At 36.3% G+C, this 52,276-nt stretch carries 45 protein-coding genes and 1 other RNA gene (1 of these 46 running past the window's edge); 18 read left to right on the top strand and 28 right to left on the bottom strand.

From position 1 onward, the window contains the following. Positions 1–288 precede the first annotated feature (288 nt). Together lldD and K3248_RS02710 are read right to left on the bottom strand one after the other, a co-directional pair. A complete protein-coding gene (gene lldD / locus K3248_RS02715) occupies positions 289–1,440 on the bottom strand; it encodes an FMN-dependent L-lactate dehydrogenase LldD (RefSeq protein ID WP_220716824.1) in 1,152 nt (383 codons plus the stop codon). Positions 1,441–2,119: 679 nt separating this feature from the next. After that, the gene (locus tag K3248_RS02710) at positions 2,120–3,211 is read right to left on the bottom strand and encodes a 2'-deoxycytidine 5'-triphosphate deaminase (RefSeq protein WP_220716823.1); all 1,092 of its coding nucleotides are present in this window, start codon (positions 3,209–3,211) and stop codon (positions 2,120–2,122) included. A gap of 300 nt (positions 3,212–3,511) precedes the next feature. Here K3248_RS02710 and mutL point away from each other — a divergent pair, with 300 nt between their 5' ends. Both mutL and K3248_RS02700 read left to right on the top strand, forming a co-directional pair. Beyond that, positions 3,512–5,347, top strand: a complete 1,836-nt coding sequence (gene mutL, locus K3248_RS02705; RefSeq protein WP_220716822.1) for a DNA mismatch repair endonuclease MutL — start codon at positions 3,512–3,514, stop codon at positions 5,345–5,347. 104 nt (positions 5,348–5,451) lie between these two features. Continuing rightward, the gene (locus tag K3248_RS02700; protein WP_220716821.1) at positions 5,452–5,688 is read left to right on the top strand and encodes a DUF2093 domain-containing protein; all 237 of its coding nucleotides are present in this window, start codon (positions 5,452–5,454) and stop codon (positions 5,686–5,688) included. Between the two features lie 69 nt (positions 5,689–5,757). Here the strand turns inward: K3248_RS02700 and lpxK are convergent, their stop codons facing one another. The 7 genes from lpxK to K3248_RS02665 form a co-directional block, all read right to left on the bottom strand. Further along, positions 5,758–6,777, bottom strand: a complete 1,020-nt coding sequence (lpxK, locus tag K3248_RS02695; RefSeq protein WP_220716820.1) for a tetraacyldisaccharide 4'-kinase — start codon at positions 6,775–6,777, stop codon at positions 5,758–5,760. Next, positions 6,767–8,089 (bottom strand): lipid IV(A) 3-deoxy-D-manno-octulosonic acid transferase, encoded by a 1,323-nt coding sequence (waaA, locus tag K3248_RS02690; protein ID WP_220716819.1) that lies wholly within the window; start codon positions 8,087–8,089, stop codon positions 6,767–6,769. Before waaA ends, lpxK begins: the two co-directional genes overlap by 11 nt. Before the next feature lie 676 nt (positions 8,090–8,765). After that, positions 8,766–9,011, bottom strand: coding sequence for a DUF4170 domain-containing protein (locus K3248_RS02685; protein ID WP_220716818.1), 246 nt, complete (start codon positions 9,009–9,011; stop codon positions 8,766–8,768). A 46-nt stretch (positions 9,012–9,057) separates the two neighbouring features. Then, complete coding sequence (locus K3248_RS02680; protein WP_220716817.1) at positions 9,058–9,861, bottom strand: 3'(2'),5'-bisphosphate nucleotidase CysQ; 804 nt, start codon at positions 9,859–9,861, stop codon at positions 9,058–9,060. After that, positions 9,848–11,179 (bottom strand): TldD/PmbA family protein, encoded by a 1,332-nt coding sequence (locus K3248_RS02675; RefSeq protein WP_220716816.1) that lies wholly within the window; start codon positions 11,177–11,179, stop codon positions 9,848–9,850. Before K3248_RS02675 ends, K3248_RS02680 begins: the two co-directional genes overlap by 14 nt. A gap of 553 nt (positions 11,180–11,732) precedes the next feature. Continuing rightward, on the bottom strand, positions 11,733–12,290 hold the full coding sequence (gene rsmD / locus K3248_RS02670) for a 16S rRNA (guanine(966)-N(2))-methyltransferase RsmD (RefSeq protein WP_220716815.1): 558 nt from the start codon (positions 12,288–12,290) through the stop codon (positions 11,733–11,735). Beyond that, the gene (locus K3248_RS02665; RefSeq protein ID WP_220716814.1) at positions 12,271–13,674 is read right to left on the bottom strand and encodes a pseudouridine synthase; all 1,404 of its coding nucleotides are present in this window, start codon (positions 13,672–13,674) and stop codon (positions 12,271–12,273) included. Before K3248_RS02665 ends, rsmD begins: the two co-directional genes overlap by 20 nt. Before the next feature lie 265 nt (positions 13,675–13,939). Between K3248_RS02665 and K3248_RS02660 the strand changes: the two genes are divergently transcribed. Continuing rightward, positions 13,940–14,386, top strand: coding sequence for a nucleoside deaminase (locus tag K3248_RS02660; protein ID WP_220716813.1), 447 nt, complete (start codon positions 13,940–13,942; stop codon positions 14,384–14,386). A 134-nt stretch (positions 14,387–14,520) separates the two neighbouring features. On the opposite strand, the gene K3248_RS02655 is transcribed toward K3248_RS02660, so the two are convergent. The 18 genes from K3248_RS02655 to gshB all read right to left on the bottom strand — a co-directional run bounded on the left by K3248_RS02655 (position 14,521) and on the right by gshB (position 38,150). Next, the gene (locus K3248_RS02655; RefSeq protein ID WP_220716812.1) at positions 14,521–15,000 is read right to left on the bottom strand and encodes a hypothetical protein; all 480 of its coding nucleotides are present in this window, start codon (positions 14,998–15,000) and stop codon (positions 14,521–14,523) included. A 194-nt stretch (positions 15,001–15,194) separates the two neighbouring features. Further along, a complete protein-coding gene (gene ileS / locus K3248_RS02650; protein ID WP_220716811.1) occupies positions 15,195–18,110 on the bottom strand; it encodes an isoleucine--tRNA ligase in 2,916 nt (971 codons plus the stop codon). Between the two features lie 249 nt (positions 18,111–18,359). Next, positions 18,360–19,862, bottom strand: a complete 1,503-nt coding sequence (locus K3248_RS02645; protein ID WP_220716810.1) for an outer membrane protein — start codon at positions 19,860–19,862, stop codon at positions 18,360–18,362. A 722-nt stretch (positions 19,863–20,584) separates the two neighbouring features. Then, the gene (locus tag K3248_RS08615; RefSeq protein ID WP_246588225.1) at positions 20,585–21,649 is read right to left on the bottom strand and encodes an outer membrane protein; all 1,065 of its coding nucleotides are present in this window, start codon (positions 21,647–21,649) and stop codon (positions 20,585–20,587) included. A 1,062-nt stretch (positions 21,650–22,711) separates the two neighbouring features. Then, positions 22,712–23,503 carry an outer membrane protein gene (locus tag K3248_RS02635; RefSeq protein WP_220716809.1) on the bottom strand — a complete coding sequence of 264 codons (792 nt, stop codon included), beginning with the start codon at positions 23,501–23,503 and terminating at the stop codon, positions 22,712–22,714. A 134-nt stretch (positions 23,504–23,637) separates the two neighbouring features. After that, complete coding sequence (locus K3248_RS02630; RefSeq protein ID WP_220716808.1) at positions 23,638–24,471, bottom strand: outer membrane protein; 834 nt, start codon at positions 24,469–24,471, stop codon at positions 23,638–23,640. Between the two features lie 612 nt (positions 24,472–25,083). Beyond that, complete coding sequence (locus K3248_RS02625; protein WP_220716807.1) at positions 25,084–25,404, bottom strand: hypothetical protein; 321 nt, start codon at positions 25,402–25,404, stop codon at positions 25,084–25,086. A 531-nt stretch (positions 25,405–25,935) separates the two neighbouring features. After that, positions 25,936–26,553, bottom strand: coding sequence for a ribonuclease D (locus tag K3248_RS02620; protein WP_220716834.1), 618 nt, complete (start codon positions 26,551–26,553; stop codon positions 25,936–25,938). 3 nt (positions 26,554–26,556) lie between these two features. Next, the gene (locus K3248_RS02615; protein ID WP_220716806.1) at positions 26,557–27,945 is read right to left on the bottom strand and encodes a M20/M25/M40 family metallo-hydrolase; all 1,389 of its coding nucleotides are present in this window, start codon (positions 27,943–27,945) and stop codon (positions 26,557–26,559) included. A gap of 74 nt (positions 27,946–28,019) precedes the next feature. Then, on the bottom strand, positions 28,020–28,895 hold the full coding sequence (gene mutM, locus K3248_RS02610) for a bifunctional DNA-formamidopyrimidine glycosylase/DNA-(apurinic or apyrimidinic site) lyase (RefSeq protein ID WP_220716805.1): 876 nt from the start codon (positions 28,893–28,895) through the stop codon (positions 28,020–28,022). 55 nt (positions 28,896–28,950) lie between these two features. Further along, complete coding sequence (locus tag K3248_RS02605; RefSeq protein WP_220716804.1) at positions 28,951–30,198, bottom strand: aminopeptidase; 1,248 nt, start codon at positions 30,196–30,198, stop codon at positions 28,951–28,953. Between the two features lie 52 nt (positions 30,199–30,250). Beyond that, positions 30,251–31,099, bottom strand: a complete 849-nt coding sequence (locus K3248_RS02600) for a cell wall hydrolase (RefSeq protein ID WP_220716803.1) — start codon at positions 31,097–31,099, stop codon at positions 30,251–30,253. 568 nt (positions 31,100–31,667) lie between these two features. Then, the gene (gene phoU, locus K3248_RS02595) at positions 31,668–32,384 is read right to left on the bottom strand and encodes a phosphate signaling complex protein PhoU (RefSeq protein WP_220716802.1); all 717 of its coding nucleotides are present in this window, start codon (positions 32,382–32,384) and stop codon (positions 31,668–31,670) included. A gap of 20 nt (positions 32,385–32,404) precedes the next feature. Beyond that, on the bottom strand, positions 32,405–33,163 hold the full coding sequence (pstB, locus tag K3248_RS02590; RefSeq protein ID WP_220716801.1) for a phosphate ABC transporter ATP-binding protein PstB: 759 nt from the start codon (positions 33,161–33,163) through the stop codon (positions 32,405–32,407). Positions 33,164–33,204: 41 nt separating this feature from the next. After that, positions 33,205–34,497, bottom strand: coding sequence for a phosphate ABC transporter permease PstA (gene pstA, locus K3248_RS02585; protein WP_220716800.1), 1,293 nt, complete (start codon positions 34,495–34,497; stop codon positions 33,205–33,207). After that, positions 34,494–35,954 (bottom strand): phosphate ABC transporter permease subunit PstC, encoded by a 1,461-nt coding sequence (gene pstC, locus K3248_RS02580; RefSeq protein WP_220716799.1) that lies wholly within the window; start codon positions 35,952–35,954, stop codon positions 34,494–34,496. Before pstC ends, pstA begins: the two co-directional genes overlap by 4 nt. Before the next feature lie 62 nt (positions 35,955–36,016). Beyond that, positions 36,017–37,063: a substrate-binding domain-containing protein gene (locus tag K3248_RS02575; protein WP_220716798.1), complete on the bottom strand. Its 1,047-nt coding sequence runs from the start codon at positions 37,061–37,063 to the stop codon at positions 36,017–36,019. 148 nt (positions 37,064–37,211) lie between these two features. After that, positions 37,212–38,150 (bottom strand): glutathione synthase, encoded by a 939-nt coding sequence (gene gshB / locus K3248_RS02570; RefSeq protein WP_220716797.1) that lies wholly within the window; start codon positions 38,148–38,150, stop codon positions 37,212–37,214. Positions 38,151–38,237: 87 nt separating this feature from the next. Here gshB and K3248_RS02565 point away from each other — a divergent pair, with 87 nt between their 5' ends. Continuing rightward, positions 38,238–39,026, top strand: coding sequence for a molybdopterin-synthase adenylyltransferase MoeB (locus tag K3248_RS02565; protein ID WP_220716796.1), 789 nt, complete (start codon positions 38,238–38,240; stop codon positions 39,024–39,026). 445 nt (positions 39,027–39,471) lie between these two features. Here K3248_RS02565 and K3248_RS02560 read toward each other — a convergent pair whose 3' ends face one another. Beyond that, on the bottom strand, positions 39,472–40,026 hold the full coding sequence (locus tag K3248_RS02560; RefSeq protein ID WP_220716795.1) for a c-type cytochrome: 555 nt from the start codon (positions 40,024–40,026) through the stop codon (positions 39,472–39,474). Between the two features lie 103 nt (positions 40,027–40,129). Between K3248_RS02560 and K3248_RS02555 the strand changes: the two genes are divergently transcribed. The 14 genes from K3248_RS02555 to K3248_RS02490 form a co-directional block, all read left to right on the top strand. Then, positions 40,130–40,861 carry a 3-deoxy-manno-octulosonate cytidylyltransferase gene (locus tag K3248_RS02555; RefSeq protein WP_220716794.1) on the top strand — a complete coding sequence of 244 codons (732 nt, stop codon included), beginning with the start codon at positions 40,130–40,132 and terminating at the stop codon, positions 40,859–40,861. Next, positions 40,858–41,721, top strand: coding sequence for a prephenate dehydratase (locus K3248_RS02550; protein ID WP_220716793.1), 864 nt, complete (start codon positions 40,858–40,860; stop codon positions 41,719–41,721). Before K3248_RS02555 ends, K3248_RS02550 begins: the two co-directional genes overlap by 4 nt. A 92-nt stretch (positions 41,722–41,813) precedes the next feature. After that, the gene (locus tag K3248_RS02545) at positions 41,814–42,221 is read left to right on the top strand and encodes a hypothetical protein (protein WP_220716792.1); all 408 of its coding nucleotides are present in this window, start codon (positions 41,814–41,816) and stop codon (positions 42,219–42,221) included. Between the two features lie 371 nt (positions 42,222–42,592). Beyond that, an RNA gene (ffs, locus tag K3248_RS02540) (signal recognition particle sRNA small type) lies at positions 42,593–42,690 on the top strand. A 217-nt stretch (positions 42,691–42,907) separates the two neighbouring features. Continuing rightward, positions 42,908–44,842 carry a DNA polymerase III subunit gamma/tau gene (locus K3248_RS02535; RefSeq protein WP_220716791.1) on the top strand — a complete coding sequence of 645 codons (1,935 nt, stop codon included), beginning with the start codon at positions 42,908–42,910 and terminating at the stop codon, positions 44,840–44,842. Positions 44,843–44,856: 14 nt separating this feature from the next. Further along, a complete protein-coding gene (locus K3248_RS02530) occupies positions 44,857–45,180 on the top strand; it encodes a YbaB/EbfC family nucleoid-associated protein (RefSeq protein WP_220716790.1) in 324 nt (107 codons plus the stop codon). A gap of 36 nt (positions 45,181–45,216) precedes the next feature. Then, positions 45,217–45,822, top strand: coding sequence for a recombination mediator RecR (gene recR / locus K3248_RS02525; protein ID WP_220716789.1), 606 nt, complete (start codon positions 45,217–45,219; stop codon positions 45,820–45,822). Between the two features lie 47 nt (positions 45,823–45,869). Beyond that, entirely contained in the window at positions 45,870–46,898 is a 1,029-nt protein-coding gene (locus K3248_RS02520; protein WP_220716788.1) for a YeiH family protein, read from the top strand. 660 nt (positions 46,899–47,558) lie between these two features. After that, the gene (gene tsaB, locus K3248_RS02515) at positions 47,559–48,242 is read left to right on the top strand and encodes a tRNA (adenosine(37)-N6)-threonylcarbamoyltransferase complex dimerization subunit type 1 TsaB (protein ID WP_220716787.1); all 684 of its coding nucleotides are present in this window, start codon (positions 47,559–47,561) and stop codon (positions 48,240–48,242) included. After that, positions 48,242–48,733 (top strand): ribosomal protein S18-alanine N-acetyltransferase, encoded by a 492-nt coding sequence (gene rimI, locus K3248_RS02510; RefSeq protein ID WP_220716786.1) that lies wholly within the window; start codon positions 48,242–48,244, stop codon positions 48,731–48,733. The genes tsaB and rimI overlap by 1 nt, the downstream gene beginning before the upstream one ends. A 31-nt stretch (positions 48,734–48,764) precedes the next feature. Further along, a complete protein-coding gene (gene miaB, locus K3248_RS02505) occupies positions 48,765–50,141 on the top strand; it encodes a tRNA (N6-isopentenyl adenosine(37)-C2)-methylthiotransferase MiaB (RefSeq protein ID WP_220716785.1) in 1,377 nt (458 codons plus the stop codon). Positions 50,142–50,300: 159 nt separating this feature from the next. Further along, positions 50,301–51,425, top strand: coding sequence for a PhoH family protein (locus K3248_RS02500; protein WP_220716784.1), 1,125 nt, complete (start codon positions 50,301–50,303; stop codon positions 51,423–51,425). Further along, positions 51,422–51,913 (top strand): rRNA maturation RNase YbeY, encoded by a 492-nt coding sequence (gene ybeY / locus K3248_RS02495; protein WP_220716783.1) that lies wholly within the window; start codon positions 51,422–51,424, stop codon positions 51,911–51,913. Before K3248_RS02500 ends, ybeY begins: the two co-directional genes overlap by 4 nt. A gap of 74 nt (positions 51,914–51,987) precedes the next feature. Then, positions 51,988–52,276: the start of a hemolysin family protein gene (locus K3248_RS02490; RefSeq protein ID WP_220716782.1), read on the top strand. It continues 731 nt past the right edge of the window; 289 of the gene's 1,020 nt are visible here — the first part of the coding sequence; its start codon is at positions 51,988–51,990; the stop codon falls past the right edge of the window.

The following is a 52,276-nucleotide window of genomic DNA, read 5'->3' as shown; positions in this document are numbered from 1 at the left end:
ATTGAGTTCTATTACACCCCAGTTTTCGAGCGGAAGTTTTGAATATTTTTCTTTTTAAATGCACTTTCTGCCAGTTTTGGGATAATTTATTTATATTAAATAGAAAAGGTTATGCGATACAGCCTTCATCTCATTTCTAAATTAGAATTTGAATTCTTAAATAGAGAAAATCAATACACTTTCTGCTAGCCGTTATAAAAAATAACTCTCAATTTTTCCGTAAAATGCTCTCTTCCATAAAGCTGTACGCAATCAAAAAAAATCTTCTTTTTAAATCATACACTTGTTTTATTGAGTAAAAACACCTGCATTTTCTAAGGTTTCGTGTGTAATATCCTTAATCGTACGTACACCGGTCAATGTCATAGCTACGCGCATTTCATTTGCAAAAAGATCAAGCAAATGCGCAACACCTTTTTCTCCTGCTGCAGCAAGAGCATAAACAAAAGCACGACCAATCATAACAGCATCTGCACCCTGTGCTATCATACGTACAACATCAAGACCAGAGCGAACACCTGAATCTGCTAAAACAACCAAATCCTTTTTTACCGCTTCCGCAATTGCCGGCAATGCCCGTACAGTTGATATTACACCATCCAGCTGGCGTCCACCGTGATTAGAAACAACAATACCATCAGCACCAAATCGTACTGCTTCACGTGCATCCTCTGGATCGAGAACTCCTTTTAAAATCATTTTTCCCTTCCAAAAATCCCGTATCCATTGTAAATCATGCCAACCAATAGATGGATCAAAATTTGCACCAATCCAACCAATATAATCTTCCAATTTAATCTTTTTTTTAAGATAAGCCGAAATATTTCCAAGATCATGTGGACGCCCCATAACACCAACATTCCAAGCCCAATGTGGATGCATACATGTCTGTAAAAAACGGCGTAACCCAGCATAAGGACCAGACATCCCCGAATGTGCATCACGATAACGCGCTCCAGGAACAGGCAAGTCAACTGTAAAAACCAATGTGCGTACACCAGCTATCCAAGCCCGTTCTAATACATCACGCATAAATCCTCGATCCTTGAGAACATAAAGTTGAAACCAAAATGCACTTTCAACGGCTTTTTGTACTTCTGCAATAGGACAAACTGAAACAGAAGATAGTGTAAAAGGAATTCCTTTTGCAGTTGCTGCACGTGCTGCTTGTACTTCACCCCGACGCGCATACATACCTGTTAACCCGACAGGTGCCAGCACAATTGGTAGATCAAGTGTTTGATCAAAAAGTTTAATTGAAAGATTAACTTCATCAACTTGTTTTAAAATTCTTTGACGCAGTGCGAGAGCTTGAAGATCTGTACAATTACGTTTCATCGTTATCTCAGCATAAGCTCCACCATCAATATAATGAAAAAGAAAAGGAGGAAGCCGATATTGTGCTACTTTACGATAATCAAATGTTGAAGAAATAATCATTAATGGCACCACTCTTTTGAAATAAAAAATTAAAACATACTAAAATTAATAAAATTCAACCCAAACAGAACTCTTTTGAGATCTAATTTAGTAGATATAGAAAAAAGAGATTACAACTCAAAAAACGAAGCTATCTAAACAACATTTTCATTTTATCTAGATTCTGAGCCTTATAGTATTCATCCTTCATCAAAAATGTATATATTGATAGGTTTTAATATATAGAACAATTGCAACTTATCTCCTCTCTAATCAATATCCTTCAAGAGATATTGCATTTATCATTTATTGCAATTTAAAATTATTTCCTCAAAGAATTGTTATATTCTCTTCCATTTGAGTGTATAATAAATGATTACTTATATACCAATACCTCTCTTAAAAAGCGAAAAGCTCCTCTTCTTAAACTGAAAATCACGTTTTTGTCCTAGAAAATCTATCGTGACAATATTTAAGTTGAGAAAATTGTTTTTTACTGTAATTGAAAACTTTTTTGCTCTTAATGATATCTTATATGGGATAAAATGCGTAAGCCTCGTTTTGTTAATTTTAAGAAAGAAATAAACAAACTGATTTTGTATCCCCAATTTAATAAACTCATAATCTACTGTTATAGCATATGCTTAAAATGAATATTTTCCTTTAACAAATGCTGTATCTAGAATGCGTATTCTTTATCTTATTTAAAATGCTTCGACAGTTTTAACCCTTGTGCTTGATAATGTGATCCAACACCATGCCCATAAAGTACCGTCGGTCTATTGAGCATAGGTTCATATATCAAACGTCCAATAATTTGTCCGTGCTCTAAGATAAATGGAACTTCATGGCTCCGCACTTCTAAAACTGCTCTTGCTCCTTTTCCACCCGCATCCATATGTCCAAACCCTGGATCAAAAAAACCTGCATAATGCACTCTAAATTCACCAACAAAAGGATCAAAAGGTGTCATTTCTGCTGCATAAAGTGGAGGAACATGAACGGCTTCTCGAGACACTAAAATATAAAATTCATTAGGATCAAGAATCAATTCTCTTTGATTACCATTACAAAAAAGAGGTTCCCAAAAATCTAAAATATGAGCAACAGCACGTTTATCAATATCAATAACATCTGTATGCCGTTTACCACGATAACCAACAAGCCCGTCTTCATCTCCCTTCAAATTAATAGAAATTCCAATCCCCCCCTTACTGACATTAAGCACATCATCTGATATCAGTGTTTCATCCCTATGCAAAGCACGTAGCTCAATTTCATTTAAATAAACTTGCCCTTTGCGAAAGCGAAGCTGTGATAAGCGCGAACCTGTACGTACCAAAATAGGAAATGTACGTGGACTAATTTCAAGATAAAGTGGACCATGATAACCAGCGCAAATTTTATCAAATTCTTGAGCATTATCTGTAATCACACGTGTAAAAATATCTAATCGTCCCGTAGAACTTTTGGGATTAGCAACAGCTGATAAAATTTCTGGTAAAGCCAAACTTTCTAAAAGCGGAACAATATAAACACATCCGGTTTCCAAAACCGCTCCAGCTTGTAAATCAAATTCATGCAATTTTACCCGTTTAAGCTTATCCAAAACTTTTGCCTCAGAACCAGGCATAAAAGAAGCACGTACACGATAAGCTTTCTCCCCTAAACGAAGATCAAGACTTGCAGGTTGTATTTGTGCCGCATCAAATGGACATTGCGCCTTGAGAATATCATGATCAATCAAAGCCTGTATATCACTATCTGCCAAAATCCCGCTTACACGCACCATATGTTTTGCCTTCCATTTTTACTTTGCTTTTTCTTTGTCTTAGATAATTGACAAGAGAAAGATATTTTAGAGCAATAAAACTTTTCCCTTTTAATTTTATCCATTAATTTGCTTCTATCATGATACTAGAATAGCAAATATGATAAAATAGCATTTAGTATAACTCTCTTCAAAAATGAATAAGAATGATTTTGAGAATAATATCCCTTCTATTCTCTCATTCTTGAATGTTAAAGAAATAATGTTATGATAATCAAATTCTTCTATAGTACCCCTAAGAATCCTACTTAGAAATTTATGATGATTATACGCCATCTCAACGAAAACATTATTAATCAAATTGCAGCCGGTGAAGTTATCGAGCGGCCTGCAAATGTTGTTAAAGAACTTGTTGAAAATGCTATCGATGCTGGTGCTACGCGAATTGAAATTATTACAGCAAATGGTGGAAAAAACTTTATCAAAGTAAGTGATAATGGCTGCGGTATTCCTACAGATCAGTTAACTTTAGCAGTTTCACGCCATTGTACATCAAAAATTACGGATGATATACATAATATCTGCTTTCTAGGATTTAGAGGGGAAGCTTTACCTTCTATTGGTTCTATTGCTAAACTCAAACTTATTTCACGAACACAAGACGCTGAAAGTGCCTATGAAATTGTCGTCACTGCAGGAAAAATGATAGGACCTAAACCGGCTGCCGCAAATCTTGGAACAATTGTTGAAGTTCGTGATCTTTTTTTTGTCACTCCAGCACGACTAAAATTTATGAAGACAGAGCGTGCTGAAACGAATGCTATTACCGATATGATTAAACGTATTGCTATTGCATTTCCACATATTCGTTTTTCTCTTTCTGGCCCCGATCGAACATCCATGGAACTTCCAGCCACAGACAATAATATTCAAGGACAATTACAACGTATTACGCAGATTATGGGAAAAGAATTTGCTCCCAACAGCATTGCACTGAACGCTAAACGTGAAAACGTACATTTAACTGGTTTTGCCTGTTTGCCGTCTTTCAACCGTAGTAATAGCCTTCATCAGTTTGCTTATGTTAATGGACGGCCAGTACGTGATAAATTTTTATGGGCTGCAATCCGAGGTGCCTATGCTGATGTTATGACACGAGATCGTTATCCTGTATCCATTCTTTTTATTGATTTGCCACCATCTGATGTAGACGTTAATGTGCACCCAACAAAAGCCGATGTCCGATTTCGTGATCCAGGATTAATTCGCGGTTTAATCATTGGAGCAATTCATGAAGCTTTGTATAAAGCTGGTGTTCGCTCTACTTCAACGCGTTCTGAAAAAATGTTAGCTGCGTTTCAAACACAACAGCCAATAGGCAATTTTAGAACAACCTACCAACCATCTTCTCATAACTCACAAAACAGACATTTTACATCCCCCTCAATGGTCCATCAACCATTAGACCGTACCAACTCTTTTGATTTAAAAGAAGATGCAGCTCCTATTATGGAAGGCTTAGGCATGCCAAGTGCTGATACCTCCCCAAGTACACTATCTTTTTCAGAAGAATTATCTTATCCTTTAGGAGCTGCCAGAGCACAAATCCATAAAAACTATATCATTGCTCAAACTCAAGACAGCCTTATCATTGTCGATCAACATGCCGCCCACGAACGATTGGTTTATGAATCACTCAAAAATGCTCTTTATTCTAAACCACTTCCCTCACAATTATTGCTCATCCCTGAAGTTGTGGAACTTGCTGAAGAAGAAGCAACATGTCTTTTAATGCATAAAGAGACTTTGCAAAAATTTGGTTTAGGCATAGAACCATTTGGGCCTGGTGCAATCGTTGTACGCGAGACACCTTCTATGTTAGGAGAAATCAACGTAAAAGCCCTGATTAAAGATCTTGCGGAAGAAGCTGCTGAATATGATACAACGAATAACTTAAAAGCTATGCTTGATTATGTTGCTGCTACTATGGCATGTCATGGCTCAGTACGGTCAGGGCGTCTTTTACGTCCTGAAGAAATGAATGCTCTTTTAAGACAAATAGAAGAAACACCCAATACAAGCACATGTAATCATGGTCGCCCTACTTATATTGAACTTAAATTATCTGATATAGAACGACTTTTTGGTCGGAAATAAACTACCATTTTTTAAAAAAGAATTTTTTTAATTCACTCTCGACTTTATAACGTATCTTATGGCACTTTGCTGGGATTATCTTTCATAAAAAGGATTATTACAAAATGTTTTCCAATGATGAACGCGAAGCAAAAATTCATTATTCCAGTAATGGATATAAAATCATAGAATATGGGACTTATACTCTTTGCGCTGTGAGTGGACAAAAAATTCTTATTGATGATTTAAAATATTGGAATCATCACCGTCAAGAAGCATATGCTAGCTGTGAAATTTCTTATCATCGTGAGATTGAATGTAATTCCTATCTCAAACAATTGTTAAAAAAACAACTCAAATAGCCAATTAAAAGCTATGAATTCTACTCTTATCTTCAAAAAGTCAAATTAACCCTACCTTAAAACTGCAAATTAAAGGGAAAGTGTGCGTTTTCTAAAACGAGTCATCACTTCCTCAAGAAGGATACGACAAAAGTTTTTTTGAGCGAAATTTACTTTAATATCAAAGACAATAAGATTTTTTAAATCTTTTTGCATATTCCTAGCCTGTATGCGGACATAATCCTTAGCTGTTGTAGCCAGCCATAAATTGTGCATTCTAGCTCTTGTTATAAGACTTTTTAAATCTGTATCAGTAAAAAAATAATGATCCGGATACGAATAAGTTTGTACTACATGTCCAGAAAGATCTTTAATGGATTTAAAAAATTTACTTGGATTCCCAATGCCTGCAAATGCTAAAAATGATTTTCCTGCAACCTCATCTGAGGCTAATGATTTAAGGCTGGCATAATGCAAAGGCTTTCCAGTATGACCAACCAGAAAAGTAACGTTATCACACGCAGCCGAATGACCAATCAATAAAACACTATCCATAAAAATAAACTGGGTCTTTAATGGTACACGTAAAGGTCCTGCTGGAAAAACAGCCCCATTACCAAAACCCCGCATTCCATCTACAACGAGCAACGCATAATCCATGTACAAACGACGACTTTGAAACCCGTCATCCATTAAAATAAAATTACATCCTTCTTTTTTGAGTCTTTGTGCTGCTGCATAACGATTAGACGATAACGCAACAAAAGCATGTCGTGCAAGCAAAAGTGCCTCATCTCCAACATTGCAGGCATTATCATATTCCTCATTTACTAGATGCACTCCCTTAACTGTTCCACCATAACCACGTGATACAATACCAGGTACAAAACCAAGTTCTTTTGCTACCTCAGCAAAAGCAATAACAACAGGTGTTTTCCCCGCTCCACCACATGTAAAATTGCCAATACACAAAACTGGAAGGTCAATAGTAGGAGGTTTTTTTTTCATACGAAGATGTGCAAAATAACCATATAACCAGGATACTGGAGCTAATAAAAAACACAAAATACTTTTATCTTTCCACCAAAAATGTGGTGCACTAATATGCATACCGATCTCGATACTTACTTAAACCTGTCTGTATTATAAGAGGATGCAAAAATGGCTCAAGAAGCTTTAATGTACGCTCGAATGCACCGGCCATACCTTTTGCAACATCATGAGCCTTACCAACCATTTCTTGTCGCAATGCTTCATTTGTTAAAAGTCTATAGACTTGGATAGCAAGCTGTTTTGTATCTTGAACCATATATGCTGCATCACGCTTGAAAAATTGTTCAAATATCTCTTGAAAATTTGAAATATGCGGCCCTGTCAAAATAGCAGAGCCAAGAAAAGCTAACTCCAATGGATTATGTCCACCATTCCCACACAACGATTTACCAATAAAAGTAACTTTTGATAAACGAAGAAAAAGCCCCATTTCTCCAATTGTATCTCCCCAAAAAATATCTGTATTTGCGTCTGGAACAGCATTATTACTTCTACGAATAAAATGTAACCCCTTATTGCTCGATTGTTTGATAAGCTCTTCTGAACGTTCGGGATGACGAGGAACAATGATTGTCAATAAATCTGGTAAATAATTTTTAAGAATCTTATGAACCTCAAAAGCTATTTCCTCTTCTCCTGCATGCGTTGAAACAGCAGCCCAAACTGGTCGATTACCAATGGCATCACGATAATGTGCAAGCAATGCTTTATCTTCAAAAAGACAAACATCAGCCTTAAGATTACCAGAAAATGCTACAGATTTCACCCCAAGATCTTGATAATAAGCGACATCTCTTTCGTTCTGACCAATAGCTAAATCAATATTCTTAAAAATATGCCGCGCAAAAACATGTCGCTTTTTCCAAGCTTGAAAAGAACGTTCAGACATATGGGCATTCACTAAAATCTGCGGAATATGCATTTTGGCAAGTTCGTTAATACGCAGAGGCCAAATTTCCGATTCACAAACTAATACCAAATCAGGCTTCCAATGACTAACAAAACGGCGTACTGCTAAATCTAAATCCAATGGAGCATATTGATGAATTAACCGATTCCCAAAATGTTTTTTTACAAGGGAAGCAGATGTTACAGTCCCAGTTGTCAATAATATATTGATCTTCAATGAAAAAATATAATTAATCAGTGGAAAAAGAGTAAGTGTTTCTCCAACACTTGCTGCATGCAGCCAAATAAGTGGACTTTGAGGACGAACTTGATAACTCCTACCTAAACGCTCTTTTTTACGGCACCATTCTTCTTTTCCACGAAGAGCACGAAAAAACAAATAAAAAGGGACCATAGGACGTAAACAAAAACCAATCATGCGATAGGTTAAAAGAGCTGTACGGGCCTTTAGTTCCATCATTGAAAATTCCTTATTTTCCTGTTTTTGAAACATCTATAAACTTCTTTTGTTAAAGAATTTATCAACTCTATTCATTGCATTCATTCCTTTAGAAGTAGAGGTATTCATATTTTGGGAAAAATACCCTTCATGAATAAACTAAATATCCCAAAAAAGAAAAATCACAGTCTCATTTTATAATTTTTAAAGATTTTTTTTATGTAACTGCAAATATAAAAAATATAATAGAGTAAATAGATAATTTTTCTCTTTTTACGTAACTTTTCATGTAAAATTTCTATGCATACAGCCATTTTTTTTAAACTTAAAGATCTTTCAAGTTTTTATGGCATCATTCTTTGTCTTGATGAATATCCATGTATTTTATCTTATTCTTTCCAAAGCACACACATTTTTAAATCCTGATTATTTTGAACAATCTTGTGCTTATCTTTGCATTCGTAGAATGAGAAAATAGAGCTATAACTTTATTTAATTTAAGCAGAAAAAAGCATCTTACGCTCTATATTAATTTAGATAATCTTAAAAAATACGCATTGTTTCTTTTATCAACAGCACCTTTCAAAACCTACTACTTATTTTTTCAAGCTATTCCACACATCATCATATCAAATTGAAATCATATAATTTCTCTGCAACTCAGATAACCTAAAAATAATGATATAATATTCAAATGTTACTTTGTATCACTTGATTCAGTGTCAAGAAATCGCTGTAAGTCTACAATGTAATAACGTTGTAATGCATTGTCTACACTACTTTGTGCTTTTTCCTGCCATGCTTTTTGAGCAGATTGATAATCTGAAAAAATACCAACCACGTCTAAATCATCAGGATTTTTAAATTGGTTACTTGTAAGATTTTTTAACTCTCCACCAAATACAAGATGTAAATACTGCTTTTTTGCGTTGGCTTCACTCATATGTACCTCCATATTATTTAGAGATTGTAGTACGTTTTTTATGTGATTAAACTAACTGTACTTGATGAACAATATCTATCATATCCTGACAACAATTATTTTTACCAGCAATTAAAAGTCCATATTGGTAAGGCTCAACTCCGTAAGAGATAGAGGGTGTATCAAGTGATAAAAGACACCCTCCACATTCCTGTAAAATAAGATCAGCAGCAGCAATATCCCACTCATGACAATTCGGACGAACTAACACGAGATCAATCTCACCTTGAGCAACAAGAACAATACGATATGCAAGAGAAGGAATATGATGATAAAAATTAACCCTATTGCGAAAATCATCCGGCAATTTTTGCGCAAATGACTTATCAAGTGAAATTTTATATTTACGATTAACTGGAGATGTTAAAAGAGGAAGCTCTATATTATTTAATTTTGCTCCCCCACCAGCAACAGCTGCATAAACATCGCCTTGAGCTGGGCACTGCAAAACACCTACGATAGGACGCCCATTCTCAATAATAGCAATTGAAATACACCAATAGATGCTACCAGAAAGAAAGCCCCGCGTGCCATCGATAGGATCAACAACAAAATAGCGCTCATAGTCTCGTTTTCTCCGATCATCTTTTGTTTCTTCTGAAATCCATCCATAATTTGGACGCGCTTCAAGAAGCTTTTTTTTTAACAAATGATCAACTGCAAAATCAGCTTCACTAACTGGCGAGTTTCCCTCTTTGATCCAAACATCCAACGCACATCCAAAATACTTCATTGCTAAATCCCCTGCTTCTCGACAAACATCAAGTAACAGATTTAAATCAGAAGCATGATGTGTATTATCTTCCTGCAAGTGTCATCCCTTCAATTAACAATGTTGGAGCAGCAGTACCATAACGACGATCAATATTGTTCGCCGGTGTTAAATGCGCTAACATATGAAGTAAATCAGAACCGAGTGTTACTTCACTTACTGGATAAGTAATTTCACCATTTTCAATCCAAAAACCGGAAGCGCCACGGCTATACTGACCCGTAACAAAATCAATACCATGCCCAAACAGTTCTGTCACATAAAAACCATTTCGCAAACCTTTTATCATATCATCAGGAGATACCAAACCCGGTTCAATGGCAAAATTAGTACGCATCGGCTGAACCAGTGATGCTGAACGTGTACCACGACCATTGGTTTTAAGACCCAATTCACGTGCCGTAGAAGAGGAAAGAAGCCAATTTTTTAAAATACCATTTTCAATAATATTTATTGCTTGTCCCTCAACCCCCTCTCCATCAAAAGGACGCGAAGAATTTCCACGCAATTGTAAAGGTTGATCGGTCACATTTACATCAGGCTTCATCACTGTTTGACCCAAGAAATTTTGTAAAAGACTTGTCTTACGGGCAACCGATAATCCATTAACCATAGATGCGATATGTCCCGCGATTCCGCGCGCTGTACGCGGATCAAAAATAACATCAACATTCCCAGTAGCTGCACGAATTGCTCCCAAACGTCGAACAGCACCAATTCCTGCATTTTGCCCGACCACTTCAGCTGCTTCTAAATCAGAAAAATGTAAAGCTGTTGTATAATCATAATCTCGTTCCATCTCTGTACCCTCACCAGCAAGAGCACTACAAGAACGTGAAAAATAACTGGAGCGATAAGCTCCGCAAAAACCATCGCTGGTCACAAGAATAAATCCACTACGGCCATACGCTGTTGCAGCGCCGCCAGAATTGCTAACTCCTTTTACATTCAGAGCTGCTGCTTCTGTTTTTAAAGCATCTTCTGTTAAAAAATGACTGTTTGGTACAAAATCATCAAAAAGATCAAGATCTTTAGGATTCTTAACTAAACACTCTTTATCTGCCAAACCTTCAAATAAACTATCAGGAGAAGCTTTAGCCATTGCAACAGCACGTTCTGCAAGTTCTTGCGGATAAGACTCTAAATTAGCAGAAACACTTGCCACTTTTTTTCCAACAAAAACCCTTAGAGTAAAATCGTTGCTCTCGGCTGCTTGCGTCGATTCAACTTTCCCACAACGAACCGATACACTGGTAGAATGTGTGTGAATAATAACAGCATCAGCAGCATCAGCCCCAGAACGCTTTGCCGCTTCTACCAACAAAGCAGCTTTATCAATCCGATTTTCGTCAGCCATTCATAGACTCCTTAAAATATTCATTCTTTCCATTGATAAGCAATCTGACTAATTTATATAAATTAGAGTGTGATTTTTGCATCCTTATTTATAAAATTATGCACTCTTTACATATTCTTTCTCTTTTACAAATTAAATAATTCCCCTTTTCACTTCTTTCTGAAAAGAGGCATTTTATGCTTTTCATATGATATGATTAAAATATTTTTATAAACAGTTTAGTATAAAACTGTTCTAAACGATAGCCCTAATACATAATTGATCTATGATATAGCAATATACTCATAATTGAAACATATGCACCTAAAAGAAAGCTTAGTATAATTAGAAAAACAAATGTTTTCTGTAACTTCATCAAGTATCAAACTTACTTTGTATCCTGTTTCAGGTTTTCTTTGCCCTTTAGCCCCAACTTTAAAAGCATTAGAGAATATTAGTCACTTAAGTTTATGATCCTTCAAAGAAATTATTAAAACTCTCATTATAATAGATAGAATCTCTGCACAATTCTTTTTTCTGCTTGCATAAAACAAGTTCTTTCGCACCACTTAAGCTACAATCGTAATGTATAAAAACGTATTGATGTTTCACCATAAAAGCGCTCATCATCTAGATAAAAAACATCAGGTAGATGAATAATCGCGTCTTTCTTTTCTTCAAGTATAAAAAGTGTATTAGCTTTTGCCCATCCCCCTTTCAAAGACTCAATAAAAGCATGCTCACCTAAACAATGACCATAAGGAGGATCAGCATAAATGATATCAAATGGAAGCATTGTTCCAATATAGCCAAGTTTGGTTGCATCACGACGCAATATTCGCCCTATCGACTGTAATTCAAAGGTTTCGATATTTTTTTGAATCAATCCACGCCCTTCAACAGAATTTTCTACAAAAACAGCAGCCTTTGCACCCCGTGAAAGTGCTTCAATGCCGACAGCACCAGTCCCAGCAAAAAGATCAAGAATACGTTTGTTTGTCCAAAACTGTTCTTCTCTGTTAGACAGAATATTAAAAAGGCTTTCACGCGTACGATCACTGGTTGGACGAATCAATTGACCAACAGGTGTAAACAAAACACGCCCAGAAAATTTACCGCCGATGATCCGCACGCGGACCTCCAAATCGCTTCGCTATTTTTGATAACCTACTATATGATTTAGATTTCTTTATAGTATCATCAGATGATTTTGATTTTATCTTTCGAAGATGCTCAAAAGGAAGCGCATTATGATCACTTTTCATCGCTTTCTCTTTACTTTTTAAAAAACGACCTTTTTTTCCAGCAATATACGCTTCACTATAAATTTTTTTATCACGTTTTTGATGAAAACTAATATTCTTCTCTTTTTGTGATGGACCTTCTTGTAACTTTTCCTCTCTTTGGAAATTTTTTTTGCCAGAAAAATCACTCTTATATGTATACGAACTCTTCTCATTTAAAGACTTTTTACGCACACTCTGCGGACGTGCTCCAGGAGCCATCCAAACATTAGAACGACGAGAACGAGGTAAAAAACGCTCTGATTTTTCTTCCTCATTTTTATTTTTACGTATAAATTTCTCACCAAGTTTCGTACTTAGCAGCGCTTGTTTATGCTTTGTAGAACTGCCCTGTTGTTTACGTGGTACATCTTTCCTACTCGAGAAAATCCATTCTTCATCCTTGACCAAAAAATCTTTGCCGTTTCGCTTTTCTACAACAACCGCAGAATTTGAAAATGGTTTTAAAATAGGGGCATCAAAATCTGCATTGGCTTGCATAATCAAACGCTCACCCAATTGCTCACGTAGCATACGACCTTTTAGCTCTCGAACTGCACCTTCTTCTAAGTCAGATAAATGAAATGGACCATAAGATACACGAATTAAACGATTAACCGATAATCCTAATGCACCAAGCACATTCTTTATTTCGCGATTTTTTCCTTCACGTAAAGCTACGGAAAGCCATATATTTGTCCCTTGTTCACGCTCAAGCGATGCTTCAATTGAGCCATAGAAAATACCATTAATGGCAATACCATTTTTAAGATTATCAAGTGCACTCTGCTTGACGCGTCCATGAGCACGAACCCGATATTTACGAACCCATCCCGTTAAAGGAAGTTCTAATACACGTGCTAAACCACCATCATTAGTTAATAGCAAAAGTCCTTCTGTATTGATATCAAGTCTTCCAACAGAAAGGACGCGGGGCATTCCTTTGGGCAAATTGTCAAATACTGTCGGCCTTCCTTCAGGATCACGATTCGTGGTAACAAGTCCTGTTGGTTTATGATAGAGCCATAAACGCGTTCGTTCTATAGGAGATAAAAGTTTACCATCAACTTTAATAATATCAGAGCGTGTTACATTAAAAGCCGGCGTCGTTACAACTGTACCATTCACAACCACACGACCTGCAACAATCATCATTTCCGCATCGCGACGCGAAGCAACACCGGCACGCGCTAATCTTTTAGCAATTCGTTCACTCTCATTGTTTTCTTTCATTTGCTTTTCACACTAATTTTTTCAGGACATTGAGCAAATTTTTCACATGTACTATACTGCTTCTTCTAAGAGGGAGTAACATAATCGTTTATTATTTTCTATCCTTTAACAACAATAATGTCTCTATTGACTTATAAATTTGTTGTAAAAAACTTTACAAAATAGTGATACTCCTTCCATCATAAAAAAAGAAAATATACATATTAAACAGAATCCTTCTTCTGGAAAATTTTTGGATTCTCTATGCACTAATAGAAAGAATATTATGACTTTAACTCCTATGGAAATAGCTCTTTTAGAAGCACAATGGGCTGCAAAAAAAGATGAGGTCCCCATAGGCGCTGTCATCATACATGACAAAACAATCATTGCACGTGCTGGTAACTTCACAAAAACCCCATACGACCCTACAGGACATGCAGAAATGCGTGTTATTCGTATGGCATGCAAAACATTTCAAAGCGAAAGACTTACTGATTGCGACCTTTATGTTACACTTGAACCTTGCGCTATGTGTGCTGCTGCCATTTCATTTGCACGCATACGGCGCCTCTACTATGCAACAAGTGATCCTAAAGGAGGTGCGATTGAACACGGTCCACGCCTTTATCAGCATAAAACCTGCCATCACAAGCCAGAAGTATACCCTGGTTTTAAAGAAAAAGAAGCAGCTCAATTACTTAAAGATTTTTTTATAAAAAAAAGACATTAAAAGCAATTTTTCTGATCCAAAATATCTACTTTTAAAATACTATCTATTTTCTTTGAAAAGATTATAATCCCTCTGGAGTACAACCTAATTTCAAAGTTCTTTTTTCTTATGCTTTTCAATGCTTCATCTTTATTCTATCGACCAGCAGGTGCTGTCTTTGCTGGTTGACGATAACTTAAAGGTGGCTCAGTAAGATATCTTCGATAGTGTGTATTTCCAACTCTTTCTCTTCTAAGACGTAAATACTCCTGCCGTTGTTTTGCTTTCAACTGTGCAATACTCTTTGACCCCGCAATACCAGCAGATGCCTTTTCTTCACTCAAATACTGTTTCAATTTTGTTGTTTTCTCAACAGAACGCTCTTGCTGCTGCGGTAATGGTAAAACTGCACGCGCACCAGCGCTTGGTATCACAAGTTGTGGACGAGACTTCAAAACCAACTGGTTGCTATTGTTTGTTGGTGTTAATGAAGTCATGTTAGCTATATCTTCAAAAAACTGTAAAGAAACCGGCTTATCTGTACCATAAGTAGGAGCGGATAAACCACACCCACATAAAATACAACACATCGATAAAATGCCTATTGAAAATATCTTTATTTCATGCTTTTTCACTACTTATCCCATTTCCCTCAGTATATGGAGGATTAATACTCCTGTAATCATTGAAGATAAAATCAATCCACAAACCTCCCCCATAGAAAAACAACGGATTTCATTGTTATCATAAAAGACCAAATGCATCAATAACAGAGTTTAAGCACTTATTCATACTCTTGAACTCTGCATTTCTTTCTTAATCTCATGTTTTAAATTTTTCCAAGCATCTGTAACTCCCGCAAAGCGGCAGCATCACGAGCCGATACATCAGGATACCTTGAATCACTTCCAACATCTTGCGTATAGCGCCATGATCGAGCACATTTTTTTCCTTGCGCTTTTTCTGGATACACACCCACACCTTCAACATCACTCAAAGTAAAAGCATCAGAAGGGGGAGCATCCTGCATAATTGTGAGTGCACTGGTGATACAAATTTCTGCCATATCTAAATTTTCTAATGCATCTCGTAAAATCGGATTAGAAATAAAAACAACAGGTGCTGCTTCTAAAGATGATCCAATACGCTTATCAGCGCGCTCAAGCTCTAAAGCACCTGTAACAACTTTACGGACCAGCCGTATTTTTTTCCAACGTTCAGCTAAAGTTTCGTTTTTCCATTCCTTTGGTACAGGACGGAACTGTTCTAAATGCACTGATTGTGTGTCTGGATAACGCTCTAGCCACGCCTCTTCCATCGTAAAGGGCAACATTGGAGAAAGCCACGTGACCATACGTTCAAACACTTCACGCACCACCTGCAAAGAAGCTTTACGTTTTTTTGACGAAGGTGCATCACAATAAAGAGAATCTTTACGAATATCAAAATAAAACGCTGATAGCTCAATAATCGAAAAATCTAATAATGCACGCATAATTTTTTTAAAATCAAATGCATCATAGGCTTGGTTAATTAACTGATCAAGTTCAAACAATCTATGCAATATGAATTTTTCCAAATCGGGCAGTGCACAATAAGATATTTCTTCTCCTTCATCATGTGTTAAAGTCCCAAGCATCCAACGAATTGCATTACGTAATTTACGGTAAGAATCTACATTTGTCTGAAGAATTTTTTTACCTAAGCGTTGATCCTCCCAATAATCAGTTGTCATAACCCAAAGACGAAAAATATCAGCACCAGATGTCTTAATAATCTCTTGCGGAACAACCGTATTTCCTAAAGATTTAGACATTTTCTTACCCTTTTCATCCAAAGTAAAACCGTGAGTAACCACCGTCTTATAAGGAGAACAAGAGCGCGTACCACAGCTTTCTAAAAGAGAAGACTGAAACCATCCACGATGCTGATCAGAACCTTCAAAATAAACATCAGCAGGCCATTTTAAATCGGCACGATCTTCTAATACAAAACTATGGCTTGTTCCAGAATCAAACCAAACATCAAGAATATCACGAACCTGAACCCAAGACTCATGCGCACGATCACCTAAAAAACGCTCACGCGCTCCTTCTGCAAACCATGCATCCGCCCCTTCTTGTTCAAAAGCTTGTAAAATACGTTCATTTACATGTTCATCTTTAAGGACACTACCCTCTTCATTTGTAAAAATGCAAATAGGAACACCCCAAGATCTTTGACGAGAAAGGACCCAGTCAGGGCGATCAGCTATCATTGATGCCAAACGATTTTGCCCAGAAGAAGGTACAAAACGCGTCATCGAAACAGCTTTTAAAGCACGACTACGTAAAGTTGAACCATCTCCAAGATTTTTATCCATTGAAATAAACCACTGTGGCGTATTACGGAAAATAACAGGTTTTTTCGAACGCCAACTATGAGGATAGGAATGTTTTAAACGACCACGTGCAAATAATCGATCAGCTTTAATTAAAGCGTTAATTACCTCTTTATTGGCTTCACCCATTTTTCCATTATCATCAATAATACGTACAGGACCTCCATGACGATCTGGCCCAAATCCAGGAACATCCTTCGTATAAAAACCAGCATCATCAACAGGAAACGGTATAGATGGATCTATACCCGCCTGCTCTAAGAGGAACTTATAATTATTCCAAATTTCAAAATCCTCACGTCCATGGCTTGGTGCTGTATGAACAAAACCTGTACCAGCACTCTCTGTAACATGCGAACCATCCAGCAATGCAATCTTATAGTTATAACCTCCCGCAAAACCTTTTAAGGGATGAGAAAGAACAAGTCCTTTCACTTCGTCAGCAGAAATAACACGTAAATGTTTTAAAATAAGCTTTGCTTTTTCTGCACAACTCATAGCTAACGCATCAGCAAAAAGAAGTCTCTCCCCAGCTTGAGGACCAAAATCATTTTCCGCACTTTCAACCTCATAAAGACTATAAGAAATTTGCGAAGAATAACTAACTGCGCGGTTACTAGGAATTGTCCACGGTGTTGTTGTCCAAATTACGACATAAGCACCATATAAATCACGAGAATCTGCTTCAAGAACAGGAAACTTAACCCAAATCACCTCTGATTCATGCTCATGATATTCAATCTCTGCCTCTGCCAAAGCCGTACGCTCAACAACGGACCACATCACAGGCTTTGAACCACGATAAAGCTGGCCTGACATCGCAAATTTTATTAACTCACTTGCAATACATGCTTCTGCATGAAAAGCCATTGTGGTATAAGGTTTATTAAAGTCTCCAACAACACCAAGGCGTTTAAATTCTTCACTTTGAATACGAATCCAATGTTGTGCAAATTCACGACATTCTTGGCGAAATTCATTAAGAGGCACATCATCTTTATTTTTTCCCTGTGCACGATATTTTTCTTCAATTTTCCACTCAATTGGAAGTCCATGACAATCCCAACCAGGAACATAATTGGCATTAAAACCACGCATTTGAAACGAACGAACAACAACATCCTTTAATACTTTATTCAAGGCATGTCCGATATGAATATGGCCATTCGCATAAGGCGGACCATCATGAAGAATGTAAAGTGGGCGGTCTTTTGCTTGTTGGCGTAATTGAGTATAAAGCTCCATATTTTCCCACCGCGCCATCAATTCAAGCTCTTTTTGTGGTAATCCTGCCCGCATAGGAAAATTTGTTTGTGGTAGATAAAGAGTTTTCGAATAATCTATTGTTTCATTTTTCACAGTCATTGTGAAATATTCCTGTCCACTTTTACGATTTCATTTCTGCATAACTTCCCTGAACCCTGCAACTCTGGTTTTTATCTATAGGGAAAGCCGAGCTCATCATACGTATGAAGCAGCGATCAAGAAGATACATTATTATATTCTATGGGCTTTATCATGAAACCATCGCAAAAGGAAACTAAAAATGATCTTTTCAAAAAGAAAGGCCCCACTGAAAGTGGAGCCTTTCAAGAGACTAGCTCTTACAAAAAATTAGAATTTGTAAGCAACACCAACACGGAAATCATTGGTCTTGTAGCTAATTTCAAACTTTTCTTTTGTGAATTTCTTTTTACCAAAATCGGAATAACGATATTCTGCACGCACAATGACATTGTCTAGTATTGCAAAATCAACTCCACCGCCAAGAGTATAACCAACCATTGTCTTTGTCTCATCCGCTATATTTTTAGAAGAAGCTGCTTGTCCATCTGATTTCTTAAGTGGTACCGATACAGTGTCTTGGAACTGACCATAAGCAACACCACCAGCAAGATAAGGCATAAAGCGATCAGCAGCAAAACCAATACGTACTCGTGTTGCCCCAGCCCAATTTTGCTTAAATGTATGGCTAAAAGTTTCAACACTTTCCTCTTTTTCAAGACCAAGACTTTGAATTATTTTCCTCATTTCTTCTATACCATATACACCATCACTGTTTTTATCCACAGCTTGTGTACCTTGTGCACTACGTCCAGCCATATTCTGTGCAACATGAGGATGAGAGGCATTTGTTCCAGCACTATGTGGATTGGTATTATTTCTCCCATTATTTTGTGAATTGTGTGGATTTTGAGCGCCATGCGAATGAGCACTACTTCCATTACTACTACTGTACGAATGGGGATTATGTGAATGGGAGGTTCCAGCTCCATGGGAAGATCCACTACGGTGATAACTGCTACCATTTGTTCCACTAGCCGGTTTTGCGGATGATGCTTGATCTGCCGAAGCCGAACTTGCTAATTGTGGTGTCGATTTTTCTGACGTTGAACCTACCGATGCTGAAGTTGTAGGCAAAGATAGTGTTGATGATGTCTGCGTTGATGTTTCTATCGTTGACTTCGGTGCTGACGGTGCTGGTGCTGGTGTTGCTGCTGCTGACGCTGCTGGTGCTGATGCTGCTGCTTCTGGTGCTGCTGATGTTACTGGTGTTGCTGGTGCTGGTGCTGATGCTGCTGGTGTTGATGTTGATGCTGCTGGTGTTTCTGGTGCTGGTGCTTGTGTTGTCGTAGATTGCGTTCCACCTGATGATGAACTTGAATCTCCGGATGCTGAACGCACCGATCTACCAGACCTTGCTATTAAACCATCTACTGAAGCATTAGAGGCATTATTAGCCGCACCGATGGTAATTGTCTTTGTATATTTTTTCCCATACCAAGTTAAATCCGTATCGATCCCTAAAATAAAATTATCACCAAGATCAATATTGGAGCCTGCGTAAAGACCACTTACAAAACCTGAAAGCTTAGGCGATAAATCTTTATTCAGTGGTAACGTTTTATCCTTACCAACAAGGTCCATATCAGTTTTACTGGAAAAACTGCCAACTTGACCGCCAAAATAAAAACCTGTCCATGTAAAAGGAGGAACAACAATAGCTGATGAAGTAGAAGAGGTCATTTGTTGAGGGACCATGACATCCGCTGCTTGTGCTGTAGAAGCCGATATTAAAGCAAAAATAGATGCTGATATTAAACGTTTCGTATTCATAAGTTATCTCCAAATATCCAAAATGATATGTATATAGAGCATCTATTTTAAAATATCTGTAGCAAAAATAACACAGTCACAGAAAATAAAGGCTCTGTAAAAATAGCGTTTGGAGATAATTCTGCTCTTATAATGTGAAAATTTTTCAGCAAGATCAATACGAAAGTTATTGATATTATTATAAAGTCTATTTCTTTTCTGAAGAATTTTTCCTTTTATTAAAATCTGAATAATAATATTTATTTAATTGATTAAACGATATAATAAACAATTATTTTGATATGAAATGACAAATTTATTAATCACTCCATAAATTGATTCGTACTCCTTTTTCTATTAAATTAGATTTGTCCTATTAAAAATCTCTGGGTTATATATATACTTTACATCTGTGCATCAGCAGATTCCTTCAATAAAGCTAGCACTAAAACAGCTAATAACAATTATAAAACCAATATACTCCCGTAGGCATTGTATTATTTTCTTAAAAAAAGTTAAAATAGATTTGTTCTTAAACTACTTAAGAGACAGATTCTGTCTCATGGAATGCTATTTATAGCTTGGTACAAAAACTTTTTCTGGTAGTATAAAAAATTATAACAGTTCGTAAAGATAGAACTGATATGATATTGATTTAATAATCAGATTCTTTTTTAAACCTATTAAAACAATAAAGGCCCCATCATTGATGGAGCCTCTTAGCAATTTTATTTTCTGATTAATTAGAATTTATAAGCTATACCAACACGGAAATCATTTGTTTTATAGCTAAATTCCCGTCTTCCGTTTGCGAATTTCTTTTTACCAAAATCGGAATAACGATATTCCGCACGTAACAGAACATTATTAGTCACAGCAAAATCAATACCAGCACCGATGGTAAAACCAACCATTGTCTTTGTTTCATCAGCCCAATTCGCATTAACTGTCGATACTTCAGGCACATTTGGAATATGGCTACCGCCACCTTGTGGATCAACGCCACCTTGTGGATCAACGCCACCTTGTGGATCAACGCCACCTTGTGGATCAACGCCGCCTTGTGGATCAACATTACCGTTAGTTCCAGTATTTGGATCTTTATCGCCATCAGTATCTGTTGGAAATCCTGGAGGGGGAAGAGTAGAAGCACCGCTCTCAGTCACTGTTTGTATACTAACTGTTTGTGCATTATTTTCAGGTTGTTCTACCTTATTTTGTCCTGACACTGCTTGAATACCCTGCACTTGTGCATAAGCAATACCACCAGCGATATAAGGCATAAAGCGATCAGAAACAGTAAAACCGATACGTACACGTGTAGCACCAGACCATTTTTCCTTATAAGAATAACTCTCTGTTATAACATCGCCTCTGGTAAACGGCTTAAAACCTTTAACATTCTTAAGAGCGTCATTAAAATCTGCTGCTTGAGTAGCAGTAAGAACAATTTCATCCTTTTTTGTTTTTTCACGATCTGCCCAGACTGCATCCGTTTCAACACCAAAAATAAGACCATTTCCAAGATCTATATTAGAACCCGCATAAAGTCCCCCTATAAAACCTGAAGGCTTAGGTGTTAAATCTTTAAGAAAAATTCTCCCCGTATCTTCGGGATCTGTGATTTTTGTCTTACTTGAAAAATTACCAATCTGCGCACCAAGATAAAAACCTGTCCAAGAAAATGAAGGGGCAGTAATCACTGCTGCTGGCACCGTTTCATGAGGAACAATAATATCAGCTGCCTGTGCTACCGAAGCTGATATTATTGTAATAACAGAAGTAGTTATTAAAGATTTTATATTCATAAATTTTGCTCCTTTTAATTCCTACCTCAGTTCTTACATGATTGCGTAAAGAAAATCTGTAGTAAAAATGACACAACAACCAAAATAGAAGACTCCATCACAGATAAAGATTCTTATAATTTAAGCTTATGTACATCATTTCTTTCTCTATAAATGATAACTTGTAAGCAATATCAATGTGGAAATTTCTGTTTTTATAGTCCCCTCATCTTCTTTTTATTGAAATTAGAATAACAATATTCCACCCATAATAGGAGACATTATTCAAGCACAGTACAATTAATACCAGTAGAAAAATAAACTTTGTCTAAGACGCATTAATTCCAGTAGCATTAAGCACCACTATTCTAGGAATTAAACAAATAATCAATTTTCTCTGAATGATTTAAATATCCTACACTTGCAGACAAAAATGCCACTACAATATAAAGTGATTAACAACAGTAAAATTAACGCAGTATATATTGAATATTAGATTATCTTCCAATTTCCTTTTAAAGATAACGCTTTATTATAATATCATTTTTTCAAATATTGCTTCATCTTTAACATTCTTAAAAAGATTATTGATATCTATCGCTTGAGTATCAAGAAGTCTTACGTCCTCTTTTTTACGATTTGCTGAGCCGCATCTAGCTCAACACTCAAAATTAAAACTATTTCTAAAATTCACATTAAAACCTGCATAAAACCATCTATGAAGTTTGAAAGCTTAAATGTTGTATTTTTACCAAAACTCTTCACTGCATATTTTAAAGCTATTACCTTTATCTTACTTGAAAAGTTTTACTATATGAACAAAATTAAACTTTTTTCAAAAATACGAAGATACAAAATTACAACTGTGCTATTGTTTTTATGAAGAATGCCAGTATCAATAGCTAGATACTGTAAACAAAGCGATAACAAAAATAGCTATAAAAATTTTAGTTCAATAAATCTACTTCTTCTAATTTTTAGATTTTGCATATAGGATGATAGGATTACAAAAAATAGAGTAGTAATTATAAAAAAAAGCTCTGTCTTTGACAGAGCTTTTTTATGATTTTATTTTGCACTTAATCAGAATTTGTATGCAACTCCAACACGGAAATCATTGGTTTTGAAGTCAAACTCAGCTCCATCTTTCTCAAATTTCTTTTTACCAAAATCAGAGTAACGATATTCCGCACGCAACAAGACATTATCAGTTACAGCAAAGTCAACACCTGCACCAAGGGTAAAACCAACCACTGTCTTTTTTGCTTCACTTCTGTCATGAGCAATGGTTTGTCCATCTGCATCTTTTTGCGCAACTTTTTCTGAAGCTCCTATTTGCATCTGTGCATAAGCAACACCACCCGCAACATATGGCATAATGCGATCAGCTACAAAACCAACACGAACGCGTGTAGCACCAGCCCATTTTTCTTTAAAAGTCTCTCTATATGCAACTCCTACTTCATTCTTTCTTGATTGCTCTTGTTCAGTACCGCTATTTGCATTTTCTTGTTTTGATGGTTTTGAAGATTCATAAGCTGTACGTGTATCTTTATTACCAGTAAAAGCTATATCTGTGTCAATGCCGAAGATCATACCACTACCGAGATTAAAATTGTAACCTCCATAAAGTCCACCCAACATCCCAGAAGCTTTATAAACCTCTCTATCTGAAATTGTTTTATCATGTAATTTAGCAGATGTGGAAAGGCCACCAATCTGCGCACCAAGATAAAAACCTTCCCAAGAAAATGAAGGGGCAGTAATTACTGCTGCTGGTGCAACTTGTTGAGGAATGATAACATCAGCTGCATGTGCTGCAGAAGCTGAAATTAAAGCAATAACAGAAGTTGTTACAAAAGATTTTATATTCATAAGTTTTGCTCCTAATTTATATTTATTCATAGTGCTACATGACAATACATAAAAAATCTGTAGTAAAAATGACACAGTTATAAAAATAAAGGCTCCGCTCTAAACGAAGCCTTCAAGCAATTTAACTTATAATATTAAAATTTGTAAGCGACACCAACGCGAAAGTCATTGGTTCTGTAAGAAGTTTCGTAGTTATACTTTGGGTATTTCTTTTTACCAAAATCTGAATAACGGTATTCTGCACGCACAATAATATTATTTGTCATAGCTAAATCAACACCTGCACCGAGAGTATAACCAACAAATGTCTTTGTTTCATCGGAAAGGTTACCAGAAGCAATGACTTTTCCTGAAGCTTTTCCTGTAATCGATACCGATGCGATATCTTGCAACTGTGTATAGGCAATACCACCAGCAATATAAGGCATAAGGCGATCAGCAGCAAAACCAATGCGTACACGCGTTGCTCCAGCCCACTTTTCTTTCAAGGTAAAGCTGCTCTGACTTTTATCACCAGGCGTTATTGCATCTTTATCAACTTTAATTCCAGCCTCTTTTAATGTTTTCATAATATATTCTAGCCGCTCTGGATGAATCGCGAATGCTGCTGCTGTCTTCGTATCATCTTTATTAGCCCAGACGATATCCGTATCAACACCTAGAATAAGGCCATTACCAAGATCAACATTGGAACCCGCGTAAAGTCCTCCTAAAAAACCTGATAGTTTCGGTAACAAATCCTTATCTACCGAAATGGTTTTTCCTTCATGGAAACCGTTTATCTTTATTTTACTTGAAAAACCACCAACTTGACCACCAACGTAAAAACCTGTCCAAGAAAAAGTAGAAGGAACAACAATTGGCGTAATGGGTGTAGGGTTGGGGGGAACAACAACATCTGCTGCCTGTACCGCTGAAACTGAAACCAACGTGAAAGCAGAAGCTGTTATTAACCATTTCATATTCATAATTTCTCTCCATAGCTAAATATTTGAACACCCAGTCCCATATAGAGCCCCAATTCTGGATATCTGTAGTAAAAATGACACAATCATAAAAAAACGAAATACTTGCTAAAAATCGCTTTTTTCTTTTTTAAAGGTTTCATTCTGTTATAAATGAGAATTCATAGGCTATGCTCATGCAGAAATTACTTACTGCCAGCATATTATAAAATATGACTTGTCCATAATAATGAACATAAAATAATACCTTTAGAGACATCACGTTATTCCATACGATATGTTAACCTGATAGCTCTCTAAAACGAAAAAAACTGCCTCCTCCCATAAATAGCATAAAGAATGCTCTATGCTTCTCACAAAACTTAAATATCTCTTCATGATTCAAAGCTCCCCTGCTCTAAATACATGAATATTATAACTTTTTATCCTTTTTTACTTTTATTATTTTTCTAAAATCAAAATACACACACCCTCTCTAGAGAAGGTACCTCATTATTAAATGATCATACTAAAGATACGAATAAAAGCGTTTCATACTTCATAAAATCCCCTCTCCTTTAGATAGCATCAGCTATCGAACGAAAAATTACATCTTTTCGTGGCTTCGTCGCTTTACTACAAACTAAAAGGATTTCTTACAGAAAGCTTTGGACGCCCTTTTCTTCCTTTATTTGGCTGAGCTCTTTTTTTAGCTACAGATGATACTGGTACCAATTTAACAGCTACCTGCTGTTGATGATTATTCAGTCCCAAAACCTCCATTTGAAAAACTTGAGATAAAGTATCACTAAGCTGCTTACTAAAAATAAAATCTCTAGACGAGTCCGCAGAAAATATCTTTTCTCCAAACTTTTGAGAAATTAAAAAACTAGCACCTTGAGCGAAAGAAATGGAAAAAAAGGTAACACAAGCTGTAATAAAATATTTTATGTTCATAATTTAACTCCATAAATATCCATAATGGATTTTATTTAGTGTCTTCGCTTTTAATTTCCACAAAAATAATGATATAGACAATTAAAGTAAAACTTATTGAAAGATGGAATCTCGTAGCACTTTGCTTTTACAATAAATAAAAGCCAAAACTATTGGTTTTAGAATAAAATATAGGTTCTTACTTTAACATGAACATTATACATTTTATTAACTCATAAAAGACAATTTGTTCTGTATTAGTTAATGTAATCTCGCTACTATCTATATAGTATACTTTTAATGCGCCCTTATAGAACAATTGTTTACTGCCTTTTCATAAAATTATCTATCTTGTTTATTAAAATTCAAGACTGTTTCTCCTAAACACATATTCTTAAATGTAATTTAATTTATTATATACCCTTTAAATTCAATAGCACACATTACAGCTAGAATTTATTATAATAAACATACGCATTAAAATACCTATAGTTATGGATATTTTATTGCTTTCATAATTTTTATCTCTTGGTTTTAAAAGAAAGTTTTCAATCAGCTATGCGCAAAAATATCAGTCTCTGACCATCCCAAAAGATCAAGTTTTGCTCGCATAGGCAAAAATTGAAAGCATGCTTTAGCAACATTTTCTCGTTCTTCACGCCTTAAGCGTTCTTCAAATATATCTTTCAAACGATGCAAATATAAGACATCCGACGCAGCATATTCAACTTGCGCACGTGATAAAGTTTCTGCTGCCCAATCTGAAGATTGTTGCTGTTTAGAAATATTTACATTTAGCAATTCACCACAAATTTCCTTTAATCCATGGCGATCCGTATAAGTACGAGTAAGTTTTGAAGCAATCTTTGTACAAAAAACAGCATCTGGCATAACACCAAATGTATGCGCTAAAATAGCAAGATCAAATCGACCAAAATGAAATATTTTTGTAATTTCCTTATCTTCAAGCAATTTAACCAAATTAGGAGCACTTTTTTGTCCTTTAGAAATCTGTATAATATCAGCTGTACCATCTCCAGAAGAGAGCTGAACAACACATAAACGATCACGATGTGGTTGCAATCCCAAAGTTTCAGTATCAATCGCAATAGCATCAGTTTTATAATAATCTAAGTTTGGTAAATCACCTTGATGAACACGGATCTCTATCATCTATCCTCCTGTTTTTGCTAAAGTTGCAAGAATACGTGCCCAAGATCTCTGTCCTTTATGAAACGACTTTAGGTTATATTTTTCATTGGGCGAATGAATTCGATCATCAGCAAGTGCAAAACCGACCAAAACAGTTTCCATACCAAGAATTGACCGAAAATCTCCAACTATCGGAATTGAACCACCCATAGCTGTTAATAAAGCTGGATTATTCCATTCTTGTGATAAAGCTTCTTTTGCTGCTCCAAGAAAAGGTAAATCATAGGGAATTTGAATTGCTGGAGAAGCACCATGATCCTTAAAAACAACTGTACAATCGGCAGGAATTGCGCTGCGTACATAATCACGAAAAGCTTTACGTATTTTTTGAGGATCTTGCTTGTGTACTAAACGAAAAGATACTTTTGCACTTGCTTGAGAAGCAATAACCGTTTTTATTCCTTCCCCCTCATAACCACCACTAATACCATTAATTTCTGCTGTAGGACGTGCCCATACAAGCTCTAAAATACTCCGTCCTTTTTCCCCTGCAGGAATAGAAAGACCAATAGGACCAAGAAAATTCTCAGCATTACAATTAAGTTCATTCCATGATTGCAAGATCTGTGGAGGTGTTTCCTCTACGCCATCATAAAATCCAGGAAGTGTTACCTTATTATTTTCATCATGAAGACCTGATAAAATATTAACCAAAATACGAATAGGATTGGCTGCTGCTCCTCCAAAATTACCAGAATGCAAATCACGGTTTGCTGCTGTGATAATGATTTCTTCTCCCAAAATTCCTCGGAGACCAACAGAAATAGAAGGTGTATCTGCATCCCACATTGACGTATCGCAAACTAATGCACAATCGGCTTTAAGTTCATCTTTATTTGCTTTTAAAAAAGGGATGAGAGAAGGAGAACCACTTTCTTCTTCGCCTTCGCATAAAATAGTAACTCTAACAGGAAGATATCCACACTCTTTCTTAAATGCACGACACGCTTCAATAAAAGTCATGAGCTGGCCTTTGTCATCTGAAGCCCCACGAGCACAAATAACTTTTTCTCCATCCCTTTCTTTTAAAGAAGGTTCAAACGGATCATCTTCCCATAAACTCAGTGGATCAACAGGCTGAACATCATAATGCCCATAAAACAATACATGCAAGCAATTGTCTGAAGGCCCCGGATGATGCCCAACAACCATTGGATGACCTGGTGTATCACGGCGTGAAGCATCAAAGCCTATACTTTTTAAATCGTCTACTAACCAATCAGCTGTTTTACGGCATGCATCCTTATAAGCTGAGTCGGTAGAAATCGATTGAAAACGTAAAAAAGAAAAAAGATGTTCAAGGCTCTTTTCTATGTTCTCATCTAGATATGTTAGCACTTTATTCAGCATAACAAAACCTCTTAATCCTCAATATATTTAAATATGACTTTAAGCCTCTCGTAGGATTTTGCAAGAGAGCTTATTCATTTTTGGCATTGTGGGCAATAAAAGCTTGAACGTCCAGACTGCACAATACGTACAATAGGCGTTCTACATTGCAAACATGCCTTTCCCTCTCGTCCATAAACGGAAAAAGTATGTTGAAAATAACCAAGTGAGCCATCTACATGCATATAATCACGTAAGGAAGATCCACCAGATACAATTGCTTCTAAAATTACATTACGTATATTCTGTGCTAAAGAATTGGCCCATTCGCATCCATATGCAGTTTCTGATGATAATGTAAATGCAGCACGCTGTGGCAACAAACCACTACGCCAAAGCGCTTCGCAAACATAAATATTCCCAAGACCTGCAACAATTGACTGATCAAGCAAAACACCCTTCAGAGATATTTTCTTATTAGCAAAAGCCTTTTTTAAATAGCAACCAGAAAATGCATTACTTATAGGCTCAAGTCCTAACTTCTTTAAAAGCGGATGCTCATAAAGCTTACCTGTAGCCACTAAAAGCATAAACCCAAAACGACGAACATCATTATAAGTCAGATGATAAACTTTGCCATCCTTTGCTTGAATATTCATGATAAAGTGGTCATGCTGAACAAATTTCTTGGTTCTAGAAGATGTTTTCCTTAAAGGATTACTCTCTATACGCCACGATCCTGACATGCCTAAATGGCTTAAAATCGTTTCATTCTGCGAAAGATGAAATAACAAATATTTTGCACGCCTATCAACTTTTATAAGTCTTCTTCCTATAAGCCGTTCAGCAAACGCCTCTGGGAAAGGAAATCGCAAATCTCCCCGATTAAGTGTTACCGATAGTATTTTTCCACCCGTAACAACAGGCTCAAGCCCACGACGCACCGTTTCTACTTCAGGAAGCTCAGGCATCTATCGTCCTAATAATAATGCATTTTCCAACAAAATGCTATTAAAAAATAATTATTTAAGCCCATTCACCTTTACGAAATACTGGAATTTTCGTACCATCCTGCTTAATACCATCTATATCGATTTCACCTGATCCAATCATCCAATCAATATGAATAATACTTTTATTACCACCGCGTGCCGCAATCTCTTCTGCTGTCAACGATCCCCCATTTAAAAAACACTTGGAATAACATTGTCCTAAGGCAATATGACATGCTGCATTTTCATCAAATAATGTATTATAAAAAAGAAGATCACTTTTAGAAATTGGTGAAGAATGCGGAACAAGAGCAACTTCACCTAATCGGCTTGCACCCTCATCACTTTGCAAAACTTGTTGTAAAACTTCTTGTCCCTTTGAAGCACGGGCATCAACAACACGTCCGGCTTCAAAACGCATCTCAATATTATCAATCAATGCCCCTTGATGAGAAAGAGGCTTCGTCGAACGAACAAAACCTTCAACCTTATAAGCATGAGGAGTCGTAAAAACTTCTTCTGTTGGAATATTAGGATTACAGATAACACCATTTTGGGCAATCGATGCACCACCCTGCCATTCATGATCATCCGCCAAACCAACCATTAAATCAGTTCCTGGACCTGTAAAATGCAAAGCAGAAAAACACTGCTCATTAAGCCAAGAAGACCGTTGCTTCAAAGTCGCATTATGGACAGTCCATGCATGTACTGCATCCTCGTCTGTAACACGTGACGCCGCAAAAATTGCATCAGCTAATTTTTTCACTGCCTCATTGAGTGGCAAAGAAGGGAATATCGCTGTAGCCCACCCTGCTGTTGGATAAGAAACAATCGACCAATTAATAGCAAAATTTGATATTTGTTTAAGAGCTGGCTGATAAGCCATTGAAGTGGCTTTATTCAAACGCGCAACCTTATTAAAATCCTGATTAGAAAGCAGCATAGGATTATCACCAACGACCGCTAAACGCGCTGCTCCATTTTCAAAAGCCTTTGCCATTCCTTCATAAAGCCAAGAAGGAGCACAATCAAAACTAGCACTATGTGCATTTTCAAAACGCGTAAGCGATAACATATCATCACTAAAAAGCGGTGTAATCACACCAGCGCCAACCTTATAGGCATGATATGCAATACGCCGAACAAATGGTAATGCCGAAACTGGAGCCGTTAAAACAAGATCTTGTCCTTCTTGTAAGTTCAGCCCTACTTTTACCGTAATTTCTGCAAGCCTATTAAGCATTTCAGGCGAAATTTCTTCATGAATATCAAAGTGCATGACCAATACCCTTCTTAATAATTATAAAAAATGGTCGGAGATGATAACAAAACTATCGGATTCTGTGTCGCTCTTCTAACATTGCAACAACTGCATGTAACTGATCAGATGAGGGCATCGTATAAGCCATAATTGATTCGTTTTTCCCCTTTTGATTATCTATACGGTAAGGAGCATAGGTGGGAATAGGAACTTTATCAAGCTGTACCATAGCAAAAGATGTCTTATCTTTCATTTTCGTCTTCGCCATCTGTATAGAAGAAGATGTATTTTGTCTATTTTCAGCTTTCATTTTCTCATTCACGGAACCTGTATCTACAAAACTTGGCACGTTTCCAGAGCGCTCTTGTGCAAAGGCATAAGCAACATCATAAGGACGATTATTCGAAGGAATCTGAAGTAATCCATCACGTGATCGTTTTTCATAAAAGGCATTACCTCCTGCAACACGAACATAGTGCATATTTTTATAAGGAAAAGATAAACCAGCAGTATGAAAAAACTTAGCGTTTCTTACTTTCTTATCGCGTTCACCGCGTAAAACAGCATCAGCAGCTTCTTTCACACGTGCAACAGATGCTGGTTCTTTCATAGGACGTGTTAAAACACCAGGTGCAAACTGCTTATACTGACCAACAACACCACAAATTGTCTTCGGATAAGCACTTGAATTAACACGATTCATAACAACCGTACCAACTGCAATCATCCCTTCTCGACTTGTGCGATTTGATTCAAAATACATTGCACGCATAAGACATTGGCGTTCGGTTAATGGATACATTACTGTTTTTTTGTTATTATTTACTTTTCTAGCACCAAACTGATTTGTAGCACACCCCACAATAACCAACGGTACTATAAAAAAAGTTATCAAAACCGTCAAAAATTTCTTTTTCATCTTATGCAACAGATTCCCCATGGCTTGAAATATTCAAAATTTGAATGAACTGTAAATGTATCTTCAATACAAATACATAGCTAATCCTTACCACTTCGTAAAATTTTAACACAATGCGTAATAAAAAAACATTTATGCGAATAAAACATAAAAAAATCTTAATTTTTTAAAAAGTAATTTTGATATTGCTAGTAGCTAAACTTCATTTTTCATTTGTACTGCAATCCAATACCACTACAATCTTTTAAAAGAATAGAGACAAGACTAAGAACCTCAAATTATCCGTGTTAACATAAAGCCGCTAGCACAAATATGCCTTTCATAATGAACTTTAAAAATAATTAAGAAATATTATCCCCCAATCAAAGCATAAATAATAAACTCCCTCTAAACTATACAAAAAAGTAAAAACAAAATCCAGAATATTATCTTTCAAGATCTTTTTGCTTTACGACTTTTACTAATAATGCATAGACCATACTTATCTCATAGCTCTATCATAAATTGAGTGTTTAACACTTCTTTTCTTTAAGAATATAATTTTTTACGCAAATGCAAAAAACTTAATCTATTTTTTTTCATCTACCCCAACCTTGTATGTAAGATCATCGCGAGGACGTTCAAAAGACATATGGGAACCCGTTATGATATAATGTACCGTCTCAGCAATATTGGTAACATGATCACCAATGCGTTCAATATTTTTTATGCAAAAAAGCAAATGTGTACAAACCGTAATATTACGCATATCTTCCATCATATACGTTAAAAGCTCTCGAAAAAGAGAGGTATATAGCGCATCAATTTTACCATCACGCTCACGTACTGCATCAACCCGATCCAATAAACGGACTGTATAAGCACTTAATACTTCTTTTAACTGATTAAGTGCCAAAGTTGTAATTGTTTCAAGCCCACAATAAAAAGATGCGGGTTGGCGTATTTCTGAAAGAGCGACTGTCCGCTTCGCAATATTTTTAGCCATATCCCCAATCCGCTCAAGATCAGAAGAAATACGAATAGCCCCAACAATTTCACGCAGATCAACAGCCATCGGTTGGCGTTTACAAATAATGGTAATCGCTTTTTCATCAATGTCGCGTTCTACCTCATCTAAAAATAAATCATCAGTAATCACTGCCGTTGCAAGCTGAAGATCATTACGCACAATCGATGTTACAGAACGTTCAATCATTCTTTCCGCATGATCACCCATTTCCATAATCTTTGCTTCCAAATATTTTAATTCTGCATCATAAGAGCGAACAATATGATTCATAGACATATCTTATACTCCTCATTCGCTTATCCAAAACGCCCCGTAATATAATCTTGCGTACGTTGTTCTTTTGGTGAAGTAAATATCATTTCCGTTGCACCAACTTCTACCAAATGCCCCAAATGAAACATAGCCGTATATTGAGAAACACGTGCGGCTTGCTGCATTGAGTGCGTTACAATAACAATTGTATAATTTTTTCGTAATGCATCTATAAGTTCTTCAATACGTGCTGTAGCAATAGGATCAAGAGCTGAACAGGGCTCATCCATTAAAATAACTTCAGGACTGACCGCAATAGCGCGTGCAATACATAAGCGCTGCTGTTGCCCTCCTGATAAACTTGTTCCTGCCTCATGAAGACGATCTTTTACTTCTTCAAATAAACCTGCCTGCCTCAAACTTTTTTCAACCACATCATGCAATTCAGCACGCGATTTTACTAAACCATGAATACGTGGTCCATAAGCAACATTGTCAAAAATAGATTTTGGAAAAGGACTAGGCCTTTGAAAAACCATCCCAACACGTGCACGCAATTCTACAACATCAAGACGCGAGTCATAAATATCTTCTCCATCTAAGGTAATCAGTCCTGTTATTTTTGCACCTTCAATCGTATCATTCATGCGATTAAAGCAACGTAAAAAAGTCGATTTTCCGCAACCTGAAGGACCAATTAAAGCCGTAACTTGATGTTCAGGAATATCAAGCGTAATTCCATGAATGGCTTCTTTATCTCCGTAAGAAACCTTTACATCCTGACCACGCATTTTAATTTTCATTATAGAATTCACCTTATTTTCGGATATAAACTTTTTTGATATTATTTGCGTCGTTCAAATCTTCGGCGTAAAAAAACAGCCGAAATGTTCATGATAGCAAGAAAAAACATTAATACGATGATAGCGCCCGATGTCTTTTCAACAAAAGCGCGTTCTGCTTCACCGGCCCACATAAAAATTTGTACGGGTAGAGCTGTAGCGGGATCCATAGGCGTTGTAGGAATATTTGCAACAAAAGCAACCATTCCAATTAAAAGCAAAGGTGCAGTTTCACCCAATGCTTGCGCTACACCAATAATTGTACCTGTCAAAATACCAGGAGCCGCTAAAGGAACAACATGATGAAAAACCATTTGTGTTTTTGAGGCTCCCAAGCCTAAAGCTGCTGCACGAATAGAAAGAGGAACAGCCCGTAAAGCGGAACGGGTTGCAATAATGATAGTAGGTAATGTCATAAGGGCCAAGACAAGCCCACCAACAACAGAGGCTGAACGCGGTAATCCAAAGAAATTAATAAAAACTGCAAGCCCTAAAAGACCAAAAACAATTGAAGGAACTGCCGCAAGATTATTGATATTTACCTCAATAAAATCTGTAAACTTATTTTTACGTGCATATTCTTCTAAATAGAGAGCCGCTGCTATGCCTAGTGGTAGAGAAATTACTAAAACTATGACAATCATATAAAAAGAACCAATCATTGCAACAGCTAATCCGGCAGTTTCAGGACGGCTGGAAGCACCAAATGTAAAAAAACCAAAATTAAATGTTTTATAAAGTACACCATCATGTGATAAACGTTTCATCCATTCTATCTGACGATCTGAAACTTTGCGTTTTTTTTCTTCTACACGCAAATCAATCTGTCCCTTATAAGCAGAATCAATATCTGCTGCCGCTAAAACTTTGATTGTTTGCGTTGTTCCAATCAATTTTGGATTCTTTGTCACCATCTTACGTAATTGAACACGCACACTCTTTGAAAACATGCGGTTAACATCTCGTAATAACGCCTTATCTTTTTGATCTATACCAAGCTTTGTTGCCAAAGCATTCCGTACAAGAAGCGGATAATTAGCAGTGATTAATATCTGTGGACTTTTCTCACGTTGGCCACTTGGATCAATAACCTTTTCATCCAGATAAACCGATAGCGTCATTTCACTTTGAAAAAAAGCTGTATATCCTTGACTCAGTATAGACCATAAAAGGGCCAACAAAAAAAATAACCCAATAAAAATAGCAATTAGGCCATAGGCACGAAAACGACGCTCAGCCCAATATCGGCGCTTAAGTCCAATATTACGACGATGCAAAAGAATATCTTCACTCATTCATATTGTTCCCGATATTTACGCACGATGTAAAGTGCCAGAATATTCATAAAGAGCGTTACAATAAAGAGTGTCATGCCCAAAGCAAAAGCAACAAGAGTTTGGGGAGAATTAAATTCAAAGTCACCCGTTAATTGATTAACAATCTTAACTGTCATCGTCGTCATTGCTTCAAAAGGATTCAGTGTTAAATTTGCCGCAACCCCCGCTGCTAAAACCACAATCATTGTTTCTCCAATTGCGCGTGATGCTGTCAATAAAATTGCTCCCATAATTCCCGGAAGTGCAGCTGGTATAACAACTTTTTTAATCGTTTCAGATTGCGTTGCTCCCAAACCATAAGATCCTTCACGCAAAAAGCGTGGAACAGCCGTAATAACATCATCAGATAAAGAAGAAACAAAAGGTATCAGCATAATCCCCATTACTGTTCCAGCTGTTAAAACACTTTGAGCCATAATAAAACCGCTACCACCAGAAAGAGAAATAGAAAGATCACGTAAAAACGGCCCGACAACCTTTAAAGCGAAAAAACCATAAACAATGGTAGGAATACCAGCAAGAACCTCCAGTAATGGTTTCACTATTGATCGTAATCGTGCAGAAGCATATTCAGCCATATAAAGAGCTGAAAACAATCCTATAGGAACAGCAAAAAGCATCGCTACAAATGCAATATAAAGTGTACCAGCAAATAATGGTATCAAACCAAACTGCCCTACTTCAGTACCTGAGCCACTAGCAGAAAAACGCGGATCCCAAACTGTTCCAAAAAAGAAATTTGAAAAAGATACAGACTTAAAAAAATTTACTGTCTGAAAAAACATAGAAAGCACAATACCTGCTGTCGTCAAAACCGCGACTATAGACGCACAAACCAAGCCAATAATGATTACGTACTCAACTTTATTGCGCGCACGTCGACGTGGTGCTACTTGTACAACTCCAAAGATACAACCACAAAAAGCAATAATAAAAAGAAAACATTGACCAATAAATTGCAACTTTTCAGAAGAAATAGCCCATGATTTCGCTATCTTTAATACATCATTTGGTACTTCATGTGGTAAAATAAATCCCTTAGTTAATAACTGCGTTCGCACATCTTCATACGAAGCAGTCGCCATATTTCCTTCAAAATAATGAATAGATTTAATGAGACTGCGAAGAGTTCCCCAAATAAGGTCATGGTTTATAACCTCTCCAACGCGTGCACTATATGCACTTATTTCTCGCATAGCGTTGTATTCTAAATAAATTGTACTCACACTCTCCCAAAAAAATAAAAAAATAAGAGCTGGAATAATGGTGATTAAAAATGTCCACCAACCATAATAATACGCACGAGAATGCATCTTATATTGCATATATTCAAGAGTGCGAGCCCGCATATAAGAAATACAAAAACCAACAAAACCAAGAGCTAATAACAAAAAAATAACGTAGGAAATGCGCATATTGTCTTTCAATTTTTACAAAAAAGCAGTGTAAAAAATTTCTACACTGCAAATTTAGAAAATTATTTTAAAGTCATTACTCTACCTGCAGAAAAAGCAGAACGTTGTGCCTGACGCTCCTTTTCAGAAGCAACAACCAAACCATATTCAGCCAATGGACCATTGGGACCAATTATTTGATCAGAAAGAAAAAAATCAACATATTCGCGCAATCCTGGAATGATATCTAAATGCATTTTTTTAACATAAAAGAAAAGTGGTCGAGAAACTGGATATTCACCACTCGAAATTGTCTCAACGGTTGGCGTAAAACCATTCATATCTGCAACTTTGAGCTTATCAGCATTATTTTCATAAAAGGATAAACCAAAAACACCAATACCTGTTTTATTAGAAGTCAAACGTGCCAATGTTTCAGAATAATCTCCATCAATATCAATAGCCTTTCCATCCTTACGTACAGCAATACATGCTGCATGTATTGCTTTATCATCCATCCCCGAAGACTTCATCTCCTCAACAGCGCCACTGTCCTTACAACCTGCTAAAAGAACTTTTTCTTCAAAAACTTCACGCGTTCCATGTTTTTCTCCAGGAATATAAGCTGCTATCACCCAATCAGGAAGAGTATTATTAATCTCTTTCCACTTCACAGTTGTATTAGGCTCTAATTTGCCATTAACAACAACATGTGCAGCAAGTGCTCTATAAACATCTACTGGTTGTAATTTCCAATCAGGCCCATCAATATCTGTTGCAAAAACAATGCCATCATATCCAATACGGATTTCCTCGACATCTTTTACACCAGCATCAAAACAAGACTGTAATTCACTAGGCTTCATTGCTCGCGATGCATTAACGATATCAATTGCATTTTCCCCAATACCACGACAAAACTCCTTAATACCAGCTCCTGTACCACCTGACTCAATAACGGGAACTTTAAAATGGGGATAAGTTTCTCCAAATATCTCAGCAACAATCTTTTGATAAGGTAAAACTGTAGATGAACCTGTCATCTGAATTTGATCACGCGCATTGCTCATATTTACTGACAACAATACCGCAAAAATCAGTCCCACCCCAACTGATAACAATTTATTCATCTAGAACTCCTTAAAATATGAATCAAAGTCTCTTATTTATACTTATGCATAGTTTTAATTGTAATTCATATTGGCAACATAAAAAATATAAAAAAAGCAATATTAATAATTTTTTGAAAAATCATGGTTGCGCTTTTTATCAATATATTTAATTTGAGCGCTTGCATTCAACGACATCCCAAAAAAGATGCGCAATATCCGCACCACCAAAGTATTTAATTTCACGAATCCCAGTAGGAGATGTCACATTGATTTCTGTTATATAATCTCCAATCACATCAATCCCTACAAGCAAAAGACCACGTTCTCGTAAAGCCGGACCAATACGCTTGCAAATCTTATAATCGTGGTCTGTTAAATCAATATTTTCTGCGTGACCTCCAATATGCATATTGGAGCGAATATCCGTTTCTGCAGCAACCCTATTAATGGCCCCAACAACTTTACCATCAAGCAAAATAATCCGTTTATCTCCTTTGCGTACAGCATCTAAATAGCGCTGAATAATAAAAGGTTCGCGATACATTTGTGCAAACATTTCCAAAAGCGATGCTAGATTATGATCATCTTTTTTCAAATAAAAAACACCTGCCCCCCCATTTCCGTAAAGTGGTTTTACAATAATATCACCAAATGTAGCTCTAAAATCTTTTATTTCTTCAATATCTTTTGTAATTAATGTCTCTGGCATTAAATCAGAAAATTCAGTTACAAAAATTTTCTCTGGACTATTACGCACCCATGCTGGATCATTTACAACAAGCGTTTTAGGATGAATGCGCTCTAATAAATGCGTTGTGGTAATATAATTGAGATCAAAAGGGGGATCTTGGCGTAAAAGAACCACATCCATATCTATCAACTGTGTGCGAAAAGACTTGCCTAATTGATAATGATTCCCCTCTTCATCACGCACAGTCAAAGGCTCTACTCGTGCAATTATATTACCATCGTACATGGAAAGATGATCTGGTGTATAATGGAAAAGAGAGTGACCGCGTTCTTGTGCTGCTAAAGCAAGTGCAAATGTTGTATCTCCTTGAATCCGAAGTGTTGAAATATGATCCATCTGAATAGCAATTTTCATGAATAAAAACTCCCTTATACGAAAAGTAAATGAACCTATGTGCTATAAGGTTAGTAAACAATAAAAAACTATGACAAGAGAAAGCTCATGATACAAGAAAACAATATACAATTAAGCAATGAGGAAATCAAACGCTACGCACGCCACATCACTTTGCCTGAAATTGGTGGAGCGGGACAACAAAAACTGAAAGCAGCACGTGTACTTGTTGTTGGCGCAGGTGGTCTTGGTGCTCCTGTTCTAACTTATTTAGCAGCTGCAGGTGTTGGAACGCTTGGAATTATTGATAATGACATCGTTTCACTTTCTAATTTACAACGCCAAGTTATTCATAAAACAAATGCTCTAAACCAAAACAAAACTGACAGTGCTGAAACCACTATAAAAGCAATAAACCCTCATATTATAGTTGAGAAACATACCCAACATTTAGAAAAAAGTAATGTGGATAAACTTCTTAACGCCTACCACATCATTATTGATGGAAGTGATAACTTTGCTACACGTTATCTGCTTGCTGATCATGCTGCACAGTGCCAAAAACCTCTCATAAGTGGTGCTGTAGAACGTTTTAATGGCTCACTTACAGTACTTATGCCTTATAAAGACAATAATCCTCATTATCGCGACTTATTCCCTAACCCCCCTGCTTTAGGTACTATTCCAACATGTGCTGAAATTGGAATTATCGGTATCTTACCCGGTGTTATCGGAACATTACAAGCAATGGAAGCTCTTAAACTCATCACAAATATCGGTGAACCCTTAGTAGGAAAAATTCTTCTCTATTATGGATTATTAGCACAATTTCAAATCGTCACTTATAAGCGATCAGATTCGCACATAAATACAGCAGATAGCAAAATTTCTGTATAAGAATTTTAGGAATAAAAATAGAGTCTGCAAATTATCTTTAACTATTTCTTCATTGTACATAACGACCATTTTATATGTAAATACCTGAACAGTTCTTAAATCATACCTCATCAACAGATAACCCATAGGATATTGTTTAAAAGATCAAATAAACAGTCGATTACACCTGATAATACTATAAACAAGATGATAATTCATGAAGTATAGTAAAGTAGAATTTGAATGAGCACATGCAACAGCCATCAAAGCAATAAAAAGCTTTTTTGCAATTTAGAATAAAATTTATCTCTGTATGAGAGCGTTAAAGATTCTTAATGGCACAAACATAACATCAATTTTTAAATTGGTTTCTCAATAACAATTGCTTTTGATAAAATTACATAATTCCAATAAATACATAAAAACCTTTATACCTGTTTTTAAGTATTTTCTCTTTTGCTATCGCTTAATCTGGCTTATTATTATCTGTTGGTAAAGGAACAGGATGATCAGATAAACTGCGTAAGTAAAGCAAAAGATCAGCGCGATCTTGAGCATTTTTAATCCCACGAAAAGACATAATTGTTCCTGGAAATGTCTTCTGTGGAGAGTGTACATAACGATCTAAGGTTACAAAATCCCATCTTTGATCAGAATGTGCACGTAAAGCTCGTGAATATGCAAAACCTTGCGTTGATGCCAAAGGACGATTGACTATCTCCCAAAGAACTGGGCCAACACGTCCTGATTCATTGCGCCCAGAGGTATGGCATAAAGCACATTGGTGAAAAATCTTACGTCCATTTTCAAGGTCACCTTGCTGAAGGCGTTCATTTAATGATAAAGAACTATCCTGCATTTGCTGTTCTTCTTTAATCACGTTATTTTTTGTAACTTTATCAGAAGATTTAATTGATACAGGCGTATCATAAAGCCTATTACTGAGTGTAGAAATTCCTACAAAAATAACCAGCACAAATACACATGCAAAAATAAAATAAAGGATTGTCGAGCGATTCATAAAAACTCAAACGTTCATATTTTCATTACGACTTTCAGTTTAAGCTTTTTTCGTATAACACACAACATGATAAATGCAGAACACACCGCACTTGGAACTTTCAATGGCTCTTGAACCTATTATTCTTATTCCCGCCCGTATGGGATCAACCCGTCTTCCTAAAAAAGCTCTTGCAGAAATTTCTGGAAAACCAATGATTGTTCACGTTGTAGAACAAGCAAAAAAAGCTGCAATAGGGCGTGTAATTGTTGCAACAGATCATAATGATATTGCTAAAACTGTTACAACTTATGGATATGAATGTATTATCACATCTGGCGATCATAAATCTGGATCTGATCGTATTTATGAAGCTTTAACACGTCTTGATCCTGAACAACGCTACAATACTATCTTGAATATCCAAGGAGATCTCCCAACAATTACACCTAGTGAAATTATCAGTACATTGCATCCTCTAGAAAATGATTTAACTGATATTGCAACTTTAGGTGCCAAAATTATTGAGGAAGATGAAAAAAACGATCCAAATGTCGTGAAAATTATTGGTACACCGCTCTCTCAAAACCGCCTGCACGCTCTTTATTTCACCCGCGCCACAGCGCCTTATGGGGATGGTCCTCTCTATCATCATATTGGGATATACGCCTATCGACGCAAAGCGCTTGAGCAATTTGTAGCTTACAAACCTTCCCCACTCGAAAAACGTGAAAGACTTGAACAATTACGTGCATTAGAGCATAATATACGTATTGATGTAGAAATAATTGATACAATTCCCTTAGGAGTTGATACGCAACGTGACCTTGAAAAAGTACGTAAGATTTTAGCATGAAAATACCTGAAAATACCAATAAAATCTCTTTTCAAGGAGAATTCGGTGCCAATTCCCATATTGCTTGCTCTAATATGTTTCCCCATATGGATGCTATCCCTTCTGCTACTTTTGAAGATGCTCTTAACCTAGTAGAAAAAGGACAAGCTGATCTTGCTATGATTCCTATTGAAAATACTTTGGCTGGTCGTGTTGCTGATATTCACCACCTTTTACCACAGTCATCGCTTTATATTATTGATGAGTATTTTTTACCTATCCATTTTCAATTAATGGTTTTACCCGGTGTAAAACATCATGAGATTAAAACCGTCTACAGCCATATACATGCGCTGGCGCAATGCCGTAAAATTATACGTAAAAATGGTTGGAAACCTGTTACTTTTGCTGATACAGCTGGTGCTGCAAAGTTTATCAAAAAAAATGCAAAACGTTCACAAGCAGCTTTAGCCCCTCTCGTTGCTGCAAAACTTTATGGACTTGATATTCTTGAAAAAAACGTTGAAGATAATCCTCGCAATATTACACGTTTTGTCATCCTTTCCCGTTCTCAACGACATGTGCCAAAACCCCAAAATGGCGAAAAAATTATCACGAGTCTTCTTTTTCGCATACGCAATGTTCCAGCTGCTCTTTATAAGGCAATGGGAGGTTTTGCTACAAATGGTATTAATATGACAAAATTAGAAAGTTATCAGATTGGTGGAAATTTTAATGCTACACAGTTTTTCGTTGACATTGAAGGACACCCTGAAGACATTATGATGCAACACGCCTTAGAAGAACTCGCTTTCTTTTCCGCTGAATTTCGTATTATTGGCATTTATCCAGCTCAAAAAGATCGAGCATCGTACATATAAAAGCAATAAGCCTATTTATTACGTTAAATTTATTCTTATCTTTATAAAAGGCTTCTATAATTAGCGATATTTTAGCATAAAAAGGCCAAATAATGAAAAAAAATTTTGTACAAGGATTATTAACTGCTCATATTTTACTTTACTCTAGTGGTGCATTTGCTGGGTTTGGTGAGAGAAAATGGACCTTTGCAGCAGATGAGAGTGTTACAATTGGCTCATCAGATGAGATTCATCAAGGTGTTGAGTATGCTTGTAATCGATTTAAACCCAAGAAAGTATCCTTTACTTTATCATACTCTAACCTTGCTGATTTAAATAAATTAAAAATTACAGCTGATGATGACAATAAAATAATCCATGATAAAGAAAATAAGACCTTTATACTAAAAAATGTAAAATCTCTTCATATCTGCTTCCCTTCATCAGGATATTATATTTTTAAAAATATTACACAGGAAAAAGTTATTGGAAAAAATTGTGATACGGGAGATTATGATTAATTATATTTCTGTATCATCTCAATCTTTGTGTAGACTTATTCAAGTATTCTCATAAGCCTTTTTTAAAGTGTACTGAATACTCTACGATGCTCTATTTTTAATGTGTATTTTATACTTTGGTAAATTAAGTTGCTTTGTATTTTCATCATTAATGTCATTCTTGAACAAAGAATATACTCTATAATTTAAGCCAATGAGCCGCTTTTTTACGTTATATTTTGTTTGTACCCACTCAAAATTGATAAATTCTCAACCTATTGGTTAGCCATAATAGAATAAATTAAATTTAGCGGAAAAGTGTTTGGTTGTTTATACACTATCGTTCGTTTCTAAGCTTGATTTTTGATTTTAAATCGACCATATTAAATGCGGGAGGTTGGTGGTGGACGAACTGCTCGCCAACCGGGTCAGGTCTGGAAAGAAGCAGCCCCAACGAGTTCTGGTACGGGTCACTGTACCAGCCTCCTCTCTTACTGAAGAGATTTTTATCATTTTCAGAAGAGTATCTTTAATTTTCAAAGCGACGTTGCGTATGTAGCAAATAAAAGGATTCAGCTGTCTTTAAGCGCGTAATCTTGTCTTTTAAAAAATAAATTGATTAAGAAAAAATTCTTTTATATGAGAGTGCAATATTAATTTGTAATTCTTTCCATGCGCATAAGAGAATTTCGAAATTGGAAGCATCTATGGAAAATATGCCGGTAGAGACAGCCTATCGCGTTCTTGCTCGCAAATATCGACCTCAAAACTTTTCTGATCTCATTGGTCAAGAAGCAATGGTGCGTACCCTCACGAATGCCTTTGAAAAAGGACGTATCGCACAAGCATGGATACTCACAGGAATTCGCGGAGTAGGTAAAACAACAACAGCACGTATTTTGGCACGTGCGCTTAATTATAAAACAAAAGATATTGACCAACCAACAACCGCATTAAATAAACTAGGAGAACATTGCACACAAATTATTGAAGGCCGCCACATCGATGTTATAGAAATGGATGCAGCTTCCCATACAGGTATTGATGATATTCGTGAAATTATTGAGCAAATACGTTATCGCCCTGTTTCCGCACGTTATAAAGTTTATATTATTGATGAAGTGCATATGCTTTCAACGCAAGCTTTTAACGGTTTGTTGAAAACACTTGAAGAACCGCCGCCACATGTAAAATTCATTTTTGCAACGACAGAAATTCGCAAAGTTCCTATTACAATTCTGTCACGTTGTCAGCGTTTTGATCTACGACGTATCGAATCAAAAACCTTGACTACGCATTTGCGCAAAATTGCAAAACTTGAAGATGTAGAAGTAGAAGATCAAGCACTCTCTATGATTGCTCGCGCTGCTGAAGGTTCTGTGCGCGATGCATTGTCCATTTTTGATCAAGCGATCGCGCATAGCAATGGAAATGTAAGTGCTTGTGCTATGCGTACCATGCTTGGATTAGCTGATCAAGCTCGTATTATTGACCTCTTTGAATTTATCATGAAAGGTAATGTTGTCAGTGCTTTGCATGAATTACGTAGCCAATATGATTCAGGTGCTGATCCTTTCACGATACTAACAGAATTGGCCGATTTTAATCATCTCGTAACACGTTTACGTTTTACACCAGAAATTGTAGAAGATTTCTCACTAACTGAAGATCAGAGTTTAAGAAGCTTAGATTTTTCAAAAAAACTTTCTATTCCCGTACTGTCCAGAAACTGGCAAATGTTACTCAAAGGCTTACAGGAAGTTGGCCAAACTGCACAGCCACTTCAAGCAGCTGAAATGCTGATCATTCGTCTTACTCATACTGCTAACCTCCCCACCCTTGATGAAGCTTTAAAAAAGCTTTCACAAGAGACAACACCTCTCACAATCGTTCCAAGTTCTTCTCATCAAGATCCCACTCATGTAAATAATACAATAAACGTCACAACTACCCATTCTTCAGAACATATTGCAAACCTATCAACAAACCAACCAAACTCTCAAGTATCTCCAAATTTTCAAACATCCTTAGAAAACCAATTAGATAACTCTTTACACGCACAACAATCACTGAAGATTCAAAAACCGCAAAATACTCCTTCTCTTGAAAAAACAGAAATTCTTGAAACTTCTCAATCTGTTTCCTCTTCTGAAGAGATTAAAAATTTACCGCTCGTTTCCATACAAAAAGCAGAAAAACATTCTAGAGAAAAAACTATTATTATTAACTCATTACACGATATTATTAAATTAGCAGAACAGCATAATGATATCCATTTTAAACTGCTTATTAAAGAATTCGTTCACCCTGTTTCCTTTGAACCAGGACATATCACTTTAAGGATTTCTGAAGCTGCCCCCTTTTCAGTCGCGCATGATATAAAAAAAATGTTATCTCAATGGACAAAAAAGCACTTGTCTGTCACCTTTGTCAATGAAGGAGGAGGACCAACTTTACAGGAAGAAAGTATGGCCGTTCAAAAAACACTTTTTTCCAATGCAGAAGCTGATCCTGATATCGCTAAAATTCTCAACCACTTTCCTGAAGCAAAAATTGTCGATATTCGCCTAAATAATCAAGAAAACGATCTTGATTTACTCCCCAATACCTTTAAACATAAAGATAATATCAATGATGAATAAGGATACCTCTTCCAATGCGTGATATGATGAGTATGATGAAAAAAGCCAAAGAAATGCAAGAAAAAATGCAGAAGATTCAAGAAGAAATGGCAAATCTACAAGTAATTGGTACCGCTGGTGGCGGGCTTGTCAGTGTCACTTTAAATGGAAAAAATATCATAACAGCAATCGAAATTGATCCTTCCTTACTCAAACCTGAAGAAACTGAAATTCTTGAAGATCTAATTATGGCGGCCTATAATGAGGCGAGGACAAAAATTGAAATAGCTATGGAAGAAAAAACTAAAAGTATGACAGCAGGGCTACCACTCCCACCAAATTTTAAGCTTCCTTTCTAATGAATTAGATCTTATCTCTTCCTTGTGGAACAAAAAATGTCTAAACACATTGCAGGTCCTGAAATTGAGCGCCTTATTCAGATTCTTGCGCGATTACCGGGCTTTGGCCCACGTTCAGCACGTCGTGCCGCACTTCATCTTATCAAAAAGAAAGAAACATTACTGGAGCCTTTAGGAGCAGCAATACAAGAAGCTATAGATAAAGTCTGTGTTTGTTCTGTTTGCGGAAATGTAGATACAACGAACCCGTGTTCAATTTGTACAGATCCACGCCGTGATGATACAACAATTATTGTGGTCGAAGATATTGCCGATCTTTGGGCTCTTGAACGTGCAAGAGCTTTAGAGGCGCGTTATCATATATTAGGTGGGCGCCTTTCTCCTTTAGATGGAATAGGGCCTGATGAACTCAATATCGCTTCCTTAATACAACGCGTTATAAAAGGTACAATTACAGAAGTTATTTTAGCTGTCAATGCCACCGTTGAAGGACAAACAACAGCGCATTATATCACTGATCAACTCTCCAATTTTTCAGTTAAAATTACGCGACTTGCACATGGGGTTCCTGTAGGAGGTGAACTGGATTATCTTGATGATGGAACTTTAACAGCAGCTTTACAAGCAAGAACAAATCTTTAAATCTTGTTTTTCTATTATTTATTTCTTTTGAGGGAGGAAATATTAAAGTGCTTAAGCGAAAACTTTCATTTCTTAATAATTGGGCTCCAGGTATCCTCATATGTGTGCTTATCTCTGCTTTAGCCTATGGTTTGGAAGTCCTAGAAAAACAACTTTTCTCAGAGACGTGGCTTGAAAGTCTTGTTTTAGCAATCCTCTTAGGATCCATTACACGTTGTTGTTTTACTCTGCCAACATATTTTCAAAAGGGTATAACCTTTTGTGCAAAAACACTTCTCGAAATTGCTATTGTTCTTTTAGGTGCAAGCATTAGCATCCATGCTGTTCTTTCCGCCGGTTGGAGTTTACTTGCAAGTATTGTATTTATTATCTTTATAACAATCCTTCTAAGTTTTGTTATTGGACGGCTCTTCGGGCTTTCTAAAAATTTAGCGATGCTCGTCGCTTGTGGTAATGCTATTTGTGGTAACTCAGCCATTGTTGCAACTGCACCAGTCATCCATGCCAAGCATGAAGATATTGCCGCATCAATTGCTTTTACTGCTCTTTTAGGGGTCCTTATTATTTTAGGTCTCCCTTTTTTGCACCCACTTTTGAAATTATCATTTAGCCAATATGGTGTATTAGCAGGCATGGTCGTTTATGCTGTACCACAAGTTTTAGCGGCAACAGCATCTGTCTCTTTTGTCAGTGTTCAAATTGCAACAATTATCAAATTGGTACGAGTTCTCATGTTAGGTCCTGTTATTTTTACTCTATCTATCATCTATCGTCGCTCGTCACAAACGCACTTTCGTTTACATACCCTTATTCCATGGTTTATTATTGGTTTTATTATAATGATGCTTGTCCGTTCAAGTGGACTTATTCCTCAAACGGCTCTCAATCCTATCAAATTTATCGCCCAGTTATTTACTGTTATTTCAATGGCTGCATTAGGATTAAATGTTGATATCCGTTCATTAAAAAAAGCAGGATGGCGGGTTATTTTGGCTTCAACTTGCTCTATACTCATTCTTGGAGCTTGTAGCCTCATCATGATAAAATTAAATGATTTCAGTCGTATAACATTATAAAAAAAGCTTGCATAAAAATATTTAAGCCTTTTAAAGGAATTTTGTACACTTTTCAAAGAACTTATAATATAGTGGAAATCTCTTCATAAAAAAACAATCAGCATTTTAAAAGTTTCCTATTGATATGACATAAAAATTATATACACCTTGGCTTCAATAACCCAATCAATTATAGATTTTCTTTCGTTAGCCTAGCATTTTGATATATCATTGTCTGGTCTCTCAATAGAGTAATATTGGAATAGATCATTCACCCAAAAAACGATGCTGATAGATCTGTTTTATATACTCTTAATTCAATGCATTTTTTCACAAAAAACACTGGAGCATATCCTATGGTAAAACAACAAATCTGGTTTTATGTTTTTGCTCTTTTAAGTGTTTTTACAAGATGTGCTGTTGAATAAATACAATGATTTCATCAAGTCTTTCTGTATTAAATAAAGAAAAAATTGCATTCTACGCAATAATTTATTCTGTTTTTAGAAATGATCTTTTATATATAGATCCAAGAATAAATTGCATATTAATGCCCTTTCATAAACACACTTCCAAAAAGTATGTTGCCTATTTATTTTGCAAATTATAAAAATCAAAATAGACAACATGAAACAGCAATATTAACTTTTTGTTTATTATATATTTAAAGAGAGTATTTTTATGCTTATCCTTGCCATAGACACTGCTTCAATCTATTGTGCTGTTGCACTTGTTCATCACAAATCTGTTATTGCACGTCTTAGTGAACATATGAACAAAGGACATGCGGAAAAACTTATTGGATATATCGCAAAAATAACGGCACAAACCAATATTACTCTTGATCAAGTTAATCGGATTGCTGTCAATATTGGACCAGGATCCTTCACTGGCGTGCGTGTAGGTGTTTCAACAGCAAGGGCTTTATCGCTAGCACTAAAAATACCTGCTGTTGGAGTCAGTGCATTGGAAGCATTGGCAGCACAAATAAGAAAGACAAATACTGCTTCAACAATCTCTGTTGTCATGGAAGCTGGAAGGGAGGGTTTCTATCATCAAAATTTTAATAAAGATCTTACACCTTTAGGAACACCAGGCTTAAAAACAATTGAACAGATCATTAAAGATTTACCACAACAAACACAACTTACTGGTCCGGCAGCTGATATTGTCACAATGTATATGAAACATAACAAAGTAAACAAAGAAATTATACGAGACCCAACTTTATGTGAGGCAGCTGATATTTTATGTTATGCTTATCTTGCTGCAAATAAACAACCACAAGATCGCCCTCGTCCACTTTATTTACGTAATGCTGATGCAAAACAACAAACCAATTTTGCTTTACCTCGACAGAAATAATGGCTGGATTTTCATTAACAAAAAAATATTTTTGGGTTGCTCCACTACAAATTGGTGATAGCACTTCCCTTTATAAAATTCATCAACATTGTTTTATCCCTGCTTGGGAAAAACAAACTTTTGATCATTTTTTACAAGATCGCTCTATTTTTGGATATAAAGCTACTCTTATTGATCAACCTCATAAAATTTTAGGCTTTTGCCTCTGCCGTCTTATTCTTGATGAAGCAGAAATCATCACGATTGCCGTCCATCCTCATTTTCGTCGACAAGGAATTGGTACCTTACTTATCGATAATATGCTTCGCTATCTTCATCATGAACGCGCTATAAAACTTTTTCTGGAGGTAGAAGAAACAAATTTTTCCGCTTTAAATCTTTATAAACGTTTTGAATTTCAAAAAATTTCTAAACGTCTTGCCTATTATCAATCCCCAAATAGCCACGGAAATGCAATCGTTATGCAAAAAACTTTTAAGCAAATAGATTGAGATTTGTATAAAAAACATTTAGACATGCGCTATGAATAAAGAAAATCCTAAAAATATACCCCCAGTTGCTCCTAAAAAGGTTTTTATAAAAACTTATGGATGTCAAATGAATGTTTATGACAGCCAACGAATGACTGATAGCCTCAATGCACAAGGTTATGTTACGACACAAACCCCTAATGATGCAGACCTTATTCTTGTTAATACCTGTCATATTCGTGAAAAGGCAGCAGAAAAGCTCTATTCTGATTTGGGACGCTTGCGCGTAATGCGTCAAGAAAGAACCCCTGATAAACCTCTCATGGTTGGTGTAACTGGTTGTGTTGCACAAGCCGAAGGAAGTGAAATTTTACGCCGTGCACCAATAGTGGATCTTGTTATTGGTCCGCAAATGTATCATCGCTTGCCAGACTTGTTAGAAAAAGCCAAACAAGGGAAAAAAGTTATCGAAACAGACTATGCTGTTGAAGATAAATTTGCTCACTTACCACCCCATAATAAACGTACTGTAAGAAAACGAGGTGTCAGTGCATTTTTAACGGTACAGGAAGGCTGTGATAAATTTTGTACCTTTTGTGTTGTTCCTTACACACGTGGTGCGGAAATATCGCGATCTGTTGAGCAAATTACTGAGGAAGCTAAACAACTTATTGATGCTGGTGTTAAAGAAATTACCCTGCTTGGACAAAATGTAAATGGCTGGCATGGTCAAAATGTAAATGGTAAAACTTGGCGTCTTGGCGATCTTCTTCATCATCTGGCAAAACTAGATGGTTTAAAGCGCTTGCGTTATACAACTAGCCATCCACGTGATATGGATGACAGCCTTATCGCAGCACACCGAGACCTTGATATATTGATGCCTTATCTACATCTTCCTGTCCAATCAGGTTCAGATCGCATCTTAAAAGCAATGAATCGCCAACACAAAAGTACTCATTATCTTCATCTTATAGAAAAAATCCGGACAGCACGACCTGACATTGCTTTTTCAGGCGACTTTATTGTAGGATTTCCAGGGGAAACAGATGAAGATTTTGAAGAAACCATTAAGCTTATTAAACAAGTGCAATATAGTGCAGCCTATTCTTTTAAGTATTCACCTCGACCTGGAACAGTTGGTGCAACAATGAAAAATCATGTTGATGAAGCTGTAAAAGATGCCCGCCTTCAACATTTACAAGTTCTTCTCTTGGAACAACAAAATGCGTTTCTGCGTTCTAAAATTGGACAAACAACCGATGTTCTCATTGAAAAAGTCGGCCGTCACTCTGGGCAAATGATTGGTCGTTCACCTTGGCTTTTACCTGTTGTTGTGAATACAGAAGCTTCTACTGGAACTGTTATGGCAATTCATATTAAAAATGCAGGCTCAAACAGCTTTGTTGGTGAAATAGCAAACGCATAAATATATCTTTGATGGCTAATTTAAAACATATGTTTCAGAAAATTATTTTTCCTTTGAAAGAAATGATTATACTTCAAACATACACTTTATAAAATATATATTACTTTTTAAAAATTTACTCAAAAAGACTGTTAATACTTGCTCAATACGGGAGAATAAGTGAAAGTTTCAGCCGAAAAATTAAAACATATTAAGAAAAAAATAAATGCCTTTCCTGAAAATACTGATCTTTCAGGGAAAGAAAGAGCTTCAGATGTTGATCATGTTGTCATTATTTTTGAAGATAACAAATATGCAAAAACAGTCTTTGGCAAGTTCAACGAAAATCTTACTTATATCGAAAAAAGACTCAAAATTCATATTTATCCACGCAGTAATGAAGTTTTAATTTATGGAAAAACAACTGCTATAAAACATGCACAATATATATTACAGCAACTTTATAAATACGCTACAGTACATCAAGAGCTCACTTTATCAGATATAGAAGGAGCGATTGCTATGGTAAGTTTAACGCAAAAACAGCAAGATGCACCAAAAACACGCAAATCCACAACAAAACCTATACCCGCGCAGTTGAGTACCCATAAAAAAACAATCCATGCTCGCACTCCTACACAAGATATTTACATACACGCAATGGAAAATAATGAACTTGTTTTTGGTATAGGGCCAGCAGGAACAGGTAAAACATATCTTGCTGTTGCTCATGCTGCTATGCTTTTAGAGCGTGGCATCATTGAACGAATTATTCTTTCACGTCCTGCCGTTGAAGCGGGAGAACATCTTGGTTTCCTTCCTGGCGATCTCAAAGAAAAAGTCGATCCATATTTACGACCACTTTATGATGCCCTCTATGATATGATGCCCATTGAAAAAGTAGAACGTATTTTAGCTTCTGGTGTCATAGAAATTGCTCCTCTTGCTTTTATGCGTGGTCGAACACTTTCTCATGCTGCGGTTATTCTTGATGAAGCGCAAAATACTACACCCATGCAAATGAAAATGTTTCTCACGCGTCTGGGAGAAGGAACGCGCATGATTGTTACCGGTGATATAAGCCAAATTGATTTGCCTGAAAAACAGAAGTCTGGTTTAATTGAAGCAATTCGCATTCTTTCACACGTAGACAATATCGCAATTGTTCGCTTTAATGAAAGAGATGTTGTACGTCATCCTCTTGTTGCCGCTATTGTACGTGCTTATGATCATGATTCTAGAGTACAGAACGAAGAAATGTCCCTCTCATACAATATCTCAAAAAATAAATTTGATTCATCATGATTACTATTGATATAACTGTTCAAAGCACTGGGTGGAGTGAGGAGAAAATGCTTTATAACATCACTGAAAAAGCATTAATAGAAACGATGCGTCATGTTTCATTAGAAAATGTTGTAAGTGAAATTAGCTTGCTTTTTACAGATGATAAACATATGACCCAGATTAATGCACAATGGCGAGGTAAAAATAAACCCACTAATGTGTTATCCTTTCCTGCTTTTCCTCTTAAAGCTGGAGATCCTCCTGGCCCTATGCTGGGTGATATTGTTATTGCACGAGAAACTGTTGTTCTTGAAGCAAAGAAAGAAGGAAAAAAATTCCAAGATCATTTAACACATATGATTATTCATGGTATCCTCCATTTATTGGGGTATAATCATGAAACAGATGATGAAGCATACCACATGGAAGAACTCGAAAGAGAAATTCTTCGAAAGCTTTTCATACAGGATCCGTATGCGGAATTTTTAAAAAATGATAGAAATTAATTTTAAAAATATATATCACAAACATACTATAAAGTATCTTGTATTATAAAGAAAATTTAGAAGATTTCAAAACCATGACAAATAAAGTAAATACGCAAAATAACGGTCAAACATCTTCTAATATTGAAAAGTATTCTTCTCAACAGGAAAATCCTACAGAAAGATGTTCCTTGATAAATCACTTATTTTCATTCTTACGTGGGCGCAATTCTACATCACTACGTGATGACCTTACTGTTGCACTCACTGCTGATCATGAAAAAGATACAGCTCCCTTTTCACCTGAAGAACGTACTATGCTCCATAATATCTTACACTTGCGTGAAGCGCGTATTGATGATGTTATGATTCCACGTTCTGAAA

It is taken from the genome of Bartonella raoultii, assembly GCF_019659805.1.
In the GTDB taxonomy this organism is placed as follows: Bacteria; Pseudomonadota; Alphaproteobacteria; order Rhizobiales; family Rhizobiaceae; genus Bartonella; species Bartonella raoultii.
The sequence above is the reverse complement of the archived record's forward strand: the minus strand, read 5'-3'. Positions and strand labels throughout refer to the sequence as shown.

Coding starts and splice junctions, on each gene's coding strand:
- lldD (WP_220716824.1), bottom strand. CDS start 1,440: ATGATTATTTCTTCAACATTTGATTATCGTAAAGTAGCACAATATCGG.
- K3248_RS02710 (WP_220716823.1), bottom strand. CDS start 3,211: ATGGTGCGTGTAAGCGGGATTTTGGCAGATAGTGATATACAGGCTTTG.
- mutL (WP_220716822.1), top strand. CDS start 3,512: ATGATTATACGCCATCTCAACGAAAACATTATTAATCAAATTGCAGCC.
- K3248_RS02700 (WP_220716821.1), top strand. CDS start 5,452: ATGTTTTCCAATGATGAACGCGAAGCAAAAATTCATTATTCCAGTAAT.
- lpxK (WP_220716820.1), bottom strand. CDS start 6,777: ATGCATATTAGTGCACCACATTTTTGGTGGAAAGATAAAAGTATTTTG.
- waaA (WP_220716819.1), bottom strand. CDS start 8,089: ATGATGGAACTAAAGGCCCGTACAGCTCTTTTAACCTATCGCATGATT.
- K3248_RS02685 (WP_220716818.1), bottom strand. CDS start 9,011: ATGAGTGAAGCCAACGCAAAAAAGCAGTATTTACATCTTGTATTTGGT.
- K3248_RS02675 (WP_220716816.1), bottom strand. CDS start 11,179: ATGGCTGACGAAAATCGGATTGATAAAGCTGCTTTGTTGGTAGAAGCG.
- K3248_RS02665 (WP_220716814.1), bottom strand. CDS start 13,674: ATGAAAGAAAACAATGAGAGTGAACGAATTGCTAAAAGATTAGCGCGT.
- K3248_RS02660 (WP_220716813.1), top strand. CDS start 13,940: ATGACTTTAACTCCTATGGAAATAGCTCTTTTAGAAGCACAATGGGCT.
- ileS (WP_220716811.1), bottom strand. CDS start 18,110: ATGACTGTGAAAAATGAAACAATAGATTATTCGAAAACTCTTTATCTA.
- K3248_RS02645 (WP_220716810.1), bottom strand. CDS start 19,862: ATGAATACGAAACGTTTAATATCAGCATCTATTTTTGCTTTAATATCG.
- K3248_RS08615 (WP_246588225.1), bottom strand. CDS start 21,649: ATGAATATAAAATCTTTAATAACTACTTCTGTTATTACAATAATATCA.
- K3248_RS02635 (WP_220716809.1), bottom strand. CDS start 23,503: ATGAATATAAAATCTTTTGTAACAACTTCTGTTATTGCTTTAATTTCA.
- K3248_RS02630 (WP_220716808.1), bottom strand. CDS start 24,471: ATGAATATGAAATGGTTAATAACAGCTTCTGCTTTCACGTTGGTTTCA.
- K3248_RS02625 (WP_220716807.1), bottom strand. CDS start 25,404: ATGAACATAAAATATTTTATTACAGCTTGTGTTACCTTTTTTTCCATT.
- K3248_RS02615 (WP_220716806.1), bottom strand. CDS start 27,945: ATGCTGAATAAAGTGCTAACATATCTAGATGAGAACATAGAAAAGAGC.
- mutM (WP_220716805.1), bottom strand. CDS start 28,895: ATGCCTGAGCTTCCTGAAGTAGAAACGGTGCGTCGTGGGCTTGAGCCT.
- K3248_RS02605 (WP_220716804.1), bottom strand. CDS start 30,198: ATGCACTTTGATATTCATGAAGAAATTTCGCCTGAAATGCTTAATAGG.
- K3248_RS02600 (WP_220716803.1), bottom strand. CDS start 31,099: ATGAAAAAGAAATTTTTGACGGTTTTGATAACTTTTTTTATAGTACCG.
- phoU (WP_220716802.1), bottom strand. CDS start 32,384: ATGTCTATGAATCATATTGTTCGCTCTTATGATGCAGAATTAAAATAT.
- pstB (WP_220716801.1), bottom strand. CDS start 33,163: ATGAAAATTAAAATGCGTGGTCAGGATGTAAAGGTTTCTTACGGAGAT.
- pstA (WP_220716800.1), bottom strand. CDS start 34,497: ATGAGTGAAGATATTCTTTTGCATCGTCGTAATATTGGACTTAAGCGC.
- pstC (WP_220716799.1), bottom strand. CDS start 35,954: ATGCGCATTTCCTACGTTATTTTTTTGTTATTAGCTCTTGGTTTTGTT.
- K3248_RS02575 (WP_220716798.1), bottom strand. CDS start 37,063: ATGAATAAATTGTTATCAGTTGGGGTGGGACTGATTTTTGCGGTATTG.
- gshB (WP_220716797.1), bottom strand. CDS start 38,150: ATGAAAATTGCTATTCAGATGGATCATATTTCAACACTTCGGATTCAA.
- K3248_RS02565 (WP_220716796.1), top strand. CDS start 38,238: ATGATACAAGAAAACAATATACAATTAAGCAATGAGGAAATCAAACGC.
- K3248_RS02560 (WP_220716795.1), bottom strand. CDS start 40,026: ATGAATCGCTCGACAATCCTTTATTTTATTTTTGCATGTGTATTTGTG.
- K3248_RS02555 (WP_220716794.1), top strand. CDS start 40,130: ATGGCTCTTGAACCTATTATTCTTATTCCCGCCCGTATGGGATCAACC.
- K3248_RS02550 (WP_220716793.1), top strand. CDS start 40,858: ATGAAAATACCTGAAAATACCAATAAAATCTCTTTTCAAGGAGAATTC.
- K3248_RS02545 (WP_220716792.1), top strand. CDS start 41,814: ATGAAAAAAAATTTTGTACAAGGATTATTAACTGCTCATATTTTACTT.
- K3248_RS02535 (WP_220716791.1), top strand. CDS start 42,908: ATGGAAAATATGCCGGTAGAGACAGCCTATCGCGTTCTTGCTCGCAAA.
- K3248_RS02530 (WP_220716790.1), top strand. CDS start 44,857: ATGCGTGATATGATGAGTATGATGAAAAAAGCCAAAGAAATGCAAGAA.
- recR (WP_220716789.1), top strand. CDS start 45,217: ATGTCTAAACACATTGCAGGTCCTGAAATTGAGCGCCTTATTCAGATT.
- tsaB (WP_220716787.1), top strand. CDS start 47,559: ATGCTTATCCTTGCCATAGACACTGCTTCAATCTATTGTGCTGTTGCA.
- rimI (WP_220716786.1), top strand. CDS start 48,242: ATGGCTGGATTTTCATTAACAAAAAAATATTTTTGGGTTGCTCCACTA.
- miaB (WP_220716785.1), top strand. CDS start 48,765: ATGAATAAAGAAAATCCTAAAAATATACCCCCAGTTGCTCCTAAAAAG.
- ybeY (WP_220716783.1), top strand. CDS start 51,422: ATGATTACTATTGATATAACTGTTCAAAGCACTGGGTGGAGTGAGGAG.